The sequence below is a fragment of the Pseudomonas sp. UME65 genome (assembly GCF_014170225.1).
Classification (GTDB): domain Bacteria; phylum Pseudomonadota; class Gammaproteobacteria; order Pseudomonadales; family Pseudomonadaceae; genus Aquipseudomonas; species Aquipseudomonas protegens.
Genome location: NZ_LZZQ01000015.1, coordinates 1 through 43,920, shown reverse-complemented (window position 1 = coordinate 43,920; position 43,920 = coordinate 1). Strand labels below are relative to the sequence as shown.

Below are 43,920 nucleotides of genomic sequence, written 5' to 3'. Positions count from 1 at the left end.
GCCCCTTCCCAGCCGGCCGAGCGTAGGCGTTGCGTAGGGGGCAGCTCGGCAGGGATGCCGAGCTAGCCGCCACCCGGAGCAATGCCGAAGCGAGGGAACACCGAGCCCCAGCGAGGGGCCCATGGAGGGGCAAGCGTTTTTGCTTACTTTTTGCTGGGCCGGCACTCCGGCGTTTGAAAAAAGTGAGTCGCCGTAAGGGCGAAACCCTAAGTGGCCGTTACCGCAGCAATGGATATGTACCCAAACCCCAAACCATCAAGACGAAACCACCAGCAGCCACACCCACAGCAACGGATATACACCCCACCCCCTCACCACAAAAAGCCCCCAACATCCCCCACCACTACCGGAAAACACCTTCAGCCAACCACTCAGGAAAGTCCCGCATACCATGCAAAACCCGCCATACGTCGATGTGGTCATCGCGTTCAACGTAGAACACCAGATAGGGGTAACGCTTCAGCGGCCAACAAAGCCCCCCGGCAGATCCAGCTCGTGGGCGTAGCGAGACATACCCGAGGCCGGATGGCGGCCGATATGAAGATAAGCCTTTTCCAAAGCATCGATAAAACCGAGCGCAGCCTGCTCGGCCTGTTGGTCAAGCTAGTCGCTGATAGCGCCTCCCACGTCATGGCTGGCAAGGGCACGTGGCATGACCGGCTTGGCTTTCATCCTCGCGCCTTGTGAACCCTGGCACGCAGGGATTCGAAATAGTCACCCTGCACAGCAGTGCCCGGCGCCGATTGAGCACCGGCCAACAACAGGCCACGCAGATGTTGCCGATCCTGATCCTTGCGAATCAGCTCACGCACATATTCACTGCTGGTGCTGTAGCCGCGCTGGCTGACTTGATCATCGACAAAGGACTTGAGAGCGTCCGGCAGGGAGATGTTCATGGTGCTCATGGCTTTGTCCGCTTTTGACAAAATTTGCCAAACCATACCCCCTCACCCCGCCACCCGCACCACCCCCATATCAATCCCCAAATGCACCAACTCCGCATGGGAGCTGACCTGCAGCTTGCTCTTGAGCAAGGTCAGGTGGTTGGACACAGTCTTGGCGCTGATGCACAGCTGCTCGGCAATCACCCGCGCCGGGGTGCCCTTGGCCAGCATCACGAAGATCTCCAGCTCGCGCTGGGTCATGCTCTGCAAACGCGGGTCGCTGCTGTTCTGCGCCGGGGTGCAGGCCAGTTGCGTGGCCAGGGGCTGTTCGATGTAGGCGTGCCCGGCCAGCACACGGTGCACCGCTTCGATCAGCACCTGGGGCGCGGAGTTCTTGGTCAGGTAGCCCGAGGCTCCCGCCTCCAGGGCCTGGCGCACCAGGGGCAGTTCGTCGTGCATGCTGAAAAACAGCACCCGCAGCTGCGGCAGGCGCTGGCGCAGGCGGCGGGTGGTCTCCAGGCCGCTGATGCCCGGCAGGCCGAAATCCATGATCACCAGCTGCGGCACTTCTTCGGCGACCCGGGCCAGGGCCTCTTCGCCGCTGGCCGCTTCGCGCACCTGCATCGCCGGCAATACCGCGCGCAGCAGGCTGGCGTAACCCTGGCGGACCACGGCGTGGTCATCCACCAACAAGATGTTCATCAGGCCTCCATGGGCATGTTCAGGGGCATGTTCAAGGCCAGTGCCCAACCGGCGCCGGGACGGCTGAGGATGTGCAGTTCGCCGCCCAGGCTGCGGGCCCGCTCGGCCATCGAGTGCAGGCCGACGCCGGGGCGCTGGGGCTGGCGCGCGCCGCAACCGTTGTCGCGCACCAGCAGGCGCAGGCCCCGGGCGCTGCGTTGCAGGCGCACCCGTACCTGGCTGGCGTCGGCGTGCCGGGCGACATTGGTCAGCGCTTCTTGCAGCAGGCGGTAGAGGTGGGTCTTGCTGGCGCTGGGCAACGCTGGCAGGTCGGCGCCGACCCGCAATTGGCAGTCGATGCCCTGGCTGTCCTGCCATTGGCTCACCAGCAAACCGAAGGCTTCGGCCAGCGGCAGGTGCTGCAGCACCACCGGGTACAGGTCCTGCACCAGGGCGCGAAAGCCTTGCTGCAAGCGCTCGCAGTTGAGCTCCAGGGCCTGGGCCGTGTGCTCCACCACCGTGGGCTGGTTGCTGACCATGCGTAGCAGGCAGGCCTGGGCGCGAATGCCCGCCAGGTATTGTCCGAGGTCGTCGTGCAGGGTCTGCGCCAGGTAGGTGCGCTCGCGCTCCTGCACCGCCAGCAGGGCCTGGGTCAGTTGGGTGTTGTCGGCGCGGGTCTGTTCCAGGGTCGCGGTCATGCGGTTGAAGTGCCCGGCCAGTTGTCGCGCTTCCGGCAGGCCGGCTTCGCGCAGGCGCACCGCCAGTTGCCCGCCGGACACCTGCTGCAAGGCCCGCAGCAAATCATCCAGCAAGCCCATGCCACGGCGTACTGCCCAACGGATGGTCAGCAGGCTCAGGAGCAGGGCCAGGCCGCACAGGCTCAACAGCTGTTGCAGGGAATCCCAGACTTCGTCGATCTCATCCCGCGCGTCCACGGCGATCAGCACCCGACGGCCGTCGCCCAGGTCCAGCTCGCGGGCGCTGTGGCGGCGCTCGCTGAACAGCTGGCGGCCGAGCCAGGCGTCCAGCCCGGCCTCTTCCGGCATGCGGGCCGCCTCGTCCGCCGCCAGCCAGTGCACCCGTACATGGCGCAGGCTCTGGGTCAGGTGCGGTTGCAGGCCCGCCGGGTTGCGCGCGGCGCTGTCGCTGAGGTATTCCACCACCGCCTCGGCGGACTGCAACTCACGCTCGACATCGGCCACCGCCTGGTGCAGCAGCAAGGCGGCGCAGGCCAGGGTCACCACGGCAAAGAATGCCGTGACCCACAGGTTGATCCGCCACAGCGCCGACATGCCTAGCGCCCCGGCACCAACGGCAGCGCTTGGGGCAGCACCGGGCGCGGGCCGTGCAGACGGTCGACGCCGATCAGGCTGAGGATCAGCAGCAAGGGCAACAGCAGCAATTTGAGGATGCGCATGACGGTGTTCTCCAGGGTCGGGGCCGCTGCAACCATGCTAAGACCGCCGCACCCGCGCCGGGCTACTACCTTGGTACTGCCCGGGCGCTACTTTCTGCATATTTCCCCACCCCGGTACTCTTCCTATGCTGGCGCCACCTGCCGTGGAGTGCCTTATGCACAAGCCTGCCCCGCTTATCCCGACCTGCCTGCTGGCCCTGGCCTCGGTCCTGTTGCCCCTGGCCGCGAGCCAGGCCGGCGAAGAACCGTTGCAGGTGCGCATCGGCTACCTGGGCTATCGCCCCGACCCCGGCCCGCTGCTGTCCAACATCATTCCCGAGCCTGCCGACGCCGGGCTGCAGGGCGCGCAGCTGGCGATTGTCGACAGCAACAGCACCGGGCGCTTTCTCAAGCAGCAGTTCCAGCTCGACAGCGCCAGCGTCGACAGCCCCGAGGCGCTGCTGCAAGCCGCCAAGGCCCAGCATGACCAGGGCCTGCGGCTGTTCGTGGTGAATGCCCCGGCGGCCAGCCTGCGGGAGTTGTCCGCCGCCCTGCCCGACAGCCTCTTGTTCAACGCCGGCAGCCCCGACGACCGCCTGCGCAGCAGCCAGTGCCTGGGCAACGTACTGCACAGCCTGCCCGGCCGGGCGATGCTGGCCGACGCCCTGGTGCAGTTCATGGTGCTGCGCAAATGGCAGCGGGCCTTGCTGATCGTCGGCCAGACCGAGGATGACCGGGCCTACGCCGATGCCCTGCGCCGGGCCACCCAGCGCTTCGGCGTGAAGCTGGTCGCCGAGAAAGACTGGACCTTCGACAACGACCAGCGCCGCAGCGCCCAGGCCGACATGCCGCTGTTCACCCAGACCGCCGAATACGACGTGGTGCTGGTGGCCGACGAGCGCGGCGACTTCGGCGAATACCTGCCCTACCAGACCTGGTTCCCGCGCCCGGTGGCCGGCACCCAGGGCCTGACCCCCACCGGCTGGCACAAGAGCGTGGAGACCTTCGGCGCCGCGCAACTGCAAAAGCGCTTCGAAGCCCAGGCCGGACGCTGGATGAACGACCGCGACTTCGCCGCCTGGATGGCCGTGCGCAGCGTCGCCAGCGCGGTGAGCAAACTGCGCCAGGCCGACCCTCGGGCCCTGCAGACCCTGCTGCTCAGCGACCAGTTGCCCCTGGACGGGTTCAAGGGCCGCAAGCTCAGCTACCGGCCGTGGAACGGCGAACTGCGCCAGCCGATTCCCCTGGTGCAGCCCCGGGCCCTGGTCAGCACCTCGCCCCAGGACGGTTTCCTGCACCCCTTCAACGAAATGGACAGCCTGGGCTACGACCGCCCCGAAGTGACCTGCCGCTACCCCTGATCCCATAACCACAACAACAAGGAATCCGCCATGCGCCGCCCTCTTCTCTGCCGCTCCGCCCTGTGCGCGGCCCTGCTGCTCGCCGCCGGGCACGCCATGGCCGCCACCGCCTGGGTGTCCAATGAAAAGGACAACAGCCTGAGCCTGATCGACCTGCAGACCCTGGAAGTCACCGCGACCCTGCCGGTGGGCCAGCGCCCGCGCGGGTTGCTGCTGTCCCATGACAACAAGCTGCTGTACATCTGCGCCAGCGATTCGGACCGGGTCCAGGTGATGGACGTGGCCACCCGCAAGATCATCAAGGAGCTGCCCTCCGGCAAGGACCCCGAGCAGTTCGCCCTGCACCCCAACAACCGCTGGCTGTACGTATCCAACGAGGACGATGCGCTGGTCACGGTGATCGACACCGAGACCGCCAAGGTCCTCGGCCAGATCAACGTCGGGGTCGAGCCCGAAGGCATGGCGGTGAGCCCCGACGGCAAGTGGGCGGTCAACACCAGCGAAACCACCAACATGCTGCACTGGATCGACACCAGCACCCAGACCCTGGCCGACAGCACCCTGGTGGACCAGCGCCCGCGCTTCGTCGAGTTCAACCAGGACGGCTCAAGGCTTTGGGCCTCGGCGGAAATCGGCGGCACCGTGACCATCCTCGACGTGGCCACGCGCCAGGTGCTCAAGACCCTGAACTTCAAGATCAAGGGCGTGCACCCGGACAAGGTGCAGCCGGTGGGCATCAAGCTCAGCACCGATGGCAAGTACGCCTTCGTCGCCCTGGGCCCGGCCAACCACGTGGCGGTGATCGACGCCAAGACCTACGAGATCCTCGACTACCTGCTGGTGGGGCGGCGGGTCTGGCAGCTGGCATTCACCCCGGACCAGAGCCAGTTGCTGGCCACCAACGGGGTCAGCGGCGATGTCTCGGTGATCGATGTCAACAGCCTCAAGGTGCTCAAGTCGGTGAAGGTCGGGCGCTATCCCTGGGGCGTGGTGGTGACCCCATGAACGCCCTGGAGGTCAGCCAGCTGAGCTTCGCCTATGGCCCGCGCCAGGCCCTCGATCAGGTCAGCCTGAGCCTGGCCCCCGGGCGCTTCGCCGCCCTGCTGGGCCCCAACGGCGCCGGCAAGTCGACCCTGATCGCCCTGCTCACAAGGCTCTACGACCTGCAGCAGGGCGACATCCGCGTCGGCGGCTGCTCGCTGCGCAACGCCGCCCGCGCCGCCCTGCGCCAGCTCGGCGTGGTGTTCCAGCAAAGCACCCTGGACCTGGACCTGAGCGTGGAGCAGAACCTGCACTACCACGCCGCGTTGCACGGTTTGTCGCGGCGCCAGGGGCAGGCGCGGATCGACGCCGAACTGGCGCGCCAGGGCTTGAGCGAGCGGCGCCGGGACAGCGTGCGCGCCCTCAATGGCGGCCACCGCCGACGGGTGGAAATCGCCCGCGCCCTGCTGCACGAACCGCGCCTGCTGCTGCTCGATGAAGCCAGCGCCGGCCTCGACCCGGCCAGCCGCCTGGCGCTCAACCGGCACATTCGCCAGCTGTGCCAGGAACAGCGCCTGAGCGTGCTCTGGACCACCCACCTGCTGGATGAAGTGCAGGCCGACGACCAGTTGCTGATCCTGCATCAGGGGCGCCTGGTGGCCAGTGGCGTGGCCAGCGCCATCAGCCAGCAGCAGGGTGGCGACCTGAGCGCGGCCTTCGCCCGCCTGACCCAGAATCCCCAACCGCGCCCGGCCCCGATCGGAGAACCGCTCGCATGAACGCCTACTGGCAGTGCCTGCGCGGCATCGTGCTGCGCGAATGGCTGCGCTTCGTGCTGCAGCGCACGCGCTTTCTCAGCGCCCTGGTGCGCCCGCTACTGTGGCTGCTGGTGTTCGCCGCCGGCTTTCGCGCCGCCCTGGGCATCGCCATCATCGAGCCCTACAGCACCTACATTCCCTACGAGGTCTACATCGTCCCGGGGCTGGCCTGCATGATCCTGCTGTTCAACGGCATGCAGGGCTCGCTGTCGATGGTCTACGACCGGGAAATGGGCAGCATGCGCGTGCTGCTCACCAGCCCCCTGCCCCGGGCCTTCCTGCTGGCCAGCAAGCTGTTGGCCACCTCGCTGATCTCGCTGCTGCAGGTCTACGCCTTCCTCGCCGTGGCCTGGCTGTATGGCGTGCAACCGCCGGCCATGGGGCAGCTCAGCGCCCTACCTGCCTTGCTCCTGGTGGCCCTGATGCTCAGCGCCCTGGGGCTGCTGCTGTCCAACGCCATCCGCCAGTTGGAGAACTTTGCCGGGGTGATGAACTTCGTGATCTTCCCGCTGTTCTTCCTGTCCTCGGCGCTGTACCCGCTGTGGAAGATGCTCGAAGCCAGCCCCTGGCTGTACTGGCTGTGCGCCCTCAACCCCTTCACCCACGCCGTGGAACTGGTGCGCTTCGCCCTGTACGAACGCCTCAACCTGCTGGCCCTGGCGGTGTGCCTGGGGCTGACCCTGGTGTTCTCCCTGCTGGCGGTGCTGACCTTCAACCCCCAGCACGCCGCCCTGCGCAAAAGCACCTGAGCCACAATCCTGCCACCCACCTCCACCCAACGTAGGAGCTGGCTTGCCAGCGAAGAGGCCCGCAATCCCAACGCCAGACCCCAGGCCCCTTTCGCCGGCAAGCCGGCTCCTACACAGCGCTTGCCCATGGGCGATCTACGACTTTGGTACTGCTTTTGCTGTCGATGGTCGCATTCACAAAAGGCCCTGCCCTGGCATGTAATGGGCCTATAACAAAAAGGATAAAAGCCTTATGCCCCGTGCCTTAGAGACCCTGGCCGCGCTAACCCTGAGCCTGGCGCTGGGCGCCGCCCATGCCGCTGCCCCGCTGTTTTCCGCCGAGGGCTATCGCACCAGCCTGTACCGCAGCCCGACCCCGCTGCAGATCGACCAGGGCCGGATCATCGACACCCCGGGCCTGCAAGAGCTGCTCAAGGAGCAACCGGCGCCCCTGCTGATCGACGTCTACCGTCGGCAATGGCTGCAGGGACGCTTCATCGACAGCGAGCCCCACGCCAACCTCCCCGGCAGCCACTGGCTGGCCAACACCGGCGACGGCGAACTGAGCCCCGAGTGGCAGGCCTATTTCGCCGGCAACCTGCAACGGCTGAGCCACGCCGACCCGCAGCGCGCCCTGGTGTTCTATTGCCGTGCCGATTGCTGGCTGAGCTGGAACGCGGTAAAACGCGCGGCAGCCCTGGGCTATAAGAACATCTACTGGTACCGCGACGGCCTGGATGCCTGGGAGGCCGCCGGCCTGCCCGTGGAGGCAGCCCGGCCGCAACCCTTTCCCTGAGCGCCGCAGCACGGCGTTGCCGCCCCCATAACCACAATAACGAGGTGAAAGGCCATGTATAAAATTCTGATAGCCGACGATCACCCACTGTTTCGCGAAGCCATCCACAACGTCATCAGCGACGGATTTCCCGGCAGCGAGGTGATGGAAACCGCCGACCTGGACAGCGCCCTGGCCCTGACCCAGGAACACGACGACCTCGACCTGATCCTGCTGGACCTGAACATGCCCGGCATGCACGGCCTCAACGGCCTGATCACCCTGCGCAACGAAGCGCCGACCATTCCGGTGGTGATCGTTTCCGCCGAGCAGGACAAGCAGATCGTGCTCCAGGCCATCACCTACGGCGCCGTCGGCTTCATCACCAAATCCTCGGCGCGCTCGCAGATGACCGAGGCCATCGAACAGATCCTCAACGGCAACGTGTACCTGCCTCCGGACATCATCCGCACCCAGAAAAGCCAGCCGGGGCGGCGCAGCAGCGAGACCCCGAGCTTCCCCCCGGAACTGCTGCAGGCCCTGACCCGCAAACAGCTGTTGGTGCTGGAACGCATGACCAAGGGCGAATCCAACAAGCAGATCGCCTACACCCTGGACATTGCCGAAACCACGGTGAAGGCCCACGTCTCGGCGATTCTGCGCAAGCTCAACGTGCACAACCGGGTGCAAGCGATCCTCAGTGCCGGGGACATCGATTTCGGCGCCTACCTGCGCCGCTGAATTGCGCTGATCGTGCACCGACCCTGTAGGAGCCGGCTTGCCGGCGAAGGCGATCTTGCGGGCCCCTTCGCTGGCAAGCCAGCTCCTACGGTTGTCAGGGATGCCGCGTTGGGCTCAGCAGGTGGCTGATGGCGGTCTTGAGTTTCATCGGGCGCACCGGTTTGTGCATCAGGGTGTGGCCCAGTTCGCGCAGTTGCTGTTTGAGCTCGTTGCTGTAGTTGGCGGTGATCATCATCGCCGGGATCGCCAGGGCGCGACGGGCGTTGATTCGCGCTACCGCATCGATGCCGTTCTGTTGCTGGTCCAGGTGGTAGTCGGCAATCAGCAGGTCGGCCTCGGCGCGGTAGTCGTCCACCTGGCGCGCCAGGTCTTCTTCGGACAAGGCGGTGATCACCTGGCAGCCCCAGCCTTCAAGCAAGGTGCGCATGCCGGCGCAGATCGCCGCGTCGTTATCCAGCACCCAGATCCGCGCCCCCTGCAAACGCTCCAGCAGGGCGTCGCCCAGCTCCGGGCGCGGCGCTGGCAAGGGCGCGCTGGCGCTGATCGGCACCTGCACGCTGAACACCGAACCACGCCCCGGCCAGGAGCGCACGCCAATGCGGTGCCCGAGAATCCCGGCAATCTTCTCGACGATGGCCAGCCCCAGGCCCAGGCCGCGATCCTGGTCCGGGCGCTGTTCTTCGCCACGCTTGAACTCCTGGAAGATTTCCTCCAGGCGTTCGGCGGCGATACCCATGCCGCTGTCCCAGACTTCGATCGACAGCCAGCGCCCCTGGCGCCGACAGCCCAGCACCACCCGGCCCTGGCGGGTGTAGCGGATGGCGTTGCTCAACAGGTTGCGCAGAATCCGCGCCAGCAGCTGGATGTCGCTGCGCACCAGCGCCGAGCAGGCCACGAAGTGCAGTTCCAGGCCTTCGCTGCGGGCCACCTGGGCGTACTCGGCGGCGAGGTTTTCCAGCAGTTCGCTCAAGGCAAAGGGCGCGATATCGGCCTTGATCACCCCGGCATCGAGCTTGGAAATGTCCACCAGGGTACCCAGCAGGTTTTCCACGTCTTCCAGGGAGTTGCTGACATTGCGCACCAGGGCGCTGCTGGCCTGGGGATCGCGACGCTCCAGCAAGGCGCTGGTGAACAGCCGCGCGGCGTTCAGGGGTTGCAGCAGGTCATGGCTGACCGCGGCGAGGAACTTGGTCTTCGACAGGTTGGCCCGTTCGGCCTCGGCCTTGGCCTCGCGCAAGCGTGATTCCACCCGGCTGCGCTCTTCGATTTCGCGCAGCAGCTGCTGGTTGAGGGTGGTCAGCTCGGCGGTGCGTTCGCGCACCCGCAGCTCGAGGTTCTGGTAGGCCTGATGCAGCGCCTCGGCGGTGCGCCGGCGCTCGGTGATGTCGCGGATCAGCACGAAGATCCCCACCACTTCGCCATTGGCCAGGCGGTTGGGCACGTAGGAACGCAGCATGTAGCGCTCCTGGTTGTTGACGTTGGTCTCGGCGAATTCGAAGGTCACGCTTTCCCCGGCCAGGGCCCGCTCCACATAGGCCTCCAGGCGCCGGTAGTGCTGTTCGCTGTGCGCCTCGCGCAGGCTCTGGCCGAGCATCACGCCGCGCGGCCAGCAGTACCACTCCTCGTAGACCTTGTTGGTGAACTCGTACACCAGATCGGCATTGAGGTAGGCGATCAACGCCGGCACATGGTCGGTGATCAGGCGGATCCAACGCTCGCTTTCGCTCAGGGCCTCGGCGTGCTGGTAGCGCTCGGTGATGTCGGTGAAGGTGTTGACGAAGCCGCCGGTGGGCAGCGGATGGGTGCGGATCTCCAGCACCCGGCCATCGCTCAGGCGCTGCTCGCATTCGTGGATCGGCCGGCCGTTGGCGTCGCGGCTGTCGGGGCTCAGCAGGCGCAGTTCGCTGTCGCCGATGACCTCGGCAAACAAGCGATGCGCGGCCACCGGGGCCAGCCCGCTGAGTTCCAGGAAGCGTCGGTTCCACAACTCCAGCACGCCCTCGGCGCTGACCATGGCCACGCCCTGGGACAGGTTGTCCACCGCCCGTTGCAGCAGGTGGGACTTTTGCGCCACCGCCTGCTCCCGGCGCAGGGTTTCGCTGTGCTTGACCTCGGTGATATCGGTGAACAGGATCACCCGCCCGCCTTCCCGGGTCGGCCGCTCGCTGACCTGCAGCCAACGGCCGTTGTGCAGGCGATACAGCAACTGCTCGTCACCGCCACTGCGTGGCTCTTCGCTGAACAGCCCGGTGCTGGTCAGCAACCTGCGCACTTCCGAGAGGCGCATGCCGGCCATGATCCGCACCCGGCTGTGGCTCCAGAAGGCGCGGAAGCGGCTGTTGAACAGGACGATGCGCTGCTCCTGGTCGAACAGCACGAAGGCGTCGGAAATGCTCTCGATGGCATCGATCAGATGCTGGTGGGCAGTCTCGGCCCGCAGCCGCGCTTCGCTGAGCAAATGGTTGCCGGCCTTGAGCTCGGCCATGGCCTGGTTCAGGGCGTCGGTGCGTTCACGCACCTGCTCGGCCAGCACCACCGAATGCTGGAACGCCGCATAGGGGTCGTTGCCACGGGTGATGCCGGATTCGACCCGCTCGATCAGCGCCTCGTTGATGCGCCGCAGCTTGCGGTTCTCGCGCTGCAGGTCATCGAGCTGCGCTTGCAGCTCAGCGGCGGGCCGGAGTTCGACTGCGGGCAATGGCGACGCCGGTGAAGGTCTGGTTGATGTGCATGCCATTGAACTGTTCTCCGTAGGTGTTGAAACCCATCACCCGCTGTTCCCGCAAAAAGGCCCCGATCTGCTCCAGGCTGCCCTGCCCCTCTAGCTCCAGGCGGCGCAAAAAGCAGTCGCAGCCAATGGTCAGCAGCAACCCGCCGAGGCGCTGCTGCAAGCCGTCGAACAGCTGTTGCAGGTTGGGCAGCAAGGGGCCGGGGGTCATGGCGGTGAGGACGATGCCGTTTTCCACCGCGCAGTAGAAACTCAGGCTCAGGTCCGGGTGCACCTGCTGCACCGCGCGCACGTAATAGTGCTGGTTGATCCGCACCGCCAGGGGGTGGGCGGCGAACACCCGGTGGTCGAGCTGCGCCAGGGGCACGCCGATCAGCCGCGCGTACTCCTCGGCGGCGGGCTCGGCGTTCAGTTCATAGACCCGGCGCAAGGTACTGTCGGCGCCGGTGACCACCAGTTTTTCTTCCCGGGGCTGGATGTGGTGGGTGGTGAACACCTCGAAATCCAGCCAGGTGTTGACCAGCACCACCACCGCCGCGCCGCTGTGGAACTCGCCGCCGTAATACACGTGGGTGTGGGTCAGGTAGTTGTCATCGCCGGCCGAACCGCCGAAATGGGGAATGTCCCCCAGGGCCGCGCTGAGGGCGGCCAGCACCATCTCTTCGCGGCTCGACAGGCCGTCCAGCAGGGTCAGGGCGAAGCTGTTGCCCTTGATCGGCGCCAGGGTGTTGCTGCGGCAGCGGCCCACCAGGCGTTCGACCATCTGCTGGGCGTCGATCAGGCTGAAGTGCTCCATCTGGTCGATCAACTCGGCGGCGATGGAAAAGTGCCGGTGATCGAAGCCGATGGCGGTCACGCAGTTGCGTCCATAGCCCAGCGGGGTGATTTCCCCGGCGCTGGTGCAGCCCACCAGGGGAATGCCGCCAAAGCTCTGCTGCAAGGCCGGGCCCAGGGTCTGCAGGGGGTATTCGGCGGAACAGAAGAACAGCACGAAGCCCAGGTGCGGATGCAGCAACTGGCTGGCCAGGTCCTGGGCCACCTGCTGCGGATCGACGGCCTGGGACATGGCACTGACCACGCCCTCGCTCTGGGCTTGCTGCATCGTCGCCTCCGGCGCGGGTTGTCTGAGCAATGAGTGTACGAAGCCGGCCCCGGGGCACGAATGCTACTTGGGTAGCGGGTAGCCGGTTCCATGGGTGTAGGCGCTGGCTTGCCAGCGAAGGCGTCGGCCGGTTTGGTGCAAGGCTGGCGGGCCTATTCGCCGGCAAGCCGGCTCCTACGGGACATGCACCAATGCGCAAAACAGACGGGGAATAAGGCGCGCCACCTGCGTAGGAGCTGGCTTGCCAGCGAAGGCGTCATCCGGCCTGGTGCAAGGCTGGCGGGCCTCTTCGCCGGCAAGCCGGCTCCTACGGGGAAGGTGCCAATGGGGAAAATAGGCGGGGAATGCGGGGCGCGTCCTGCGTAGGAGCTGGCTTGCCAGCGAAGGCGCCGGCCGGGCTGGTGCAAGGCTTGAGGGCCTCTTCGCCGGCAAGCCGGCTCCTACAGGGGAAGGCGTCAATACAGGGGATAGGCGGGAGGCCGGCCCGGGCGCGATGCGCACGCCAGGGCCGGCGCGGGGGTTACCAGGTCAGTACGGCACCCACGGCGAAGGTGTCGGTGTTTTCGTTCTGCGCGGTGGTGTGGTGGCCGTCGATCTCGAACTGGTTGTACTCGGCCACCAGCTTGAGGTTGTCGTTGATGTCGTGGAACAGCGCCACGCCCCGGGTCTGGTAATCGGCGCCGCTGCCGACCACGCCGTTGCCGTCGTCCTTCGTCTTGCCGTAGGACAGCGCCAGGCGGTTCTTGCCCAGCTTGTAAGAGCCCTGCAGCAGGTAGCCCTTGCTGTCGACATTGCGCAGGGTGGCCTCGCCGGCGTTGTTGGTGAAAAACGGGTTGATGCCCTTGGCCTGGAACCCGGAACCGGTCAGGGACAGGCCGCCCATCTTGGCCTGCAGGCCATAGCCCAGGCCCTTGGAGGTCACCGATTGCACGTTGGGGTCGGTGTTGTCGGAGGTCTGGTAGCTGCCGTTGAGCCAGCTGTAGAACTTGGCCCCGCCCAGGTCGAACTGGTAGGTGACCTCGCTCTCGGTGCGCGGGTTCTTCTGGTAGGCCTTGCCCAGGGCGCTGCTGTCGTTGGTGTCCACCGGGTCGAGGATGCCCACCGCCACCCGCAGGCCGTCCATCACCGGGCTGCGGTAAGTGATCTGCGACGACGGAAAGGGATAGGGGTAACCGCTGCCGATGTTACCGAACGACACCCCGCCGCCGTCCACCAGCCCCAGGCTGTCGCTGACCTGGCCGTACCCGGCGAGCATTTCATCGAGCAGGATGTTGGAACGGGCGAACAGGCCGAAGTCCTTGCCGATCAGCACCTCGCCCCACTCCGGGTTGGCCACGGTGCCGTAGAACTGGCGCACGTCGATGGCGGTGTCGGTGCCGTTGGTCTCGCTGTCGTTGATGGTGACCCAGAACGAGGCCCGGGCGCCGAGCTTGAGGTCGTCCACCTGCTTGCCCATGTTGAAACCTAGGTAGTTGGGCAGAAAGCCCATCTTCACCCGCGCCTGACGGCGGTCGTACTGGTCGCCGGCGCGGTCGACCTTGCTGTTGACGTAGAAGGCGTTGATGTAGCCGTCGGTGGAAAAGGTCGTCTGGTCCTTGTCGTACAGCATGATCTCGGCTTCGGCGACAGAGCCCAGGCCAAGGGTCGACAGGCCGACAAGCAGGGCCGGAATCAGAGGGTACTGGCAGTTCTTATTGTTATGCATGGCGCGCTCCGCAAACGGGGGACGAAATGTCGGAGGCGATTATCGAAACGCGCCAAGGCCGCCCATAGGCTGCCTTGGGGGCAAATTCAGCATGCTTTGGAGGGGCTGGCAGGGACCGGCAAATCCGATCCACGACCGGCCCGCTACCGGGCCTACTACCTGGAGTAACACCAAGGGCTCATGGACCCGGGTGCGAAGGGATGAAGTCCTTAGTCGTCGCCCGTTCAGTCGTCGCCCGCCAGGGCCCGCAGCCGCGCCAGTTCGGCGGCGGCCAGGGGAATGCCTTCTTGCAGGGACTTGGCTCGGGTGCGGTAGCGCCGATCCCCCGGCATGCGCTCCAGGCCCACGGCCTGCATCTGCCGCACCAGCTCGCCGCTGCGCTGGGCAAAATGCCCGCCGCCCAGGTGGCTGGGGTCGATGACGATCAGCAGTTGCCCGGTCCAGGGCGTCTGCGCCCCCGGGTGTTGTGACCAGTCGAATTCGAAGGAGAAGTTGCCACCGGTCAGCGCCGCCGCCAGCAGCTCCACCATCATCGACAGCGCCGAGCCCTTGTGCCCGCCAAAGGGCAGCAAGGCGCCACCGTCGAGAATCGCTGCCGGGTCGCAAGTGGGCTGGCCGTCGCGGTCCACCCCCATGCCCGGTGGCAGCTGCTGGCCCTGGCGCTTGGCGATCTGCACATCGCCGTGGGCAATGGCGCTGGTGGCCAGGTCGAAGACGATGGGCTCGGCGCCTTCGCGGGGTGCGGCGAAGGCAATCGGGTTGGTGCCGAACAGCGGGCGCTGGGCGCCATGGGGCACCACGCAGGTCATGCTGTTGACCAGGCTCAGGGCCACCAGGCCTTCTTCGGCGAAGGGCTCGACATCCGGCCACAGGGCGGCGAAATGGTGGGAATTGCGAATCGCCAGGACCGCGATCCCGGCGCTGCGGGCCTTGCTCAGCAGCAGCTCGCGGGCCGCCGCCAGAGCCGGCTGGGCAAAGCCGCCTGCGGCGTCCACCGCCACCACGCCGGGGGCCACATCCTCCACTTGCGGCAGCGCCTGCCCATTCACCCAGCCACTGGCCAGGGACGACAGATAACCGGGAATGCGGAACACCCCGTGGCTGTGGGAACCGTCGCGCTCGGCGCGGGCGCAGTTATCAGCCAGCACCCGGGCCACTTCGGCAGAGGTGCCGTGGCGAAGAAAAATGCGTTGCAGCAAGTCGGTCAAGGCAGGCAGATCGAGGTACTCGACGGGTGCCTGCGCCAGGGTCGCCTGGTTCGCTTCGGTCATTGCAGCTCCATTGGAATTGTTATTGGAAGGTGCCTGACTATCGCGTCACGCCAGTTAACTGTCAAATGTTGACTTCATGACAGAAAACATTCATTTTCCATTGTCAACGGCCCACAAGAATGAAAACAACCATGAGCCAGCCCATCAAGCAACGCCTTGAAAGCAGCCTGTCCAGCGCCACCGCGTCGGGCCGGGCGATTGCCAGCTACATGCTGGCCAACCTCTATGAACTGCCCTTCCAGACCGCCGCCGACATCGCCGAAAAACTCGGCGTCAGCGAGTCCAGCGTCGGCCGCTTCTGCCGCGCCATCGGCTACAGCCATTTCAAGGATCTGAAAAACGACCTGAAGAACGACCTCGGCGAAGGCCCGTGGCTGGTGGGCGACCGCCTGCAGGAATTTCGCCAGCAGCCCAACCCGGCGGCCCAGGGCCTGCCCCGCAGCTTCGAGCTGGAAGTGGCGGCGCTGGTCAAGGTCTACGAATACAGCCTGACCCCGGCCTGGCAGACCGTGGTCCAGCGCCTAGCCAGCCGGCGCCGGGTGTACGTGGCGGGGTTCCAGACCGAGCGCGGCATCGCCGCCTCCATGGTCCACCTGCTGCAATACCTGCGCGACGGCGTGCACCTGGTGGACGGCGCCGCCGGGCATTTCGCCGACGTACTGCTGAGCCCCGCCGAGGACTGCGCCCTGGTGGTGTTCGAGGCAAGGCGCTACTCGCGCCACGCCCTGACCCTGTGCCACAAGGCCCGCGAGGCGGGAATTCCGGTGACCCTGGTCACCGATACCTTCTGCGACTGGGCCGAGCAGAACGCCGACGAGGTGTTCCGTGTGCCCACTGAATTCAACCTGTTCTGGGAATCCACCGCGGCCATGCTGTCGCTGGTGCACCTGTTGGTCAACGAGGTGTGCAAGCACCTGGGACCCGAGGTGGAAAAACGCCTGGAAGCCACCGCTGCCCTGCATAACGAGTTTGTTGGCTACACATCGTCCGCCCGACCAAAACAATAAATAACCGAGGTGCTCCATGAACAACGTCCTCCGCTTCGCCGGCGCTTGCGCCCTGGTCATCGCCGCCTCCACGGCCCAGGCCGAAACCTTGAAGATCGCCACCGAAGGCGCCTACCCGCCCTTCAACTACGTGGACTCCAACAACCAGCTGCACGGCTTTGACGTGGACATCGCCAACGCCCTGTGCAAGCAGATGCAGGTCGAGTGCCAGATCGTCGCCCAGGACTGGGAAGGCATCATCCCGGCGCTGCTGGCGAAGAAATACGACGCTGTGGTGGCCTCGATGATCGCCACCGACGAACGCAAGAAGAAGATCGCCTTCAGCAACCACTACTACCGCACCCCGCTGTCGGTGGCGGTGCCCAAGGACTCGGACATCACCGACGCCCAGACCAACTTCAAGGGCCGCACCGTGGGCGCCCAGGCCTCCTCGACCCAGGCCATCTACGCCGAGGACCACTACGGCCCGGCCGGTGCCGACGTGAAGTTCTACCCGACCCTGGACGAAGCCAACAGCGACCTGGCGGCCGGGCGCGTGGACGGGGTGATCGCCGACAAGTTCCCGCTGCTGGCCTGGGCTGAAAGCACTGGCAAGGATTGCTGCAAGATCATCGGCGACGTCAACGGCACCACCGCCGACGCCTCGATCGCCGTACGCAAGGAAGACAACGCCCTGCGCGAGCGCCTGAACAAGGCCCTGGACGAGATCGTTGCCGACGGCACCTACAAGAAAATCTCCAGCCGCTACTTCGCCTTCGACATCTACTGACCGCCCGCCTTTGCCGCTGCCCTTGCCCCGCGTTCTCTTGAGCGCGGCGGCGCCCTGCACGGTTCATTTTTCCAGAGGGTTCGCGCATGTTCGAACAGCTGTCACTCCTGTCCTTCGCCAGCGGCGGCTGGGGCTCGGCCCTGCTTGCCGGGGCCCTGGTGACCATCGCCCTGGCACTGGCCTGCGTGCCCATCGGCCTGCCCCTGGGGCTGGCCGTAGCCCTGGCCGCGCGCTCGAAAAACCGCTGGGCGCGGGCCTGGGCCACGACCTTTTCCACGGTGTTTCGCGGCCTGCCGGAGCTCTTGACCCTGCTGATCATCTACTACGGCTGCCAGATTGCCGCGCAGAAGATCCTCGGCGCCCTGGGCTACCCCGGTGAAGTGGCGATCAACACCTTCGTCGCCGCGATGATCGCCTTCAGCCTGGTGTTCGCCGCCTTCTCCAGCGAGATCTGGCTGGCCGCGTTCAAGACCCTGCCCAAGGGCCAGTACGAAGCCGCCAGCGCCCTGAGCCTGTCGCGCCGCACCACCTTCACCCGGGTGCTGCTGCCGCAACTGACGCGCATCGCCCTGCCGGGGCTTTCCAACAACTGGCTGTCGCTGCTCAAGGACACCTCCCTGGTGTCGACCATTTCCCTGGTGGACCTGATGCGCCAGACCAACCTCGCGGTCAGCGTGACCAAGGAACCCATGCTGTTCTACAGCGTGGCCTGCTTTGGCTACCTGTTCTTCTCGGCGCTGTCCGGGCACCTGTTCAGTTTTCTCGAACGACGCTTCAACCGTGCGCAACGGAGCCTGCAGCCATGAACCTGGATGACCTGCTGAACCTGTTCCTCAACCAGGAACTGCTGGAACGCTACGGCCCGCGCTTTATTGACGGCCTGCTGGTGACCGCCAAGCTGGTGGCGATCTCCTTCAGCCTGGGCGCGGTGCTCGGCCTGCTGATCGCCCTCGGGCGGCTGTCCAGCAATCGTTTCCTGCGGCGCTTCACCGGGGCTTATGTGTACTTCTTCCGTGGCTCGCCGCTGCTGGCCCAGCTGTTCATGCTGTATTACGGCCTGGGTTCGTTCAAAGGCTTCTGGCAGGACGTGGGCCTGTGGTGGTTCTTCCGCGACGCCTGGTTCTGCACCCTGCTGGCCTTCACCCTGAACACCGCCGCCTACCAGGCGGAGATCCTGCGCGGCAGCCTGCTGGCCGTTGCCCAGGGCCAGCGCGAAGCCTGCAAGGCCCTGAGCCTGTCGCGCTGGACCGCGTTTCGCAAAGTGATCCTGCCGCAGTCGCTGCTGATCGCCATCGGGCCTCTGGGCAACGAGCTGATTTTGATGATCAAGGCCAGCGCCATCGCCTCCCTGGTGACCATCTACGACCTGATGGGGGTGACCAAACTGGCCTTCTCCCGCAGCTTCGATTTCCAGATCTACCTGTGGGCCGCGGTGCTCTACCTGCTGATCGTCGAAGTGGTACGGCGCAGCCTCAAATACCTGGAAGGCCGCCTGGGCCGGCACCTGAACTGAACCCTTTAGCGGGCCGCCCCGCGGCCCCTGTCATAAGGACCCAAACATGCATTGCCAAACCCTCGTTCTGGGCGCCGGAATCGTCGGCGTCAGCAGCGCCCTGCACCTGCAGGCCCGCGGCCGCCAAGTCGTGCTGCTGGACCGCCAGCCTCCGGGCAACGGCACCAGCCACGGCAACGCCGGGCTGATCGAACGCGCCAGCGTGATTCCCTACGCCTTCCCCCGGGAAGTGACCAAGCTGGTGCGCTACGGCCTCAACCAGCAATCGGACGTGCGCTACAGCCTGCGCCACCTGCCCAAGGCCGGCCCCTGGCTGCTGCAATACTGGCGCCACTCCTCGCCCAAGGGCCTGGCCGCCGCCACCCGCGCCATGCTGCCGCTGATCGAACGCTGCGTCACCGAACACCTGGCCCTGGCCCGCCCGGCCAACATGCTGGAACTGATCGCCGACGGCGGCTGGCTCGAAGCCTTCAACGACCAGCAGGCCTTCGACTTCGCCCAGCGCGCCGCCGCCGACCTGCGCGACTACCAGCTCAACTACCGGGTACTGGACCGCACCGCACTGCTGGCCCTGGAACCCGGCCTGCACCAAGACGTAGTCGGCGGCCTGCACTGGCTCGACCCCAAGACCGTCAGCGACCCCGGCGGCCTGACCCGCGGCTACGCCGAACTGTTCAAGCAACGCGGCGGCCAATTCATCATCGGCGACGCCCTGACCCTGACCCAGATCGAAGGCGGCTGGCAGGTGCACAGCGAACTCGGCCCGATCACCGCCCAGGAAGTGGTGGTGGCGCTGGGCCCGCAAGCCAGCGGCATCTTCGAACCCCTGGGCTACCGCATTCCCCTGGCGATCAAGCGCGGCTACCACATGCACTACGCCGCCGTGCCCGGCACCCGCCTGCAGCACCCGATCCTCGACCCGGTGGGCGGCTACGTCCTGGCGCCGATGGTGGGCGGCATCCGCCTGACCACCGGCATCGAATTCGCCGACTGCGACGACCCGATCAACGAAATCCAACTGCGCCGCTGCGAAGCCCTGGCCCGCCACTTCTACCCCCTGGGCGAACGCCTCGACGCCGAACCCTGGCTGGGCCGCCGCCCGTGCCTGCCGGACATGTGCCCGGTGATCGGCCCGGCCCCGCGCCACCCCGGCCTGTGGTTCAACTTCGGCCACGCCCACCACGGCCTGACCCTGGGCCCGGTGAGCGGCCACCTGCTGGCACAGATGGTCACCGGCGAAACGCCCTTCACCGACCCCACCCCCTACCGCGCCGAGCGCTTCAACTGACCGACGGAGAACCGCCATGCAGACCCAGACCGCCCCGCTTCCCGCCGCCTCACAAGCGCCCGCCCAGCCCATTGCCGACCCGCGTGAAGTGGTGATCGATATTGCCGGGCTGAACAAGTTCTACGGCGCCTTCCACGTATTGCACGACATCGACCTCAAGGTGCGCCAGGGCGAACGCATCGTCCTCTGCGGGCCTTCCGGCTCCGGCAAATCCACCCTGATCCGCTGCATCAACCGCCTGGAGATTGCCGAAAAGGGCCGCATCCTGGTGGACCGCACCGACCTCTCGCAAAACACCCGCGAAGCCGCCCAGGTACGCAGCCAAGTGGGCATGGTGTTCCAGCACTTCAACCTGTTCCCGCACATGAGCGTGCTGGACAACTGCACCCTGGCACCGATGACCGTGCGCGGGTTGTCGCGGAAAAAAGCTGAAGAACTGGCGCGGGGATTCCTGGCCAAGGTGGGGATTGAGAACCAGGCGGATAAGTACCCGAGCCAGCTTTCTGGTGGGCAGCAACAGCGCGTGGCGATTGCCCGGGCGCTGTGCATGGAGCCGAAGATCATGTTGTTTGATGAACCGACTTCGGCGCTGGACCCGGAGATGGTGAGTGAGGTGTTGGATGTGATGGTGAAGCTGGCGGGGAGTGGTATGACGATGTTGTGCGTGACCCATGAGATGGGGTTTGCGCGGCAGGTTGCCGAACGTGTGCTATTTCTTGATGGGGGGCGCATCGTTGAAGACGCGCCGCCGGAGGAGTTTTTTGGGGCGCCGAAGAGTGAGAGGGCTAAGGCGTTTCTTGCGCAGATTGTGCATTGAGTGGATCGGCGCCGCGTATTGTGCGGCGCCTGTTTAGCTTAAGTAGAGGTATTTATTGCTGCACTTAGTGAAAGACTGCTATCGGCCAGAAGCAGCCAGTCAAAAGCGTCTAGGAAATCAGGGGCGATTCAGATTGACCAGCCACTCTCGCGCTTTACCGCCGTCGACACCCACGACGCCAACCGAGCCGTTTTCTACCTCGACACCCAAGCCTCTCTGAGCGATCTGGCCAGCAGTGCGGCCCATCGTTTCACCGTGGTGCGGGATCTGATGGACACGCTGTCCACGCTTAACCTGAAAGACATTGCCGACTGCGATCTGACGCGGGTCACCCGAGGGGTGCACCTGCTCACCCGGGAGGGTTGCGCGGTGCTGGAGGTGATTCAGTGGCGAACAGCGCAAGAGGCTTGAAGGCCATTGAACTCAACCAGCGCGTAAAACGCGCTTGGCTTTGGCCCGGCCTTTGATCTTGCTTTGGCTTTTGATCTTGATCTTCCTGCCCCCTCCAGAAGGCCGAACGTAGGCGTTGCGCAGGGGGCAGCTCGGCATGGATGCCGAGCTAGCCGCCCCAGGCCATGGATGGCCTGTGGCGGCGTGCCCCCGGAGCAATGCCGGAGTGAGGGAACGCCGAGCCTAGGCGAGGCGCCGGATGCGGGGGCAGGAGCGTTTTGCTTACTTTTGCGCTCTTCAAAAGTGAGTCGCCGTAAGGGCGAAACCCTAAGCAGCCGTGACCGCAGCAACGGATATGTACACAAAACCGTATGCAGCCAGGTGAAAAGCATCGGCAGGTTTGGCGAGGACTGCGTCCTCGTGCGCAGCCTCACTGCGCTCGACAGCGGCTACAGGTTTCGAATGATGAGAGGCAGTGATCAACAAGCAGCTCATTCAACCGCGACACTGTACTCATCAACTACCCTCGCCCCTTGAAACTATGGGCCCATAACCAGGACCCTATTTGCAGCTATGCGCATGAGTATCGAAAGTAACGCAGCATCACCGAGCACCAAGGCTTTTCGTACAAAGCCTAAGGAAAGCGGACACTCGATCCAGAGGCTGCTGCCGACATGACCGCGTTACGCACGGGCAAAGGGGCTTGCTCGGGGTGTTGCTGCAAAAAATGCTTGATCGCTTGATCCTGGCGATCCACCACGCATACGTTCACGTTAGGGCTAGGGACGGTGCATTCGCCAAGCGCGAGGGCCCCGCAGTTCAATACGCCGTACACCGCAGCCGGTTGCGCGACGGCCGAGCAGCCGTAGACCATCTCGCCAAGGTAATTGAGCTGCCCTTGGGTGACGGTGAAACGCAGCGGTTTGGAGTAAGCCCCCATGGCCCCGCGACGGTGACCCAGGCGGCTCACTTCATAGTCACCGGCAGGTAGCCATGCCGAGTAGTCATCCTTGGGTCCCCAGCCATAAGTCTTGCCGCTCTTGATATCGCGAAACTCAAGGTAGGTTCCGTAGGGGCCGCCTTCCAGCAGCGCGCCGACCACTAGGCCCGCGTTTTGCGCGTTGTATACGGGTGAATTCAAGGCCATTTCAGTTGGCATTGACGAACAACCGGCCAGTAATCCAATCAGACCAATTGCAAAGATGTTGCGCGAGCCAAACATTCCGCTACCTCGGTGGGAGACAAAGAAAATCCCCAGAAAATTCAGGGACGACAGGCGCGCTGGACGGCGGCGACTGCCTTCTTTAGCATGATGGCCTTTCGCCCACTCGAGCATCAAGGACGATCTATCAACATGTTCTGTTTTTCCCAATGGCGCGTGCGTGGCGCTGTAAGCATTGCCGCGCTGGTACTTGGCGGGTGCAGTTTCAATGGCACCTACCCGGACGCCAGTGCCCCCGATGCGGCGAAGCTGCGCTTTATCAGCAGCAGTGACAGCTCGACGCTCGACTTGTTCGATGCCGAACACTGCGGCGGCCAAACCACGGGGCTGCTCAATAACCTGTTCAGCGCCAATACCCGGCGACGGGCAGACATGAGTGCCGCTGCACCCGAGGATGCCAAGGCCTACTTGGAAGTGCGGCTGCAACCGGGCCATGAGCTATTCGCGCGAGCCAATACCTTGAGCACCGGCAGCGTGTGCACCGTGGGGTTCAACTTCACCCCGCAGAGCGGCGGCGAGTACGAAGCGGACTTCCGCCAAGTAGGTCGCACTTGCCAGGTCACCCTTAGCCGTCTGCGCCAGATCGATGGCAAGACTGTGCGTTCGCCGATCGTGCTGACCAAGAAAGGCCTGCCCGCCTGCGCCGGCCACAACCCTATTTTCCCCAAGCCCACCGAAGCACAACCGCAGTCAGCGGAGCGTGCAGCGCTGATCGCGCAGATCGTCGACGCGAGTGTTATCGCGAAAATGAAGCCCGACGCCGAGGATTCCCCTTCGGTCCAGAAAACACTGCTCGACAAATCCATAGCGGAACGCAAACGGCGCCTCGACTTCAGCCTGCCCGATGCCTATTGGACTGAATATCAGCAGAACCTGGAGCAGTTCGCCAAAGAGATGAGTGGCACCAAGGCCCGTTCATTGCAGTTGTACAAGGACTACTACACCAACCGTCTGGGCCTGCTCGACACCCCGGCGATCAAGGAACTGCTGCCCGACAGCGAAGCGGCCGACCGTAGCAAGGCAATGTCGACCAATAATGAAATGCTGGAGTATTACTACCGAGCCCAGCAAGCACTGCTGAAGGAAACACTGAGCGCACATCAGGCACGCATGGCCGATCTGGATCAGCGCTTTGAGGTGTGCAAGCGTTTCGCGGCCTGCTGGCAACGTTGAAGCGGAGTGCGGCTTGAAACGCACGTATGCCGCCTTCGCCCTGAGCAGGGGCAGCTGGGCATGGATGGCCTGTGGCGGCGTGCCCCCGGAGCAATGCCGAAGTGAGGGAACGCCGAGCCTAGGCGAGGCGCCGGATGCGGGGGCAGGAGCCCTTTGCTGACTTTGGGCTGGGCCGGCATTCCGGTTTTTTCCAAAGTGACCCGCTGTAAGAGCGAAACCCTAAGCGGCCATGACCGCAGCAACGGATATCTACACAGAACCATATGAAGTCAGGTAGTGCTAGCGCCGACCATTCGAAAGCCCATGAGCGAAATCGTTATCTGGACGACCAGAACCAGACACAGCAATACCGCTGCCATTCCCCAGTCACCGTGGTCGGCGATAACCCCCAACGTCGCGATCATTATCGTGGCGCCAATATTGCCGACTAACCAGAAAATTGAGGTCGCCGTCCCAGATCTGGAGAGTCCGGCAGTGTCGGCTATCAGTTGCAGCAGAAGAGGCAGCGGAGATAACAGCGCGGCACCGATCACGATCCCAGCCAGGCTCAATATCCAAGGGGAACCCGAGGTGAAAAGCAGTACCGTGCCTCCCCCTGCCAACAATGAAACCCCGGACAGAATGCCCCCCACGCTTGCACCGCTACGCACCAGTAAAGGCATGAACGTCATACCCGCGATACCACCGGCCAACATCAGAACAACGATAAATCCTGAAACCTGGGCATCGATCCCCTGACGCAACAGGATCGGCTCCAGCCATGTCGTAATGGCGGAGAAATAGCCGTTGGTTAAAAAAATCATCAGCAAAACAGCCGTGAACGGAGCCGTGCGCAATAAATCGACACCCTCTGCCAGTAAACGGCCGCCGGATTTGGTCGGGGCGGACGTTGTTTGCACAAGAGGGCCATCTCGCGGGACATAAATGAAGGTCAATAGCGCAATCAGCCCCAGGATCGCGACGTCAATCAACAACGAACTGCTGACGTTCCCCTCCTCCGTCAACGGGACAATCATGAACGCGGAGCCTATACCCAGGAAAATCACCGTACTGAACAGCGTCGTGACCCGTACGTGCTCATCTTCAGAAAACCAGGTGATCATCAACTTGACGAGCAGCGACATGGTCAAGGGTTGAACAAACCCGAACAACAGTTGGCCGGCAAGCAGGTATTCATAATGGGGTTGTAACACCCGGATCAATGCCGCCAACAACATGGCAATGGCGGTGATACGCAAGGCTGTTTGCACCGATATCCGGTCAATCAGGCCACCGCTGGGAAGTGCCAGCGGTAATGCAAGTGCCGTCACCGCCAAAGACAGTGAACCGACTTCCCCATAAGTAATACCGTACTGGGTGGACACCTGATCCGTGATAGGCGCAAAGCGCATCCATTCATACTGGGTCAACGCCAGCATGCCGGAGTAAATACAAAGAATACGGTAACGTACTGGGATCACTTTAATCTCCCGCAAGAAGACACAAGTGAAGTCCGGGGCGAATGCGCCGGACCTTGAGTTCACACTGTGCAATCAGAACGCCCTCATAGGGCATTGGTTGTCAGCAACCTTAATACTTGATTCCGGTTGCCAGGCTCCAGTCACCGTATTGCGTGCGGGAAACTGTAATATCGCGAAAACCGGCGATCGTCAGCAGCTCCCTTATTTCGGTCTCTGACAATTGCTGACCCTGGGTCCACAGCAACATGTTCGCGTTATAAGCCGCGACATTATGTGGGCCGGTCTTGTCTTTATTAAAAAACATCTCATGAAGAATGATACGGCCGCCGCTGGGCAGTGCATCAAAACTCTTTTTGGCCAGAAACAGACACTTGTCCAGCGGCCAATCATGAAAGATATCACTGTAAAGATGCACATCGGCGGCTGGATACTCAGACGCCCAGATGTCTCCTTTATGGGTTGTGATGCGCCCCGCCATCCGGTACTGCTCGACGTAGGTATCGGCAATATCGCAGACATAGGGAAGATCAAAGATCACGGCATTCAGTTCAGGCCATTTCTCCAACGCACAAATAGAGTGAACACCCGAACCACCGCCCACATCCAGAAGACAGCTATACCCGGACAGATCAATCCGACCCGACCAGGCCCTAGCCGGTCCTTTGCTTTTACTGTGCATCGCCTTGGTGAAAATTTCGCTGTGTAACTGGTCCTGCGCATTGTTCTCAAACAGATCAGTCTCACCAAACAACCCGGACTCTCCACTGAGCATCGACTCTTTGAAGAATGCATAAGAGAACGCATCTTCTTTGTGGCGTGCGGATTGCAGAACCCCACTGAACGAGGTCTCCGATTTTCGGGTCAGAAACGCTTGCGCCAAAGACGTCAGGCCATAGCACTCCCCACTCTTCTCAAGCAGCCCCTGACTGGTGCACATAGCCACAAGCGCCTGTGCTGCCCGAGGTGCCAGTTCCAATGCCGAGCCGATTTCACCCAGCCTCAGCGCTTTGCCTTCAAGCAGATCAAACAGTTTTACTTCATCCGCAAAAAACAAGGTGTAGGTATTGATAAACCCGAAGTAGATATCAAATATCTGTTTATCACTGTGATGCTCCGTGTGCCCTGTACTGTCCATGTAGATGCATATCCCATTTCAAAAATGCCGTTGAAGACCATCAACGATGCCGTGACAATAAAAACCCTCAACAACACGATCAAACGCCTGCCTGGCCTCATGCGAAGCGTTGCCCACCAGGTAACCATGTGAACAGGCCTTCAACATCTCGATGTCATTACAACTGTCCCCGAACGAGATGACTCTGGCGGGGGAAATCTCATGTTTCTTGACGATGAAATCGACCCCCTGCTTCTTTCCGCACCCCGGGTGCATGATGGCTACATCGTAGACATTCTCAGGGTCGCCGGCGGCGGCACTGGCGTAGGTAATCGAGGCCTCAAGACCCACCTGCAAACAGAGTCTATGGATCTGCTCGATGGCGATCGCTTCATTGCCATCGGCCTTCAAGTAATAACCCCGAATGCGTTTTTGCTGGAAAGCCTCCGACTGCAACGTCAACTCAATACCCTCTTGCTCGAACAGGGTGCTAAGCCTTATGACCCGCTCTGGAAAGGTGCCTGCGCCTTGTAACGGCCAACCCTCATCCTCCAGAACACGGTCCGGGTGATTCCAGTACAACTCGGTTCCCAGACTGGTCAGTGCAAAGTCCCAGGGAAATTCGGGGTATCTCTTCATCTTGTCCAGGACCACCGCTTGACTGTTTCCCGTGGCCCAGCCAAACAACAGGTGGTGCTTGCGTTTCAGTTGATTCAAACAGCTTTCCAGTTTGTCTATCCCGGCATCCGCCTCTCGAGATGACAAGACCGGCATGAACGTCTCGTCAAAATCAGAAACTATCAACCAGGTGTCTTTGCTCGTCATACCTGCTCACTCTCTGATGAGTCCCATGGACTGTGAGGATATTTCAATCCGGGAAAACTCCCCGACCGCTCCCTCGGAAAAGGGCGACTGCACACTAAACCCGACGCGCACTTCATCCGGGCAGTTGCTCACATAGAACGCCCGATGAAACACCACCGCACCCTCAGAGCCACTCAGATAACACGAGAACACATCCCCACTTCGCGAAATGAACAGCCGCACAGGCTTATCGTTTACCTCGATGCCATTGACTTCATCGCTATAAGGCGATGAATGCACCGATACGATCTTCTTGTGGCTGCCGTACTCTTCAACACCGAACTTCAGCTTGTGCAGCCCGACTTCAAGAAAGAGCCCTGCAGCATCAAACTTGGCCAGGCTGAATAACTTGATGTCAGCGCCAAGGGCAAACTCTCCCGTCACGGACGTGAGCAAAGTGCCCAAGCTGTCCACTGTATGAAGCCCTGGAATATTGAACGAATCGCTACCGGGTTCGCTTCGCATTTTCAGAACCGGCGCTACATAACGCAGCTGTGCGCAATGCTCGGCAGCGAACACACGATCACTGATCCTCAGTACGGTGTTCGGGTCTTCGCGCAAAAGAGGCGTAGTGCCAACGGTGTCATCCATACAGGTTCATTCCGCCATCGACCGACAGGGATTGAGCCGTGATGTCTTCGTTCTCAAGCACCGCCAGACAGAACCGGGCAATGTTTTCCGGGATCTGTGTACGACCCAACGGGATCAGGCCCTCCATGCGAGCCCACAAGTCATCCAGCGACTCGTTGGGCTCGATGAGGCGGTTCTCCAGGTACTTCCACATATTGGTTTTGACGATGCCGGGGCAAACGCAGTTGACCCGGATATTGTGAGTGGCCAACTCCAGCGCCAAGGCGCCAGAGAAGCCCTGCAACCCGGCTTTCGCGGCGCAGTAGGAAGATATTCCAGGAAAGGCGACTTTTGCGGCAATGGAGCTGATATTCAGGATCGCGCCACCCTTGCCCCTCTGGATCAGTGCGCGGGCAGCTTCACGCGACGTCAGGTAAGGCGCTGTAAGGTTGGTTTGCACGATCGCGTCAAACTCGCTCAACGATGATTCAACCGTGTTGATCAGGTGGCTGCTGCCAATGGCGTTGACCAGGCCGTAAAAGTGCTCTGACTCATGGACAACGCCCGCTACGGCTTCTATGACCTGGGCTTCAGACGTTGCGTCGACCGCAATGGCCTTTACCGAAAGCCCTTGCTCCACCAGATCCGCCGCCAGCGTGCGAGCCGCCTGATAACCACTGACATCCTGAGTTTGATAGTGGTTGATTGCATTGGGTGTCCGGTCGGTATCAAAGATGTAGACATGAACACCTTCTTTGGCCAGTACTTCAACAATCGCGGAGCCGATGCCTCTGGCACCGCCCACGACGATCATGGTTTTACCGGACAACTTGCCTTGCGCTTTATTTCCCTGCGTCATAAACCACTGCTCCTGAATCCATAGAAAGCCCGCCGAACCCTATACAGGGCTCAGAAAACCAATAAGTAGTTGAAACTGCATTTAAACGTGTGAAGTCTAATTAACTAATGCGTACGGCGGATCAGCCAACAATGCACCCAGTGCTCGAGGTGCAACATTTGCCTGGAAAGTCTCGGTTGTTGGCCACTCGTAGGCATCACTGAAGACCTTGCGAACTCGAACCAGCAACCTGGACTCAATGTATTCAGCCAGGTTGAAGCGACCACTGTTATGTTCTACGACAATAATTTCGGCACATTGGCTCAGCATCTCTTTAACCAGCTCAAGATCCGGCCGAACGGACAGGAACCGGATATGCGTGCATCTTTTTGTCGTGGCGACCTGAAAGGCTTCATACGCCATCGACTCCGATGACACTATCAATGAACCGGCGGCAAACTCGGGCTGAAAAATATAGATATCTTCAGACAGCTTCCGGTACTTCTCTCTCAGGGCACACACTCTTTCCATGGGCTGGTCGTACATTAAGTACAGGCCGTTTCCACCCTGTGCTTTCTGCCGATGAATACAGGCCAACAGATCGAGAGGGTCTGTCAGTTCGTATACGGTTTCCTCCGTCAGCAAGCTGAATACGGTTGAGGCGTACGTAGCGCCGCCCCACACACCGTTCTTCCGAGCGCCAATGACATGCAAATTACGACAGGCAATCAAAGCAGAGTGCAGTACATCTATCGCGTTGAGGTAATACTTGTCATCGGTCAGGACAAACTTCAGTTCATCATCCGGGCACCCCATCGCGCAGGTCAGCAACGCTGACTCGGCCAGGCCAGTGTTGCAATAACCGGACAATGACTTAAGGCCAAACCGAGCGGCCAGATCCGCGGTGAATACATGGACAGGTGCCCCTGAGCGAACTTCTTCGATAATGTCGGCCGTTCGACTGCAACTGGAAGCTTTCCTCAGATCATTCTTCTGCTGATCGTCCGTTGACGTCATCAAACTCTGATGGCTGGCACGTTTGAAGGAGTGAACGCCTTTTTCGGTATGACAGATGATCGCGGCCGAGCGATGGTCCTTCTCTGCCTGGCGAATGTGTTCACTGATCGCCTGGGTGTCGTGTCCATCCACTTCATAAACATCAGAGAAGTAGGCGGCCAAATACTCCGGCCTCAACTTCCCGGGAAGTGGGTCAATCCCTCTGCCATTGTTGTCCACTATCAACGTCAGGTTCTTGACCTCAAGTTCGCCAATCAGGCGAATCGCCTCGAAAGACACCCCTTCGTTCAACTCACCATCACCCGCCACACAGATAACACGTGCATCACGATTGGTATTGGCCCGCCCCAACGCAATGCCCACTCCCTCGCCCAGGCTATGCCGCATGCTGTAGGCAAAACCGTAGTGTTTATTGACAACAGCCGGAATCTTGTCGTGAACCGCAGCCAAAAAAGCCAAAGGCATACCGTTGAGTAGATGACGATAAGCATAAAACAATGGCGCAATATGCCCCCTGCCAATCACCAGATCCTGATTGGCCACCCCTGCCGCATTGCAGAGTTCCAATGCAAACAGTGCTTCGGCAATGTTCAGTGACGACAGGCAAGATGCCAGGGTTCCGTAACCGGCAATTTCATGAATCCGCTCCAGGCAGACCCTTACGTCTGAATAGAACGGCGTAAATTGTCTGGCGATGGCTACCGACAGTTCGTTGATCGTCTGGCACTTCGACGACTCGGCAATACCGACTTCAACTTCCTCATTGGCACGCACATACTCATCGTCCGTCAGGTACGCCTTCCGTTTATGCACGCTTTGACGAATGCCATATAACGGCGTCAACAGGCTGGCAACTGGCTCGAGGTCATAACTGACTAATTGATTCATTCAACACCTCGAACACGTCACTTAGCGTTTCTTCTGACATGATGTAGGCGGGCGCCAGGCAAGCCCAATCTTCCTCACCTCGGATAATCAACTTCCTTTCAAAGCACAGCCCACCCAACTTCTTGCCTGCCTGCTCCCCAAGGCTTGAGTCCAGGGTTATGCCGATCAGCAAGCCGTGGGATTCAATGCGGGCGATCCGCTCATTCCCGGCGATTTCCTGACACAGCGCCTGAGTCTTTGTAATGAGTTTTTGTAGCTGCCCTGCGGCCTCTATCTGTTCCAGCACGCGCATCGACGCATTGATGGCCGCGATCGAAACCGGGTTGCTTGCATAGGTATGCGAATAGGAAAACGGGATCCACGGCTCTGGCTTGTCAAACACCGAAGCGATTTTATGGGATGTCGCCATAGCGGATGCCGGGTAATAACCACCGCTGATGCCTTTCCCGAGCGCGACGATATCGGCAGAAACCCCAAACTGATGGGTATTCAAGAACTCTCCGGTTCGAGAGGCGCCGGTCACGATTTCATCGGTAATCATCACAATATCGTAACGGTCACACAGTTCACGAATACCGATCAGGTACTCGCCGGGAGTTTGCCGCATCCCTTTCAAATGGTTGACCGGCTCGAAAATAATGCAAGCGATCTGCTCCGCACCATAATGAAGAATAATATTCTCCACATCCGCCACGCTGTGCATTTCCAACGCCTGACCTTCGTGAACGACAGGGAATGGCGGGTTGATCCGAATCGTGTCGTAACCGCTGCAACGCAGGTCCTTGAAATCGTTCCTGCCGGTAATACTGTGGGCCCCCAAGGTGGCGCCGTGATAGGAGTGCTTGCGGCAGATCACTTTCTTCTTGAACGTATTGCCTTTGCGCTGGTGATATTCCAAGGCCATGGCAATCGACGACTCGATGGCTTCCGAGCCGCTGTTGACATACAGCAAGCCGCCATCTTCCATCTTGGCGCGTTTGAGCAGCAGCTCTGAAGTTTCAAACAGCTCGGACGAATAGAAATGATCCTTGGGGTGGAAAGGCAGATCCGTCAACGTTTTGGAAATATGCTGCTTGATGGGGTCGCACGAATACCCGAACGGTACGTTAAACATGCCCGAAATCGCATCCGTGTAGATGCCACCCTCTGCATGAACACTGACATCTTTAACAGAGCCAACAATTTGATCTTTCACGCGTGACTGATAGACAAACATCCCTTTATGCCCTCTATTGATTAGATCGGATAAACCTGAGAACCAGCGCCCAGCACTTTACTGTGTGGCGGAACCGACTTTGCCACGACAGCACCCGCACCGATAATTGACCCCTTACCCACTGTGACGCCCGGCAAGATTGTTGCGCCGCCGCCAATCCATACATCATCTTCAATGACTACAGGTGCACCCGATTCTATATAACGACGCCGCTGCTCAAGATCCTTGGCATGGTTAGAGGTATAAATACCGACATGAGGCCCGATAAACACACGGTTCCCGATGTTTATTTCAAACGCATCGAGGAACACCCCATTGGCGTTAATAAAAACACCGTCACCAATGTTTATGTTCGAACCAAACTCACAAAAGAAATTGCCCCACTGTTCAAACCCCTCACCCACTGACCCGAACAGGAGTTTATAAAGCGGCTCCCGACCATCAGGGTTATTGCTGATGGAGGAACACAAAGCACGGGCGATGCGCCTACGGGCAACTAAAGCAGGTTCCGCCGCATCGAATGTCATGAACTCACGCATACGCCACCCTGTACACACGGGCGTAACAGAGAGCACTCATGCCGTGCTGATCGGCAAGTAAACGGGGGCAAAAAAGACAATCATTAGTTCCATGAATGCCACTACCACCAACAACTAACGCCCACACTTCCCCAATAGCCTGATCCCCTTCAGCCATCATCATCTCCATCTACTATTTATTTTTTAAATATACTTCAGAACTTTCTGAAATTTTTCCACCTTCTACACTCGCCACCAGCGCTTTGCAAATTTGTTATTACGTCAGTCGTATTGTTCTGTCACTGTTTTCAGGGCCTGTTACTTCCCTTCTGGATTAAGTGTGACGGCGCCGATGGGCTGCCAATTACGCGTCGCACCTGACCAGCGATGCGTAGGCTGATAAGGGACTTGCTGCTACCGAGCCCAGCAAGCACTGCTGAAGGAAACACTGAGCGCACATCAGGCACGCATGGCCGATCTGGATCAGCGCTTTGAGGTGTGCAAGCGTTTCGCGGCCTGCTGGCAAAGTTGCTATGACGGCGCCATTTTCTACCTCGACACCCAAGCCTCCCTGAACGGCCAGCCCAACCGTCCAAGGCCAAAAACCACCCGGAACGACATGTCCCGACACATAACTCCAGACACACAATTCAACCTGCGCCATTATGCGCCTGGAGTTATAAAGCACCTCTCGCCCCGATAAGGAGATGGAGGTGCAAAGCAGACAGTTGATCAAGGAGCTTGAAGCCACAGGATGGGTGCTGGAGCGAGTCACCGAAAGCCATCATCTGTTCAAGCATCCTTACAGGCCCAACACCGTTCCGGCGCCTCACCCGAAGAAGGATCTGCCACGGGGTACGGTCAGGGCCATCAGAAAACTGGCTGAACTGATCTAGCTCCCGCCACCTTCGCACCTATTGAGGAGATCCCCGTGCAATATCCCATCTGCATCGAATGGGGCGACGAACACACCGCCACCGGCATCCAGATTCCTGATATTCCCGGCGCAGTCACCGCCGGCGACACCTTCGAAACCGCCTACAGCGCCGCCATCGAGATTGCCCACGTCATGCTCGAAGAGCTGGCCCGAGCGGGGCACGCCATCCCCCTGCCCTCTCCCACCCGCAAGCACCGCGCCAACCCCGAGTTCGCGGGCATGGGCTGGGGCATGCTGGAGATCGACATCACGCCTTACCTGGGCAAGACCGAAAAGGTCAACGTGACCCTGCCGGGTTATGTCATCCAGCAAATCGACCGCTTTGTCCGCGAGCACAACATCAAGAGCCGTTCGTCCTTCCTGGCCGATGCCGCGCTGGAAAAGCTCGGACGCTGAAAGCGGCGGCAGAGGGCAGGCTAAGCGGAGAGAAACCGGTTGGGGTTACTGCGCAACCCAGCGGGAGCAAGCTCCCTCGCCACAGGGGGTGTGGCCGGCCAAATGGCTGCATCACCTGACTGCATTGAGACGACCCGTTGCACACTCAACGCCAACTACGCACCGCCGCTCTTTTGCAGCCTCTACTCAACCGAAAATGATGAGAAGTAAAACGACAACTTATTATCTTCAAGATCAACCAACTGATAACGCATCCGGTCAAAACCCGAATCCAGCTTACTCACGCTCATATGCATCAACTGAGTCAATCCGCCACCAATATCACGGGACGAAAAATGACTGATATCAATAAACCTGATACGCACGACATCAGCCCCTGCCTTTTCAGAACCCGAAATCGATAGGGATAAATCATAAGCCACCCCATCTTCGTTCAACTGAATGTCAATGGCGCGCAAGCAGTTGTGATCAACAAGCAACTCATTCAATTGCAGAACTTTAATCATGCTTTACTCTCGTCTTACCATTTACTCCATAGCCAGGACCATATTCGTAGGTATGTGTGTGCGGATCGGAATGATATTTCGCAGCCTTTCCTCTGTCCCCAAATCCGATCGGGTATTTTGGATCAAGCCGCGTTGAGGGTTTTGCAGGGCGTTTGAGGGCTCTGGTTGAAATGGCAGAATAACCAACCAGCTGCAGCAATGGTGATAGCTCAGTGTCTAAGGCAGCGGTTGTAAATCGCTGATTTACAACTGCCGCTCGCAGGAAGCCTGGCTGAAATCTCATTAAACGCAATCGTGCGCAGTGAAGAACGCAAACACAGAAATATTTTAAAGAATGAACGGGAAATTATTTGGAGCAGCCCACCATATTTTTTATATTTACGGATACTCCATCCCATCAACAACGCTCGGAGGAAACTCGAGGTTAACCGGGCGGGATGGCGATCCATTCCTGGCGAGATAAACTCCTCGACTTTTCCAGCAGCGCCACCTGTTGCTTTTGCCCCGCTTAAGAAGAAGGAATATGGATTCTAAATATCATCAATCATACTCTTAAAAAATTTTACACCATGTTGATCTCGAACTGCATACACGCTCTCATATTGAAAAGAGAGTACAAATCTCCGACTTGTCTCCATCGAAAACTCCATAAGAAAACCCTTAATATCCGCCCAACTTTCCGAGAGTGAGTCAATAGGCGAATGGAATGCACCTCGCACACCTACTTCCCAATCGGCCTCCACACCCTCTGCTACCACAGAGTCATGAGGAACAATATAGCGAAAGACAAAATAGCAATTCGAAAAATTAAAATTCCCAGTCAAATATTTATCATCAACCGAGTATTCAGCTCCAACTTTTGATAAGGCTAAGGAAACCTTATCGAATGAGGTACCCTCTTCAGCCTCAAGGCTCATAGTAATAGTCATTTTGAAGCCTCAATCACCCTGAATTCATTGTTTTTCATCAAATAAAGTTTTTTCAATCCTTCAACAGGACGAGATCGCAGTGCTTTCTCTATCTCGCCAAATGTTAGTGGAGAGTCCGCTAAATTCACAACAACACTGCTAGCCTGTTTTTCAACCTTCTCAGTGACAGTCATTAATACTGAAATAGGGCTATTCGTTCTAGGAGAGAATACATCAGCCAAGTCACCATTAATTCGCAAATCAGGATTCCCACCCTTCCGACCCGTGTTCGCTAACTGTTCGACATCAAACCCTGCTTGGGCAAGTTTTTTAGACGCCTCATTTTGACGTTCTATTGACCGAACCATGTCTGGAGACGCATTTTTTGGTGGGAGCTCAGGCTCTCCTTTCAAAGAGCCGAGTTTCGGTAGCCCGCTAGTTCCAGCCTCCGCATCTGTTATGGCACTTGTCACATTCGAGTTCTTTGAAGCTCCTGCAGCTTCTTTTGCCGCAAGCTCATCCACAGCTTTGACGACAGGTACACCTGTTGGCGTCGCTCTCACCAATCCTTGCAGGAAGTTACCAAAATTACGAACCGCATTGCCAAGACTGATGACCGAAAGCGCCAAAGTCGCCTTATTCTCGACATCAAGCCTACTCCGCTCAGACTCCGTTTCAGTGTACAAAGCGTCACGTAGTTTAGGAGCTCTGCTGAACATGAAGCCGTCAACAAAAGCGATTGCTTCCGGCTTGGCGTTTTCTATCCCCTTTCCATGCTCCCCCTCTACACGCATGGCAAAAACGATGTCGTCGACCGTCAACTTGCTGAAATCGATACCCAGATCGCATAGCTGAGGGTTTTTGCGACAGTGGTCCAGCGCTTCCTGGGCCACCTGTTTCGCCGCAGTTTCATGCAGGTCATGGTTGTATTGAGTGGCGCCTTTGGCGATGGCAACGCCTTTGTCCAGATCGCCGTCGACTGCCGCAGCCGCTACCAAGCCGGTAAGTTGCGATAGAACCAGCCTCAGCTCTTTGTTATCCCGACCCAGGTCGCCCATCGAGCTCACCATGACTTCATTGAGCCCTGCTGCTGCCGCACCGGTCTTGAAGTCACTGCCTGTCAGCTCAGCCAGCAGGCCGCCCATGATCGCGTGAGCAACCACTTTCTGGACGCTTGCATCTGGAAAATGAATGGCGTTGTCACCAATCCAGTTGAAGCCGGAGGCCATGGCCATTTGGCCGGCCTCGCCCATCAAGGCCGCACTGAAGTTGCTGCCGAAACTGCCTCCCCCAATGGCCGAGGACACTCCGCTCGAGATAAGCGCTCGTCCAACGGTACGAGTCGCTGCATCAGAGGCATTGCTTCAACGGAAGATATCTTTGGAAGGGGTGGTCGCGCCTACTGCAGCACCATCCGTGGGTTGAATACCCTGTGTGGCCGAGCCAGCGCCATCGGCTGCCGTGAACCATTTGTCGTCGGCGTAATCAAGAAGCCCAGCCGTAAATCCTGCAATCGCAGCGCTCTTCAGACTCCCCGTACTGAACGTATCTTTCACCGCCAGACCAAGGTTGCCCTTGTTATCAATGGTGCTAGTGACCGCAGTCGTGCTCAGGCTGGCAGCAACTGCCAGGTTTGACCCGCTCAACCCCAAACCAGCGGGGCCGAGGATGAAAGACATCAGAATAGCGATGGCAATCTTGGCGCCAGCGCCGAGACCAGAAGACTCGTACTTGAAGCTGTCGTGAATTTCTTTGACTTGGCGCCAATCGATATCACCACGGGCCTGCGCCTGCTTCATCCAGGCCAGGTTGGGGTCCGCTTGCACCATCGCATCGATGGTTTGGCTAACGCTCTGTTGATCGACCTGCTTGATATCGATACGAATGCCTTCGGCAGCTTTGATCACCAGCTTGCCTTGAGCGATCAGGGCGCTTTGTCGAAGGGTCTCATCGGTTTTCCCTTCGCCCTTCATCTTGTACCAAGCCAAGTCGCCCTTACTCTTGGTATGGCTCTCGTCGTGATAGTCCTTCACGCCCTCAAACACGATGCGGCCACCGCTTTCCAGCGTCAGGTCCTTACCGCTGTCCAGGGTTGCCACTTGGTAACGCTGATCGCCGCCGCTCTTGAGCGTGAGATCGCCGCCCGTCTTGATTTCACTGCCGACGTTAGTGTGCTGCGTCACTTCATCGCGTTTCGCCGCGTTACTCCCCCAACTGCCTTTTTTGCTCATGTCGTAGAGGGAGTAGTCGCGGTTGAGTTCAGCCATCAAATTCAACTGCTTACCGGCGACCAGATAGGCCTCGTTGCCGGCGTTGATTTTGCTGGCGACCATCGTCAGGTCTTGCAGCGCCGCAACGTTTACATCACCACCAGCCTCAATCGTCGTGCCCTGTTGGCGAACATGGTCCTCTTCCTGCTTGATCTTCTTGCCGCTGCGCTTATAGCGGTACTCACTTGACTCTTCATTGGCCGCCGCAAGGAGGTTCACATCCTTGCCGGATAAGTTGACGTCGCCGCCTGCCTTGACATGGCTGGCAACCATCGTCAGTTCGTTCGTCGCCACAACATCAAGATCCCCACCGACCTTGATCTCACTGGCATGCTGCACCGTCTGGCTTTGCGCCCAGAAATGCCGTTTGTCCTGGCGCGTCGAGCCGGTTTCTTCGCGAGCCGCCGCAATCACCACGTCGTTACCCGCGCTCAGCTCAGCGTTCTTGCCTGCGGTAATGGCACCGCCGACATTCAGCAAATCCCGCGCTGCATGCATCTTCAGGTTGTTCTCGGCCTCAACCCGCGCGGCGCTATCGACGACTGCAGTCTTGGAGCTGAAGCCCTTCCCACTGTTTTCAATCGTGGTGATGGTCCGGTCATTGCGGATATCCCCAGTCAAGGTGCTCAGGTCAGCATCCTTACCCTTGAGGATGCCGCCTTGCATGTTCACCAGGTCCTTGCCCGCCACCAACTTCAGCTTTTCATCGGCCTGCGCGAGCCGCGTATTCACGAGGTTGTTCCCCGCTGCTGCCGAAAGGTTTTCGCTGGCGCGCAACGTGCCGGAGTTCTTCAAATCCGCACCGGCAATCAAGGTGACGTCCTTGCCCTGAATCAACGCCCCATCCGCCGTCAGGCGGTTGTTCGCCTGGGCCATGTACAGCACGGGCACCAGCACGTGCTGGCCATTGATCACCTGGTCTTCCATCCAGACGATGTCACGGGTCAGTGCGGCGACTTGCTGCGAGGTCAAAGTCACGCCAACGGAAAGGTTGAGTTGCTCCTTGCTGGCGATGGCGTTGTTCATCAGGTACTTGAACATGCCTTCGTCGGTGGTCTGGCCGGCGATAAAGCGCTGACCTGTGCGCGCGGTGACGGCTTGTTGAATCAGGCGCTGTTCATAGAGGCCATCACCCAGGCGCTTCCAGCTGGTTTCAGGGTCGTAGCCCAGCTTGCCCAGCAGGTAGTCCGAGCTCATGAACTGCTTGAGATCGGTGAAGGCGGAGTTGGTTTCGACCAGGTATTTGGGGCCGACGAACACACGGCTGGCGTCCGAGCCCTGGATGTTGGCTTGGCTCAGATCCTGGCTATTTTTGGCAACGGCGGCGCTGTCGACCACGTGAAACAACCCGTTCGTACCACTCGGCAGAGCGAAGCCCGGCATGGTGGTCGGGTTGACTTGTTGCTGTGCCAGGTCCGGTGGCAGTTGCGAGTTCAGCACCACCACGGCGGGCTTGGTCACGGTCGTGGCGCCGCCCTTGTCCGCGACGGGCGTCGGCGGCGTGAACTGGACGATGCTGCTGTTTTCCAGCTGCTGGGTAGCCTGAATGCTGATGTTGCCGCCCGCTTGAATCACCGAGGCAATGGGATCGCCCGGGGTCACGGTGGTGGTGTCGCCCACCAGGTTGAAAGAGTTGAGCGCGCCCACCGGCAATACCTTGGGGTTGGGCTGGGCGTTGTAGGGGTAAATCCAGTTGGCGCGGAAGCGCTCATCCGTACCGTCGGTAACGCGGCCAGTGTTCCAGGTACGCGTGCGTGTGCTGGTACCGGTGGTAGCGCCGATGTTGGCGAAGTTGTCGGCGGTGATCAGCAGATCCGCGCCCGAGGCCATGGTGCTGTACTTGTTCAGCACGCTGGACCCTTCGACGGTCAACTTGGCTCCACTTTGGATAGATGAGCTGGCCGAATCTGTCGCCACCACACTTTTGGAGACTTCGTTAGCAATGTAATCGACGTTGTGGTGGTCACCACTGCAGTCGTAGCACCTCACACTCAGGCTGCCCGACACCAATTGGTCAACAGTGCTGAATACGTCCTTGCGGTTGATTACGCTGTCGCTGCGCACCAGCACATCGTTGGCGGCTTCGATATGGCTGGAGATGTTTTCCAGTGACGCACTGCGGGCCACACCGTCGCGGGCCATCATGCTCAGGCCGCCGAGGCTGTAGATGTCGGCGTAGTAGTTGGTCAGGTTCTTGAAGCGCAGCGCCATGTCGGCGCCGCTGAAGATCAGGCCGTGATCGTTGCGCACAGCTTCGGCATTCAGATCAACCTTGCCGGCGCCGCCGAGGGTACCGGTGTTGGTGACATGGGCGGCGGTCAGGGAGAACGCTCCGCCGCTGGTGATGCGTCCGGCATTGGTCCAGCTGTCACCCTTGCCGGTGAAGCTTTGGCTGGCGGCTAGTTTGCCGGTGGCTGCCTGGTTGAGTTGGCCTACGGTGACGTTCAGCACATCAGCCTGAACATCCGTGCTGTTGTCCCAGGTGGCGGCGTCGACGGTCAGCGTGCCGGCCGTGGCGACGCTTCCGCCGATGTTGCTGAACTTCGCCAGATCGACCGCAAAAGTGCCTGTGCCGACGTGACGGACATTGCCGTCGGTGTTCTTGAAGCTGGCCATGCGCAAGGAGACGTCATGGTTGGCGGCTTCGATCATGCCGCTCTGATTATCCAGCAACTGCGCGCTGGCTACGCTGGCGGTGCCTTGTTGACCGAGGGAGCGCAGTTTGCCGTTCTGGTTATTGATGGACGCGGCGTCGATCAGCAAAGCGCTGGTGCCTTCGACCAGGCCAGATTGATTGTTCAGTTCGCCGGTCAGGCCAAAATCGATGGCATCTGCGGCGGCTCGGCCTTGGCTGTTGTTGAGATGGGTGGCGCGTACGTTCAGGGCTTGCTTGGCCAGCAATGCACCGTTCTGGTTGTCGAGGATCGTGCTGGTGATTTGGGTATCGCCGCTCAGGGCAGCAATCTGGCCGCCGCTGTTCAGTAGCGATTGTTGCGCGCCCAGGTTGATCGACTGGGCCTGGATCAGCCCCGCTTCGTCAGCTGCGGTGAGCGATTGTCCGTTATCCAGCACGGTCGCCGCAGTGGCCTTGAGCTTGCCCGCAACACTGGCCAATACACCGCCACGGTTATCAACGTTGTGGGCTTCGATGGTGAGGTTTTCGGTCTGGGTGATGACGCTGCCATCTTGGTTATTCAGCCCTGCGCCCAAGGTCGCGGTGATGCCGCTCTGGCTGAGCAGGCTGCCCGTGGTGTTGTCCACCGCACCGCCGTTGATTGTCAGGCCCTGCTGGGTGCTGATGATGCCTTTACCGGTGTTGATCAGTTGCTGATGGGCAGTAAGGCCCATGGCATTGACGGAGGCGATGTAGCCGTCGAGGCTGTTGTCGATCGTGTCAGCGGTCAGGCTGAGCTGGCCTTGGCTGATCAGTTTGCCGCCTTGCTGGTTGAAGACTCTGGAGGTAGCGAGGATGTCACCCTGACTGGTGATCTGACCCTTAGCATTTTCGACGGTGGTGCCCGTCAGGGTCAGTGCGCTTTTAGTGGTGATCTTACCGCTGCTGTTGTCGAGGCTGGCCACGTCCAGGGCAAGGGTATTCTGGCTACTGATGACCCCGTTGGTGTTCTGCACCGCGGCTGCTTTCAGGGTCTGCTCACCGGCGCTGGCGAGGGTACCGTTGTCGCGGTTATCGAGCCGACCACCGAGGGTAGTGTTGAGCGTGCCCTGACTGGTCAGGGTGCCGCCGCGATTATCGATGTCCTGGGCGTTGAGGTTCATCCCGGCGTTCGCCGACAGCGTGCCGGCGCGGTTGTCGAGGGTCTCGCTGACGGTTGCCTTGAGGTCGCGACTGGCGATGACGCTCTGGCCACGGTTGTCGATGTTCTTGGCGGTGAGGGTCACATCACCGCTCTGGTTGCGGGTGCTTTGCGGGGTGACACCGGCCTCGATCAAGCCAAGGTTGTTGAGCTGACCGTCGCTGGTCAGCTTGACGCTGTCCTGAGCGGCGATGGAATGACGGTTGGTCAGCGTGTCTTGGGTGGTGGCTTCGACACGGGTACCGGCATAGATCGCGCCCTGGGCATCCAGACTCTTGGCATTGATGACAACCGCTTGCGCCGCCGTGGCCTGCGCCAGGCTCAAGTGACCATTGGCATCCAACTGCATATCGCCGCCACTGGCGAGCATCTTGCCGTCAAGCTTTACGCCGACACCGGCTTCACTGCTGACCAGCTTGATCACTCCGGCATACATGCCGCCCAGGGCCGAGGAGTCGATGGCCAGTTGAGGGGCAGTCGCCGGGTCGGTGGCACGCGCAGTCGCGTTCAGGGTCTTGGCATCAACATCATTGGCGCCGGCAATGATTGTCAGGTTCTTGGCCTGAATTTCGGCATTGAGCTTGGCTGAGCGGGTGATGATCTCAAAGCGGTCGATGTTGTTGACATTGAGCCCGGCCCCTTCAATAACAACGCTGCCCTGGTCCACCTGATACCGCTGAAGCTGGCCGTTTTCGAGCACAGGCTTGCCGGTGGTCAACGTCGCTTGCGGGGTGTTGATAAAGCCGCAGCCGTTGCAGGTAACACCATACGGGTTAGCCACGATCACATGGGCCGACTGCCCCGCCACTTCGGTAAAACCGCGCAGTTGGCTGGGGCTGCCGCCGTTGACCTCGTTGAGGATCACCCTGGCTGCCGTACCGTTGAGGTTCTGGTTGCCGAGGATGATCCCGCCCAACTGCGTGGACTGAGTGCGGCTGGTGGCGTTGTTGAGGATCACTCCCTGTTGGCCGACGTTGTAGTCCTGGAACTGGTTATGCGACAGCCCGCTGCCATTGGGTGCACTGATGTTGACGATAGGCACACCATTCGCCGCCTGGCCCAGGCTGGTGCCCGGTGCGCTGACCACAATCCCCTCCGCCTGCACCAGCAACGGTTGCCAGAACATGACGTTCGCCAAAACAAACGCCAACCCGCGTTTGGGCAAGCCCATAAAGTGGGAGCGGCTTTTCAGGGATGCAGAAGGTTGGCGCGCAAGGAAGGCGAACTGTTGAACGTCCATGTCATGTCTCGATGCCCAAGGGCGGTAAAAATTTAGAGAAAGAAATCCAGGCGGAAATAGATCGGCGCTTCACGCTCAGTGATTGGCGCCGGTCGTTCCAAAGAGTGTGCAAAGGTCACGGTGGCGGCGACGTTCTGGCCGCGTGCAAACAGCTCCACCGAGTTACTGGTCATGCGACCGTGCAGTTCGGCGTTATAGCGATCGCGGCGGATCACGCCCTGGTCATAACCCAGGCTGGTGCCGTACTCGCTGAACACCGGCTGCATCCAGGCCCAGGTCACCGGACGGCTCCAGCGCAGGTCATTGCGCCAGTAACCGCCGCTGTCACCAGCAAGGCTTTGATCCTTGTAACCGCGAATCGATGACTGCCCACCGAGGCTCATGCGCTGAGGGCTGAACAGCACATCTTCGCTGCGCTGGCCGGTCATCAGGCTGCTGAAACTGAACGACTCGCCCCACAGCTTGAACGGGTACAGATAGCTCAGGGTCGCGGTGTATTTGCGATAGCGCGCATCGGCCTGGCCGGGGCGCGGGTTGTGGTTGGCCTGGGCGTCGAACGCACCGATGCCGTCCTGCATGCCCAGGTCGATGTTGAGGAATGAGCCACCGATACGTCGACCATGGTTAATGCCGAACTGGGCTTCGCTGAGGCGGTTGCTGCTCAACGCGAGCTTGCTGTCCTCGATGAAGTTGTTGGTGCGCAGGTACGCCACGCCGGTGCTGAGGGATGTTTTGCTCAGGGCATCGCGATGGATCACGCGCTCCAGGCGCAACTGATGATTTTGGCTGTCGCCCGATTGCTTGAAATTGAAACCGCTGGCCTGGGCCAAAGAGCGGTATTGGGTTTCGCTGTAGGTGTAATTGAGGCTCCACCAACCGAACGGCAGGCTGTAGTTGAACATCGAGTTGCGCGAGGTTTTTTGGTGATCGCTTACCGCATCGTGACCGCCACGCAGCGAGAGTTGATCGGCCAGGCCGAGAGGGTTATCCCAATCCAGATTGACGCCCCACTGCTGCTCCCCCGTGCTGCGCTGGCCGCCGTTGTGGCGCGACAGGCCAACGCGCCAGGGCTTTTGTGGGGTGTTTTTGACCAGCACTTCGCTGCCGCCAACGGCTTTACCCGGCGCCAACTCCATCTGCGCCTGGTTAGAAGGCAAGCGGTTCAGTTGATCAACCATCTGCTCAATTTCCCGCAGGTTGAGCAGATCGCCCGTTTTGCCAGGGAAGCTCATAAACAGCTGGCGGTCAGTGATACCACTGCCTTCCGCGCCCTTCATTCCTTCCAGTCGGCCCTCAACCACCTGCACCTTCAAGTTGCCGCTGGAAAGGTCTTGCTGCGGCAAGTACGCGCGGCTGGTGACCAACCCTTTGGCCATGTATTGGTCGGTGATGACCTTGAGCAACTCATTGAGCTGTGGTACGCCGAGGCATTGGCCGATATAGGGTTTGAGCAAGTTGGTGCGCTCGCTCTCGGACAGGGCATCGGCACCACTGAGTTCGACGGTCTTTATGGCGAAGCAACGGGTGTCGCTGGGCGCTGCAGGCTTGCTAGGCGCTGCGACTTTACCGGGCAGGTCCTTGAGTTCTTCGAGGCGGCGTTGTTGCTCTTCGAGCAAGCGATCCTGGCGATCCCGGATCAGGTCTGTGACGCCTGGAACATTCTGCAGGGGCGCGGACTCGGCCATTCCGGCTATGCCCAGGCAAAAAAAAGCGGACAGCAGGCTGAGCCCGGTCCGACGCACCAAACGCCACATTTCTAGATCCCTCTATATAGCCTTATGCCATTAATCGGCGGCGATATTAGGTTGGCGTTTTAATGACGTCAATTAAACGTATTGGTTTGTTTCATTTTTGATACAACCAGCCATCACTTTTGCGCTCTTCGACAGTGAGTCACCGTCAGGGCGAAACCGTCAGTAGCCCCCCTCCTCACCCAACAACCCGCCCCAACCGCACCGCCACGCTCGCCGCCTGCTCCGCACTGACCACATTAGTGAACCCCATCACCAACCC

General features: G+C 60.5%; 38 protein-coding genes and 2 pseudogenes. 16 read left to right on the top strand and 24 right to left on the bottom strand.

Going from position 1 to position 43,920, the window contains the following annotated elements:
* Positions 1-343: 343 nt before the first annotated feature.
* The 5 genes and pseudogenes from A9971_RS25335 to A9971_RS25315 all read right to left on the bottom strand — a co-directional run bounded on the left by A9971_RS25335 (position 344) and on the right by A9971_RS25315 (position 3,018).
* Positions 344-567, bottom strand: a pseudogene (locus A9971_RS25335) (type II toxin-antitoxin system RelE/ParE family toxin).
* Between the two features lie 101 nt (positions 568-668).
* Entirely contained in the window at positions 669-905 is a 237-nt protein-coding gene (locus tag A9971_RS25330) for a type II toxin-antitoxin system ParD family antitoxin (protein WP_011060512.1), read from the bottom strand.
* A 42-nt stretch (positions 906-947) separates the two neighbouring features.
* The gene (locus A9971_RS25325) at positions 948-1,586 is read right to left on the bottom strand and encodes a response regulator transcription factor (RefSeq protein ID WP_015635011.1); all 639 of its coding nucleotides are present in this window, start codon (positions 1,584-1,586) and stop codon (positions 948-950) included.
* The gene (locus tag A9971_RS25320; RefSeq protein ID WP_169894031.1) at positions 1,586-2,857 is read right to left on the bottom strand and encodes a HAMP domain-containing sensor histidine kinase; all 1,272 of its coding nucleotides are present in this window, start codon (positions 2,855-2,857) and stop codon (positions 1,586-1,588) included. The genes A9971_RS25325 and A9971_RS25320 overlap by 1 nt, the downstream gene beginning before the upstream one ends.
* Positions 2,858-2,859: 2 nt before the next feature.
* Positions 2,860-3,018 (bottom strand): hypothetical protein, encoded by a 159-nt coding sequence (locus A9971_RS25315; protein ID WP_015635009.1) that lies wholly within the window; start codon positions 3,016-3,018, stop codon positions 2,860-2,862.
* Positions 3,019-3,137: 119 nt separating this feature from the next.
* Here A9971_RS25315 and A9971_RS25310 point away from each other — a divergent pair, with 119 nt between their 5' ends.
* From A9971_RS25310 to A9971_RS25285, 6 genes are all read left to right on the top strand, one after another.
* Positions 3,138-4,322, top strand: coding sequence for an ABC transporter substrate-binding protein (locus A9971_RS25310; protein ID WP_182999920.1), 1,185 nt, complete (start codon positions 3,138-3,140; stop codon positions 4,320-4,322).
* Between the two features lie 30 nt (positions 4,323-4,352).
* A complete protein-coding gene (locus tag A9971_RS25305) occupies positions 4,353-5,327 on the top strand; it encodes a YVTN family beta-propeller repeat protein (RefSeq protein WP_182999919.1) in 975 nt (324 codons plus the stop codon).
* Positions 5,324-6,082 carry an ABC transporter ATP-binding protein gene (locus tag A9971_RS25300; RefSeq protein WP_182999918.1) on the top strand — a complete coding sequence of 253 codons (759 nt, stop codon included), beginning with the start codon at positions 5,324-5,326 and terminating at the stop codon, positions 6,080-6,082. Before A9971_RS25305 ends, A9971_RS25300 begins: the two co-directional genes overlap by 4 nt.
* Positions 6,079-6,870, top strand: a complete 792-nt coding sequence (locus A9971_RS25295) for an ABC transporter permease (RefSeq protein WP_182999917.1) — start codon at positions 6,079-6,081, stop codon at positions 6,868-6,870. Before A9971_RS25300 ends, A9971_RS25295 begins: the two co-directional genes overlap by 4 nt.
* Before the next feature lie 232 nt (positions 6,871-7,102).
* On the top strand, positions 7,103-7,645 hold the full coding sequence (locus A9971_RS25290; protein ID WP_011060505.1) for a PQQ-dependent catabolism-associated CXXCW motif protein: 543 nt from the start codon (positions 7,103-7,105) through the stop codon (positions 7,643-7,645).
* Between the two features lie 54 nt (positions 7,646-7,699).
* Positions 7,700-8,365, top strand: coding sequence for a response regulator transcription factor (locus tag A9971_RS25285; RefSeq protein WP_011060504.1), 666 nt, complete (start codon positions 7,700-7,702; stop codon positions 8,363-8,365).
* Positions 8,366-8,459: 94 nt separating this feature from the next.
* Here the strand turns inward: A9971_RS25285 and nahK are convergent, their stop codons facing one another.
* From nahK to A9971_RS25265, 4 genes are all read right to left on the bottom strand, one after another.
* Positions 8,460-11,102, bottom strand: a complete 2,643-nt coding sequence (gene nahK / locus A9971_RS25280) for a hybrid sensor histidine kinase/response regulator NahK/ErcS' (RefSeq protein WP_182999916.1) — start codon at positions 11,100-11,102, stop codon at positions 8,460-8,462.
* Positions 11,032-12,195 carry a nitric oxide-sensing protein NosP gene (gene nosP, locus A9971_RS25275; RefSeq protein ID WP_011060502.1) on the bottom strand — a complete coding sequence of 388 codons (1,164 nt, stop codon included), beginning with the start codon at positions 12,193-12,195 and terminating at the stop codon, positions 11,032-11,034. The genes nahK and nosP overlap by 71 nt, the downstream gene beginning before the upstream one ends.
* A gap of 520 nt (positions 12,196-12,715) precedes the next feature.
* Positions 12,716-13,900 carry a porin gene (locus A9971_RS25270; protein WP_182999915.1) on the bottom strand — a complete coding sequence of 395 codons (1,185 nt, stop codon included), beginning with the start codon at positions 13,898-13,900 and terminating at the stop codon, positions 12,716-12,718.
* Between the two features lie 224 nt (positions 13,901-14,124).
* On the bottom strand, positions 14,125-15,171 hold the full coding sequence (locus A9971_RS25265; protein ID WP_169894017.1) for an Ldh family oxidoreductase: 1,047 nt from the start codon (positions 15,169-15,171) through the stop codon (positions 14,125-14,127).
* Between the two features lie 131 nt (positions 15,172-15,302).
* Here A9971_RS25265 and A9971_RS25260 point away from each other — a divergent pair, with 131 nt between their 5' ends.
* From A9971_RS25260 to A9971_RS25230, 7 genes are all read left to right on the top strand, one after another.
* Positions 15,303-16,178: a MurR/RpiR family transcriptional regulator gene (locus A9971_RS25260; RefSeq protein WP_047285528.1), complete on the top strand. Its 876-nt coding sequence runs from the start codon at positions 15,303-15,305 to the stop codon at positions 16,176-16,178.
* A 16-nt stretch (positions 16,179-16,194) separates the two neighbouring features.
* On the top strand, positions 16,195-16,947 hold the full coding sequence (locus tag A9971_RS25255) for a transporter substrate-binding domain-containing protein (protein WP_053150435.1): 753 nt from the start codon (positions 16,195-16,197) through the stop codon (positions 16,945-16,947).
* 86 nt (positions 16,948-17,033) lie between these two features.
* Positions 17,034-17,753 (top strand): ABC transporter permease, encoded by a 720-nt coding sequence (locus tag A9971_RS25250; RefSeq protein WP_182999914.1) that lies wholly within the window; start codon positions 17,034-17,036, stop codon positions 17,751-17,753.
* A complete protein-coding gene (locus A9971_RS25245) occupies positions 17,750-18,460 on the top strand; it encodes an ABC transporter permease (RefSeq protein WP_011060496.1) in 711 nt (236 codons plus the stop codon). The genes A9971_RS25250 and A9971_RS25245 overlap by 4 nt, the downstream gene beginning before the upstream one ends.
* A gap of 46 nt (positions 18,461-18,506) precedes the next feature.
* Positions 18,507-19,748: an FAD-binding oxidoreductase gene (locus tag A9971_RS25240; protein WP_182999913.1), complete on the top strand. Its 1,242-nt coding sequence runs from the start codon at positions 18,507-18,509 to the stop codon at positions 19,746-19,748.
* A 16-nt stretch (positions 19,749-19,764) separates the two neighbouring features.
* On the top strand, positions 19,765-20,565 hold the full coding sequence (locus A9971_RS25235) for an amino acid ABC transporter ATP-binding protein (RefSeq protein WP_259652279.1): 801 nt from the start codon (positions 19,765-19,767) through the stop codon (positions 20,563-20,565).
* A gap of 132 nt (positions 20,566-20,697) precedes the next feature.
* Positions 20,698-20,976 (top strand): hypothetical protein, encoded by a 279-nt coding sequence (locus A9971_RS25230; protein WP_182999924.1) that lies wholly within the window; start codon positions 20,698-20,700, stop codon positions 20,974-20,976.
* 613 nt (positions 20,977-21,589) lie between these two features.
* On the opposite strand, the gene A9971_RS25225 is transcribed toward A9971_RS25230, so the two are convergent.
* Positions 21,590-22,177 (bottom strand): hypothetical protein, encoded by a 588-nt coding sequence (locus A9971_RS25225; RefSeq protein WP_042942434.1) that lies wholly within the window; start codon positions 22,175-22,177, stop codon positions 21,590-21,592.
* Positions 22,178-22,189: 12 nt separating this feature from the next.
* On the opposite strand from A9971_RS25225, the gene A9971_RS32960 reads away from it, so the two are divergent.
* Positions 22,190-23,350, top strand: a complete 1,161-nt coding sequence (locus A9971_RS32960) for a hypothetical protein (RefSeq protein ID WP_244868188.1) — start codon at positions 22,190-22,192, stop codon at positions 23,348-23,350.
* Positions 23,351-23,619: 269 nt separating this feature from the next.
* Here A9971_RS32960 and A9971_RS25215 read toward each other — a convergent pair whose 3' ends face one another.
* The 8 genes from A9971_RS25215 to A9971_RS25180 form a co-directional block, all read right to left on the bottom strand.
* Complete coding sequence (locus A9971_RS25215; RefSeq protein WP_283990159.1) at positions 23,620-24,810, bottom strand: MFS transporter; 1,191 nt, start codon at positions 24,808-24,810, stop codon at positions 23,620-23,622.
* A gap of 109 nt (positions 24,811-24,919) precedes the next feature.
* Positions 24,920-25,945 carry a methyltransferase gene (locus tag A9971_RS25210; protein WP_015634989.1) on the bottom strand — a complete coding sequence of 342 codons (1,026 nt, stop codon included), beginning with the start codon at positions 25,943-25,945 and terminating at the stop codon, positions 24,920-24,922.
* A gap of 18 nt (positions 25,946-25,963) precedes the next feature.
* Positions 25,964-26,749 (bottom strand): HAD-IIB family hydrolase, encoded by a 786-nt coding sequence (locus A9971_RS25205; protein WP_182999912.1) that lies wholly within the window; start codon positions 26,747-26,749, stop codon positions 25,964-25,966.
* A 6-nt stretch (positions 26,750-26,755) separates the two neighbouring features.
* The gene (locus tag A9971_RS25200) at positions 26,756-27,379 is read right to left on the bottom strand and encodes a DUF1349 domain-containing protein (RefSeq protein WP_053157465.1); all 624 of its coding nucleotides are present in this window, start codon (positions 27,377-27,379) and stop codon (positions 26,756-26,758) included.
* On the bottom strand, positions 27,372-28,217 hold the full coding sequence (locus A9971_RS25195; protein ID WP_015634986.1) for an SDR family NAD(P)-dependent oxidoreductase: 846 nt from the start codon (positions 28,215-28,217) through the stop codon (positions 27,372-27,374). Before A9971_RS25195 ends, A9971_RS25200 begins: the two co-directional genes overlap by 8 nt.
* Positions 28,218-28,313: 96 nt before the next feature.
* A complete protein-coding gene (locus A9971_RS25190; protein ID WP_220802792.1) occupies positions 28,314-30,101 on the bottom strand; it encodes a 1-deoxy-D-xylulose-5-phosphate synthase N-terminal domain-containing protein in 1,788 nt (595 codons plus the stop codon).
* Positions 30,079-31,317 carry an aminotransferase class III-fold pyridoxal phosphate-dependent enzyme gene (locus tag A9971_RS25185; RefSeq protein WP_041117182.1) on the bottom strand — a complete coding sequence of 413 codons (1,239 nt, stop codon included), beginning with the start codon at positions 31,315-31,317 and terminating at the stop codon, positions 30,079-30,081. The genes A9971_RS25190 and A9971_RS25185 overlap by 23 nt, the downstream gene beginning before the upstream one ends.
* A 20-nt stretch (positions 31,318-31,337) precedes the next feature.
* Positions 31,338-31,856 (bottom strand): sugar O-acetyltransferase, encoded by a 519-nt coding sequence (locus A9971_RS25180; RefSeq protein ID WP_053150430.1) that lies wholly within the window; start codon positions 31,854-31,856, stop codon positions 31,338-31,340.
* Between the two features lie 692 nt (positions 31,857-32,548).
* On the opposite strand from A9971_RS25180, the gene A9971_RS25175 reads away from it, so the two are divergent.
* Complete coding sequence (locus tag A9971_RS25175) at positions 32,549-32,731, top strand: type II toxin-antitoxin system HicA family toxin (protein WP_041752740.1); 183 nt, start codon at positions 32,549-32,551, stop codon at positions 32,729-32,731.
* A gap of 35 nt (positions 32,732-32,766) precedes the next feature.
* The gene (locus tag A9971_RS25170; RefSeq protein ID WP_182999911.1) at positions 32,767-33,168 is read left to right on the top strand and encodes a type II toxin-antitoxin system HicB family antitoxin; all 402 of its coding nucleotides are present in this window, start codon (positions 32,767-32,769) and stop codon (positions 33,166-33,168) included.
* 182 nt (positions 33,169-33,350) lie between these two features.
* Here A9971_RS25170 and A9971_RS25165 read toward each other — a convergent pair whose 3' ends face one another.
* The 6 genes and pseudogenes from A9971_RS25165 to A9971_RS25145 form a co-directional block, all read right to left on the bottom strand.
* Positions 33,351-33,674 (bottom strand): hypothetical protein, encoded by a 324-nt coding sequence (locus tag A9971_RS25165; protein WP_259652278.1) that lies wholly within the window; start codon positions 33,672-33,674, stop codon positions 33,351-33,353.
* Between the two features lie 530 nt (positions 33,675-34,204).
* Positions 34,205-34,603, bottom strand: coding sequence for a hypothetical protein (locus tag A9971_RS25160; protein ID WP_182999910.1), 399 nt, complete (start codon positions 34,601-34,603; stop codon positions 34,205-34,207).
* Positions 34,600-34,950 (bottom strand): hypothetical protein, encoded by a 351-nt coding sequence (locus tag A9971_RS32955; protein WP_259656331.1) that lies wholly within the window; start codon positions 34,948-34,950, stop codon positions 34,600-34,602. Before A9971_RS32955 ends, A9971_RS25160 begins: the two co-directional genes overlap by 4 nt.
* Positions 34,951-35,679: 729 nt before the next feature.
* Positions 35,680-35,916, bottom strand: a pseudogene (locus A9971_RS32950) (DUF637 domain-containing protein); the annotation flags it as partial.
* 30 nt (positions 35,917-35,946) lie between these two features.
* Entirely contained in the window at positions 35,947-41,907 is a 5,961-nt protein-coding gene (locus A9971_RS25150; protein ID WP_183001981.1) for a filamentous hemagglutinin N-terminal domain-containing protein, read from the bottom strand.
* A gap of 32 nt (positions 41,908-41,939) precedes the next feature.
* Positions 41,940-43,661 (bottom strand): ShlB/FhaC/HecB family hemolysin secretion/activation protein, encoded by a 1,722-nt coding sequence (locus A9971_RS25145; protein ID WP_182999908.1) that lies wholly within the window; start codon positions 43,659-43,661, stop codon positions 41,940-41,942.
* Positions 43,662-43,920: the final 259 nt, after the last annotated feature.

Coding starts and splice junctions, on each gene's coding strand:
- A9971_RS25270 (WP_182999915.1), bottom strand. CDS start 13,900: ATGCATAACAATAAGAACTGCCAGTACCCTCTGATTCCGGCCCTGCTT.
- A9971_RS25255 (WP_053150435.1), top strand. CDS start 16,195: ATGAACAACGTCCTCCGCTTCGCCGGCGCTTGCGCCCTGGTCATCGCC.
- A9971_RS25265 (WP_169894017.1), bottom strand. CDS start 15,171: ATGACCGAAGCGAACCAGGCGACCCTGGCGCAGGCACCCGTCGAGTAC.
- A9971_RS25145 (WP_182999908.1), bottom strand. CDS start 43,661: ATGTGGCGTTTGGTGCGTCGGACCGGGCTCAGCCTGCTGTCCGCTTTT.
- A9971_RS25235 (WP_259652279.1), top strand. CDS start 19,765: ATGCAGACCCAGACCGCCCCGCTTCCCGCCGCCTCACAAGCGCCCGCC.
- A9971_RS25245 (WP_011060496.1), top strand. CDS start 17,750: ATGAACCTGGATGACCTGCTGAACCTGTTCCTCAACCAGGAACTGCTG.
- A9971_RS25285 (WP_011060504.1), top strand. CDS start 7,700: ATGTATAAAATTCTGATAGCCGACGATCACCCACTGTTTCGCGAAGCC.
- A9971_RS25190 (WP_220802792.1), bottom strand. CDS start 30,101: ATGAATCAATTAGTCAGTTATGACCTCGAGCCAGTTGCCAGCCTGTTG.
- A9971_RS25300 (WP_182999918.1), top strand. CDS start 5,324: ATGAACGCCCTGGAGGTCAGCCAGCTGAGCTTCGCCTATGGCCCGCGC.
- A9971_RS25250 (WP_182999914.1), top strand. CDS start 17,034: ATGTTCGAACAGCTGTCACTCCTGTCCTTCGCCAGCGGCGGCTGGGGC.
- A9971_RS25225 (WP_042942434.1), bottom strand. CDS start 22,177: ATGTTTGGCTCGCGCAACATCTTTGCAATTGGTCTGATTGGATTACTG.
- A9971_RS25165 (WP_259652278.1), bottom strand. CDS start 33,674: ATGATTAAAGTTCTGCAATTGAATGAGTTGCTTGTTGATCACAACTGC.
- A9971_RS25295 (WP_182999917.1), top strand. CDS start 6,079: ATGAACGCCTACTGGCAGTGCCTGCGCGGCATCGTGCTGCGCGAATGG.
- nosP (WP_011060502.1), bottom strand. CDS start 12,195: ATGCAGCAAGCCCAGAGCGAGGGCGTGGTCAGTGCCATGTCCCAGGCC.
- A9971_RS25290 (WP_011060505.1), top strand. CDS start 7,103: ATGCCCCGTGCCTTAGAGACCCTGGCCGCGCTAACCCTGAGCCTGGCG.
- A9971_RS25320 (WP_169894031.1), bottom strand. CDS start 2,857: ATGTCGGCGCTGTGGCGGATCAACCTGTGGGTCACGGCATTCTTTGCC.
- A9971_RS25325 (WP_015635011.1), bottom strand. CDS start 1,586: ATGAACATCTTGTTGGTGGATGACCACGCCGTGGTCCGCCAGGGTTAC.
- A9971_RS25200 (WP_053157465.1), bottom strand. CDS start 27,379: ATGGATGACACCGTTGGCACTACGCCTCTTTTGCGCGAAGACCCGAAC.
- A9971_RS25310 (WP_182999920.1), top strand. CDS start 3,138: ATGCACAAGCCTGCCCCGCTTATCCCGACCTGCCTGCTGGCCCTGGCC.
- A9971_RS25205 (WP_182999912.1), bottom strand. CDS start 26,749: ATGACGAGCAAAGACACCTGGTTGATAGTTTCTGATTTTGACGAGACG.
- A9971_RS25210 (WP_015634989.1), bottom strand. CDS start 25,945: ATGGACAGTACAGGGCACACGGAGCATCACAGTGATAAACAGATATTT.
- A9971_RS25195 (WP_015634986.1), bottom strand. CDS start 28,217: ATGACGCAGGGAAATAAAGCGCAAGGCAAGTTGTCCGGTAAAACCATG.
- A9971_RS25240 (WP_182999913.1), top strand. CDS start 18,507: ATGCATTGCCAAACCCTCGTTCTGGGCGCCGGAATCGTCGGCGTCAGC.
- A9971_RS25305 (WP_182999919.1), top strand. CDS start 4,353: ATGCGCCGCCCTCTTCTCTGCCGCTCCGCCCTGTGCGCGGCCCTGCTG.
- A9971_RS25315 (WP_015635009.1), bottom strand. CDS start 3,018: ATGGTTGCAGCGGCCCCGACCCTGGAGAACACCGTCATGCGCATCCTC.
- A9971_RS25150 (WP_183001981.1), bottom strand. CDS start 41,907: ATGGACGTTCAACAGTTCGCCTTCCTTGCGCGCCAACCTTCTGCATCC.
- A9971_RS32955 (WP_259656331.1), bottom strand. CDS start 34,950: ATGGTTCGGTCAATAGAACGTCAAAATGAGGCGTCTAAAAAACTTGCC.
- A9971_RS25180 (WP_053150430.1), bottom strand. CDS start 31,856: ATGCGTGAGTTCATGACATTCGATGCGGCGGAACCTGCTTTAGTTGCC.
- A9971_RS25160 (WP_182999910.1), bottom strand. CDS start 34,603: ATGACTATTACTATGAGCCTTGAGGCTGAAGAGGGTACCTCATTCGAT.
- nahK (WP_182999916.1), bottom strand. CDS start 11,102: ATGGCATGCACATCAACCAGACCTTCACCGGCGTCGCCATTGCCCGCA.
- A9971_RS25260 (WP_047285528.1), top strand. CDS start 15,303: ATGAGCCAGCCCATCAAGCAACGCCTTGAAAGCAGCCTGTCCAGCGCC.
- A9971_RS25185 (WP_041117182.1), bottom strand. CDS start 31,317: ATGTTTGTCTATCAGTCACGCGTGAAAGATCAAATTGTTGGCTCTGTT.
- A9971_RS25330 (WP_011060512.1), bottom strand. CDS start 905: ATGAGCACCATGAACATCTCCCTGCCGGACGCTCTCAAGTCCTTTGTC.